Below are 55,345 nucleotides of genomic sequence, written 5' to 3'. Positions count from 1 at the left end.
CGGTTTCAATGTCGACCTCGCCCGCGAGATCTGCAGCGAGTTGGAGATTTCAGACAAGTGCCAGATCCAGGCGCTCCCCTTTGCCGACCTCAGGGATGCGCTCGCCGCCTCTCAGGGCGATGCCGTCATCGCCGGTCTTGCCGTGACCCCGGAGCTGCGTCGGCAATTCGTCTTCTCCAGACCCTATCTGATGCTGCCGGCGCGCTTCGTGCGCAATCTCGCCGTGCCGCTCGACGGAAAGACCGCTGCCGCGCTTTCCAGCCATCCGGTCGGTGTCGTCAGGGGGACGGTGCACGAGGCGATGTTGGCCGCCTTTTTCCCCACACTCAAGGCCGAGCCGTTCGATACGAAGGACGCCCTGCTTGCGGCGCTCAAGGACCGCAAGGTCGATGCCGCCTTTGCCGATGCGCTGCAGCTTTCCTTCTGGGTCTCTTCGCCGGCCTCGGCAAAATGCTGCGCGCTGTTCGACGGCCCCTATCTTTCCGAGCATTTCCTCGGCGAGGGCATGACGATCATGCTACGGCAGAAGGACAGCGTGCTGACGTCAGCCATCGACCACGCGCTCGCCACGCTGTCGCGCAACGGCCGCCTTCAGGAAATCTATCTGCGGTATTTCCCCTACGGGCTCTATTGAAGCCGCTAAAAGACGCGGGACGCGCTTTAGTCTTTAGCCCTTGCGGAAGCGCGCAATCGCACTGCGCTCGATCGCCGCGCAGGTGAGCTTGTCGAGGCCGAGCCGGTCGCGCAGCAGGCTAAGCAGCCGCAACTCCTCCGCCTTGACCGAGAGATCGGCGGATGCCACCTCGACGGCGAGCGCATAGGCCGTGTCGTAGAGCTTTGCGGGCAGGGTGTCGCGCACGGTTTCGAGAACGACGTCGAGGCCTTCCGGCCCGGCCAGCAGCGCGGCGCAGTCGCGCGCCACCGCAATCAGCTTGTCGTCGTCGAAATCCCGGAAAACCGGCAGGAATCCGATCAATTGGCCGATCCTTGTCATCTCCCTGTCGTTCATCGTGCTGTCGACGGCGGATGCCATCACCATCACATAGATCAGCGCGTCATGGGCGGAAAGCGGCTTGTTCATCTCTGATTCCTTTTTCGGTCCAGCCCAGATTAGGAATTGGCGACAGCCATTACAAGGGATCGGCCCGATCCGGGGCTGTCCGACCCCTGTCGTGGCTGCCGGTTTAATTGCGGCGCCGATCATCGCCGTGGAGGCCTTTTCCCGCCTGCCTGGCCGTCTCGGCGATCTCCGTAAGCGGCGAACCCACTGCTGCTTCCGCCCAGCCGTTTTCGGCGAGCCATGCGCCGAGATCCTCTGTGCCGAGCCGGCAGGCAGTCGTTACTGTTTCCTTCCATTCCACCGTCTCGAGATCGCAGCTGACGCTGCGGTTGCGCAACAGCAGGCGTAGCGCCGTCTTCGCCATCATGCCGCAGGGCCATTGCCGGCCCACCGGCCCGCATGTCCTCTCGACCGGCGTCGGCAGGATGCCGGCAAGCTGAAGCCGGCGCTCGCCGAAGGAAAGAATGCCGGCATTTTCGACCATCGGCCGCGCCAGCTCCACCGCCTTTTTCGCAGCCGGACTTGCCGTTTCCCCGGCCGGCGTCTCCGCTCGTTGCTGCGTATCGGCCGGTTGGGGTGCCGCGGCGTCGCCTGGCGCCGGCCCCGACGCCGAAGAGGGCGGAGCCGCCGGTTCCACTGAGCGAGCGATCATTTCGGCACGGTCGTCCGAGATTGTCGCATGTGCGCCGGCTTCGGGAGCAGCATCCGCCGCTGCCGTTGCCGTCTCTTCGCCGGCCGTGCCGCCGCCAAGCCTTGCTTCGCCCGCCATCAACAGGCCGGCCACCACTACCATCCCCGTGATACCTGTGATGAAGGCGGCAGGGCGCATGGAATATCTTCCTATTGGCTGGCCCAGATGATGCGGGCGATCCAGTCGACGTCGGAAAGCTCGAGGGTGCGGTTGGGATGTTCGGGATTGAGCGACAGCAGCTCGATCGACCGCGGGCTCTGGCGCAGCAGCACCTTGGCCATCACCTCGCCCTCATTTGTGCGCACGACGACACGGTCGTTGCGGCGCACCTGCGCCCCCGGCTCGACGATCAGCACATCGCCGTCGCGATAAAGCGGCATCATGCTCTCGCCCTGCACCTCCAGCGCATAGACGCCGGCCTTCCGTGCTGGGGCCGCCGGAAATTCAACCACGTCCCAGCCCTGGCCGGCCGGAAAGCCGCCATCGTCGAAGAAACCGCCGGCGCCCGCCTGGGCGAAGCCGAGCAGCGGAATCGAGCCGCCTTGCGGCTGAAACGCGTTTTCCTGTTGCCTAGCCTGCTGCTCGGAGGGGCCGGCGTCCGGCCGCATGAAGGCCATAAACTGTTCCATGCTCGCCCCCGTGGCGTCGAGCACCTTGGCGATCGATTCCGTCGAAGGCCAGCGCAGCCGCCCGTCGGCGGAAAGCCGTTTCGATTTGTTGAAGGAGGTCGGGTCGAGGCCGGCGCGCCGCGCCAGACCGGATGGCGTCAGCTCGTGCCGTTCGGCAAGCCTGTCGAGCGCTTCCCAGATCTGGTCGTGTGACAGCATGCGCGCGATTCCGTCGCGGCTCATTTCAACGCCGCGCTTCAACCCGGCGCAATATTAATCGACCGTGCCGTCTGAGTAAAGATGAAAGAGGAATAAAATCCTGTTTCCAAAGGGAAATGTATCGCTCAGGCAACCATCGCCATATTGATCTTTCCGAGCTGGATGACCGCCTGCGTCCGGCTGTCGACGTCGAGTTTCAACAGGATCGCCGAGACATGCGCCTTGATCGTCGCCTCGGAGACGCCGAGTTCGTAGGCGATCTGCTTGTTCAGCAGCCCTTCGCCGAGCATGGTCAGCACCCGGCTCTGCTGCGGCGTCAGCGTATGCAGGCGGTGGATCAGGTCGGCGACATCGGGATCCTGCTCCTGCCCTTCGCGATAGCTTTCCGGCGTGGCGATATCGCCGGCAAGCACCGTCTGGATGCTGCGGCGAATATCCTCGATGCCGGAGGATTTCGAAATGAAGCCGGAGGCACCGAGTTCCAGCGCCCGGCGGATGGTCGTCGCATCGTCGGTTGCCGAGACGATGACGATCGGCAGGCTGGCGAATTCGGAGCGCAGCGCCATCAGGCCGGAAAAGCCGCTGACCCCGGGCATGGCGAGATCGAGCAGCATCAGGTCGGCATCCGCATGGGCGCCGGCGGCCCGGCGCGCGGCGGCGAAATCGCCGGCCTCGACGATCGACTGCCGGCCTTCCATGCCGATCACCGCCTGGCGCAGCGCGTCACGGAAAAGCGGATGATCGTCCGCAATGATGATGGTCTGTTCCTGCATCGAAAACTCCCTCCCAAGAGCCCGATCATGCCGGCATGCGCCTCCGCCCCTCCGCGTTGCACGCCAGCTTGCTCATAGTGACTATATCAGATCAGGTCTTCTGCGGAAGGGGATTGGTGTTTTCCTCGGCCTGGAACTCCTTCACCATCCCCATGAAACTCTTCATCATCCGCTCCATGATGCTGATGGAACGGTCGACCTCGGCATCGCTCGGCAGGGCGCGCTGGATGACACCACCTTGTTCGAGCGCCGTCACCCGCTTCGCCAGCCGGTCGAGTTCGTCCTCATAGGCTGCCCGCTCGTCGGCCGCCATGCGGCAGACGAGGGCGCCGTCCTTGTCCTGGCAGATCGACATTGCCCCGGTCTGCCGGTCGAGCCGGACGAAATGGTCGCCGCTTTTCTCAAGCTGGAACCGGCCCGCATCGGGTTCGACCGCCGCGGCCGCCAGCGGCGTCAGAAATATGCCAAGCGTGATAACGAATGCCTTCATCGTCTCATCCTCCGGAATTTGCTTTTAGGGGCGTGGACATCGCCGCCTCTTTCCGGCAAAGCCCTCGTGACCGAGGAACAGCCTATCGTGAGGCCATGATGACCCTGACACCCACCCTTTACAAGATCGTGACGGAAACGCTCTGGCAGCAAGCCAGACAAACCGGCACTTTTCATGGCGCCGGTATCGATCTCAAGGACGGCTTCATCCATTTTTCGACGGCGGAGCAGGTGAAGCAGACTGCCGCCCTGCATTTTGCCGGCCAGTCCGGCTTGCTGCTGATTGCCGTCGATGGCAGCCGCTTCGCCGACAAGCTGGTCTTCGAGCCCTCGCGCGGCGGCGACCTTTTCCCGCACCTCTACGCCGATCTGCCGCTTGCGGCCGTGCTCTGGGAGGCGCCGCTGCCGCTCGACGAAGCCGGCGCCCATGTCTTTCCGGAGCTGCAGCCATGATCGATCCCTTCAAGCGTCTCGCCCGCAAGGGTCTCTTCCTGTTCGATCCGGAAACGGCGCACGGCATGTCGATCGCCGCCTTGAAATCCGGCCTCGTGCCTGCCTGCCAGCTGACTCCCGATCCGCGCCTGCGCCAGACCGTTGCCGGCCTGACCTTCGAAAATCCGCTCGGCATGGCCGCCGGCTACGACAAGAATGCCGAGGTGCCGGAGGCGCTGCTGAAGCTCGGCTTCGGCTTTACCGAGATCGGCACGGTGACGCCGAAACCGCAATCCGGCAATCCGCGCCCGCGCATCTTCCGCCTGGTCGAGGATGAAGGCGTCATCAACCGCCTCGGCTTCAACAATAAAGGCCATGATGCAGCTTTCGAGCGCCTCGCCGCGCTGAGGGGCGGCGGCATGATCGGCGTCAATATCGGCGCCAACAAGGACAGCGAGGATCGCATCGCCGACTATGTCGCCGGCATCCGCCGCTTTTATTCCGTCGCGCGTTATTTCACCGCCAACATCTCCTCGCCGAACACGCCTGGCCTACGCGACCTGCAGGGGCGCGAAAGCCTTGCGGTGCTGCTGTCATCAGTGCTTGCGGCGCGCGACGAGATGGCGGGAACATCCGGCCGGAAGATCCCGGTCTTTCTGAAGATCGCGCCTGATCTGACCGAGGAAGGCATGGACGATATTGCCGCCGAAGCGCTCTCGCATGCGCTGGATGGTCTGATCGTCTCCAACACCACCCTTTCGCGCGACGGCCTCAAGGATCAGCGCCAGGCGAAGGAGGCGGGTGGCCTTTCCGGCGTACCGCTGTTCGAAAAGTCGACGGCGGTACTTGCCAGGATGCGCAAGCGTATCGGCCCTGATCTGCCGATCATCGGCGTCGGCGGCGTCTCGTCGGCCGAAACCGCGCTGGAGAAGATCAGGGCGGGCGCCGATCTCGTCCAGCTCTATTCCTGCATGGTCTATGAAGGCCCCGGCCTGGCCGGCGATATCGTCCGCGGCCTCTCGAAACTCCTGGACCGCGAAAAGGCCGCCTCGATCCGCGACCTGCGCGATACCAGGCTGGATTATTGGGCGGCGCGAAAGGTCTGATCGGCCCGCCTCTTGACCAGCATCGCCAGGAAGAAGCCCCGGAAGAGCAGGAAGGCGTTCATCGCCAGCCAGAGACCGTGATTGCCGAAGAGCGGCACGAAGACGGCGAGCATCAGGAGATAGCCGGCAAAAGAGATCAGCATCCGGTTGCGCATGTCGGCCGACCACGTGGCGCCGATGAAGACGCCGTCCATCAGGAAGGCGAGCGCGCCGGTCAGTCCGGTGATCGCCGCCCACGGCAGATAGGTTTCGGCCGCCTGCCGCACCTCTGGTGAAGTCGTCAGCACCGAGATCAGCCAGGGGCCGGCGAGGAAGAAGAAGGCCGAGCCAAGCGCCGCCAGCCCGAAGGACCACAAGGTCGTCAGCTTCAGCCCGCGGTCGAAGGCCGGCCGGTAATGCGCGCCGATTGCCCGGCCGATGATCTGTTCGGCGGCATTGGCAAGCCCGTCGAGATAATAGCCGGACAGTAGGAAGAAATTCATCACCACGGCATTGGCGGCAAGCGTCACCGCGCCGAAGCTGGTGCCGATCCGCGTCATGATGGTGAAGGCGCCGATCAGCACGAAGGTGCGGATCAGGATGTCGCGGTTGAGTGCGAAAAGCTCGGCGAGCCGGTGCCGGGAAAAGACCTCGGACCATGCCGGCCGCGCTGCCTTGCCGAAACCGTTGAGCACGATGACAAGCCCGACGAGCGCGCCGACGGTTTCGCCGGCCATCGTGCCCCAGGCAACCCCCGCCACGCCCCAATCGAGCGTCAGGCCGAGGTAGATAGAAAGCAGGATGTTGATGCCGTTGATGATCGCCTGCAGCAGCAGTCCGATATTGCCCTGTCCGCGCCCGAGCACGAAGCCGAGGATGGCATAATTTGCCAATGCCGCGGGTGCTGCCAGCATGCGGATGGAAAAATAGGTGCTGGTCGCCTCGGCGATCGCGCCTTCCGCCCCCATCAGCCTCAACCCCGCCGCCATCAGCAGCGGCGAAAGGCACAGCAGCGCCAGTCCGCAGCCGAGCGCCGAAATCATCGCCCGGGAAAAGACCGCCTGCTGCTCGTGCTGGTCGCGCCTGCCATAGGCCTGCGCCGTCAGCCCGGTCGTCGAAGCGCGCAGGAAGTTGAAACTGCCGAGGATGAGATCGAACAGCATCGCGCCGATCGCCAGCCCCGCCAGCGCCTCCGCATTGCCCATGCGGCCGACGACGGCGGTGTTCGTCAGCCCGAGCAGCGGCGTCGTCATGAAGCCGAGCGTCATCGGAATGGCGATCGACAGCACCATCAGGTGCGTCACGTCGAATGCAAGCGCGTTGTGATTGCTGCGTGTATCCATGCCGGCCTCGTCGCGGCAGCGCCACGCGTCGTTTCAGACGCGCAACGGACGCTGCATCACTTGAACTGCTGCAGGCGGAATCGCCTCAGCTGGAAAGCACCATGGCCCAATAGGGCAGGCTCCTGGAAGATGTATTATGGGCGACGGCAACGCCAAGGCCGCCGTAACGACCGAGCATGTTTTCCAGGTGATGCGGAGAGTTGATCCAGGCCGTCACCACGGCATCGACGCTCTGCTGGCCGGAGGCGATGTTTTCCGCCGCCGGCAGCCGCACGCCACTCGCCTTGACGCGCGCGCCGAAACTGTCGGTCATGCCCATGAGATGCGCCATCTTGCCGGCGCTCGCCATGCGTTTCGCCTGGAACAAGGCGGCAGTGCTCGCCGCCGGATCGACGGCAAGCGGTGGCAGGCCGTTTTTGGCCCTGAGCTGGTTGACGAGCGGCAGCACGCTTGCCGTCTCGTCCTCGCCGTCCGAGGGCGTGCCGGCGAGCCGCGGGGTCGTGGTGCAGCCGGCGATGCCGGCAGCAAGCGCAAGTCCGGAAAGGCGCAGCAGGCCGCGCCTGGAAAGATCGATGGATGTCATGTTACCGGCGGTAGCTGAAAAGACGAAGGATGATGAAGAGGGGGATGACGATCGTCGCGCCGAGGATGAGATAGTCGCCGACGCGCCCGAGGGCCGAGAAGCCGCGGTACCAGATCTCCAGGATGAAATCGCGTATGCCGTAGATGATGCCCCACGGCGTCAGGCCGAAGACGGTCATGACGAAACCGACGATCAGCGACACCACGATGAGCTTTATCAATGTGCGGCCGATTGAATCGCCGAGGAACCTGTTCGCCTGATCGGACATAAGCCATCTCCTGTTTGCCATTGGAATAAGGTCGCGGTGCGACGCCCGCAAGCCCTTTCCCGAATTGGCCGCTCCGCCTCTGAAATAGGACTTGAGTTTTTTTGTGGCCGCCGCCAGATGCGGGCCGACGCATGTCGCGCAAAAGTGTGCAGCGGTTTTGCGGCAACGACATGCGTAAAAGAAAGATTTGACAGGCCCATTGATGCAGCCCCACCAGCTTTCCTCAGGCGATGTCATCGCCGACCGCCGCGCCGATTATGCCCGGATGCTCGAAGAAGGCGGCGAGCCGGAAGCGGCTGCCGAACTGATGGAACAGGCCCTCGAGCTCGTGCCTGCCTGGGCCGCCGGCTGGTATCGCCTCGCCACCTACCTGGAAAAGGCGGGCAGGGGCGAGGCCGCGGTCGAGGCCTATCGCAAGACACTTGCCCTCGATCCCGATGACATTTTCGGCGCCGCCCTCAAGCTCGCTCTTCTCGGCGATGCGGCCACGCCCGACCTGCCGCCGAGCCGCTATGTCGAGCGCCTCTTCGACGACTATGCCGACCGTTTCGAATCAGCACTTGTCGAAAAGCTCGACTACGCCGTCCCGCAGAAGCTTGCAGCGCTCATCGCCTCCACCGGCAGGCGCTACGAACACGCCGTCGATCTCGGCTGCGGCACCGGCCTGCTCGGCTCGGAGATCCGCGCCAATGTCGGTCGCCTCGAAGGCTTCGACCTCTCGCAGAACATGCTGGCCAAGGCCGCCGATAAACAAGTCTATGACAGTCTCGCCCAGGCCGATCTCTCGCTCGCGCCCGATCTCTCCGGCCTCTTTGCCGATGCCGCGCGCCATCGCGCCGACCTGGTGACGGCAGCCGACGTGCTGATGTATCTCGGCAATCTCGAAAGCGTCTTTGCCATCGTCGGAGACCTCGCCGCATCAGGCGCCGATATTGCCTTTTCCGTCGAGGATGCAGGGGATGGCGACGGCTTCCATCTCGCTCCGTCGCTGCGTTATGCCCATTCGGAAAGCTTTGTCAGGATGCTTCTTGCCCGTCACGGCTTCCAAATTCTCAAGATCGTCAAATCGGTCATTCGCAAAGATGGCGGAAAACCGGTTTCCGGCATTCTGTTCCTTACGCGCAAGCCCGCGTAAGCGAACATTTCTTGCGATATTTTTATAGGTCAGCATTGCTTACCTATTTTGCTTGATCGGAAGACCGAAAAGCCCAATACTGCATCGCATCGGCAGAGCGCCCGGCAATATTACGGCGAGGCGCTCGGGCTCCTTTCATGATCCAAAATTCCGCTGCGCCGGGTTTCCCCCAAGCGCGTTCTTAAACTCGTCTGCCGTGGAGACTGGCGACATGACACAGCTCATCAATGCCCTTGGTTTTTGGAATACGACTGCGACGCGCCACACCCTGATCGAAGACGTGCAGGGCATATTCTCCGGCAGCCTCGTTGCGGCGCTCGGCCTCTATGTGCTCGCCAGCGCCGGCCTTCTCACCGGCAGCACGGCCGGCGTGGCCTTCCTCCTGCATTATGCCTTCGGCGCCAATTTCGGTCTCGCCTTCTTCCTGCTCAACCTGCCGTTCTTCTATCTCTCCTGGAAGCGGCTCGGCATGGCCTTCACCATCAAGACCTTCATCGCCATCGGTCTGACGTCGGTGCTTGCCGATGTGCAGTCGCGCTTCTTGTCCATTTCGAGCATTCATCCAGCCTGGGCAGCCCTTCTCGGCGGACTGCTGCTCGGCTTCGGCCTGCTGGCGCTCTATCGCCACCGCGCCAGCCTCGGCGGTGTCGGCATTCTCGGCATCTACCTGCAGGAGCGTTTGGGGATCCGCGCCGGCCTCGTCCAGCTCGCCATCGACATGTGCGTGCTCGCCGCCGCCTTGTTCGTCACCACGCCGCCTGTCGTCTTCTATTCAGTGCTCGGCGCCGTCGTCCTCAACCTCTTCGTCGCCATCAATCACCGCGCCGACCGTTACATCGCGCTCTAACATTACGAATCCGTAAGCCATTCTAAATAAAACGTAACTTGCCTGTGATCGGTCTCGGCGCCAAATTCATCTCGCGCCGGATTTGATGAGGTGAACTATGTCAGATTTGGAAAAACTTGTCAGACGCCGTATGCAGGAAGAATATGCCAAGGGTGCTTCCGCAGAAGAAATTGCGAAAGTCGTCCGCGACCTATTCAACAGCGTCGACCTCTCGGGCAATCGGTTTGACGCCGTTGCCGTACGCGCCACCAGGGATCACGAGTGACCCGATATTCGACCGACCCGAGATTTTCGGGTCGGTTGCCAGGATGATTTCCTCGCATCAGTCACCGTGCCGAGCCGCGGGTCTCGTCCCGTCCTTCGGACGCCCGCAACCGGGGCGAAGGAACATGCTGCAGCGTCTCGATCCCCTCTTCTCCCCGAGGGGAGAAGAGGACATGCAGCGACCTCTCCGTTTCCCGCTCACCTCTCGTATGGCATTGGCCTCACGCCGCCTTTTGCGCCGCATCGAGCGAATGCTGTGAGCGGAAGCCGACGGCAAGCCGGTTCCAGATGTTGATGGCGCCGATCGCCACCGTGATCTTCGTCATCTCTTCTTCGGAAAAATGCGCCTTCAGCGTCTCGTAGTCGGCATCCGGCGCACCTGTTTTGGCGATGTTGGTCACGGAATCCACCCAGCCGAGCAGCGCCCGTTCGCGGGCGTCATAGACCGGCGATTCCCGCCAGACGCACATCAGGTTTATCCATTGTTCGGAGAGCCCATCATGGCGGGCTTCCTTCACATGCATGTCGACGCAATAGGCGCAGCCGTTGATCTGCGAGGCGCGCAGCTTGATCAGGTGGATGAAGCGGCGCTCCAGCCCGGAGGACTGGACATATTGCTCGAGCGCGGCGACTGCCTTGTAGGCATCGGGAGCGGCTTTGGCGAAGTTGAAACGTGGTTGCATGCTCTTTCTCCTTTGTTGGTGGCTCAGCGAGCCGTCTTGCGTTCATGGATTTCAAGGAAGGCGCAGCCTCTCGCTGCGATCGATCCGTCGTCGAGAGCGTTCAGTTCGATGCCGAGATCGGCAATGCTCGTCTTGGCAAGTTCGGTCCGATAGACGCGTTCGGCTTTCAGCATCGCCGCGTTGATGGTGCAGGGCTGGGCGAACAAGCGATCGGAGACCGGGTTGGGGCCGCGCTGGCGGATTTCGGCGCAGCGGAAGGCAGGCGCCGGCCCCTCGACCGCGAGCACGATGTCGAGCAGCGAAATCTCCTTCGGCGCTTTTGCCAGCCGATATCCGCCCTTCGGCCCCGGTACGGTATCGAGGATGCCGGCGCCCGACAGCGCCTGCAGATGCTTCAGCAGGTAGCTCGTCGAAACGCCGTGAAATTCCGCCAGCGCGGCGGCCGAAAGCACGCCGCCTTCGGAGAGGCCGGAAAGCATCGCAACGCTGTGAATGGCCTGCTCGACCCCATCGCCCATCTTCATGCACCTGGCCTCCTCAATTCGTGGACAAAAAATATCCACGATTATGCCTGATGTCAAGAGGCGTCCTTGCCACTTGCCTTTATCCTGACCCCGGATAGAAGACGGAAAAGCCGACAGGGGAACAACATGGCATCCAACGCTTTCGTAGGCCTTCTGAATTCCAGCGCCGATCGTCACTCGCTCTTCGACGACGCCCAGGGCATCGTCGCCGGCAGCATGCTCGCCGTGCTCGGCGTAACGCTTCTCTCCGGCGCGGGGCTGCTTGCCGGCGGCACGGCGGGCCTTGCCTTCCTCGCCCATTATGCGACGGGCTTCAGCTTCGGCCTCTGCTTCTTCGTCGTGAACCTGCCCTTTTATTATCTCGCCTTCCGCCGCTTAGGCCTCGCTTTCACCATCAAGACCTTCGGCGCCATCGCGCTGACCTCGGTCCTGTCCGAATTCGTCTCGGGCTTCATCAGCATGGCGCATGTCGATCCTATCGCCGGTGCGCTCTTTGGCGGCCTCGTCATCGGCGCCGGCATGCTGGCACTCTTCCGCCACCGCGCCAGTCTCGGCGGCATCGGCATTCTTGCCCTCTATATCCAGGATCGCTTCGGCTGGCGCGCCGGCTTCGTCCAGCTCGGCTTCGACGGCATCATCCTGGCGCTCTCCTTCTTCGTCGCCAGCCCCTTCATTATCGCCTGCTCGGTGCTTGGTGCGATCGTTCTCAACCTTACGATCGCGATCAACCACCGCAAGGATCGCTATATCGCCATGTAAAGGCTCGCGGCTCTTCTTTTTCCCCGGCATTTCACTACCTTCCAGGCGTGGACCAGATCGATTCCGAAGCCCCTACCTTGCTGCCTGCCGCCTTTACCCGCTGGTTTGCGGAAAAGGGCTGGCGACCGCGCGCCCATCAGTTGGAGCTGCTTGCCCGCGCTGAGGCCGGCGAAAGCACGCTGCTGATTGCCCCGACCGGCGCCGGCAAGACGCTCGCCGGTTTCCTGCCTTCGCTCACCGATCTCACCCGCCGCGGCAAAATCCCACCGGGCTCCGCCTTCACCGGCATCCATACGCTCTATGTCTCGCCGCTGAAGGCGCTTGCCATCGATATCGAGCGCAACCTGATGAAGCCGGTCGAGGAGATGGGCCTGCCGGTCACCGTCGAAAACCGCACCGGCGATACGCCAAACGCCAAGCGCCAGCGCCAGAAGCTCAACCCGCCGGATATTCTGCTGACGACGCCGGAACAGGTCGCCCTGCTGCTGGCGAACCGGGAGGCCGAGCGCTTCTTCAAGGACCTGAAATATGTCGTCCTCGACGAGCTGCATTCGCTCGTCACCTCCAAGCGCGGCCACATGCTTTCGCTCGGCCTTGCCCGCCTGCGCCGCCTTGCCCCCGGTCTCCAGACGATCGGCCTATCCGCCACCGTCGCCGAGCCTATGGACCTGCAGAAATGGCTGGTCGGCCAGGAAGAGGGCCGGGAGCATCATGCCGGGCTCGTCGTCGTCGAAGGCGGCGCCAAACCCGATATCTCGATCCTGTCGACCGAAGAGCACATTCCCTGGTCCGGCCATTCCGCCCGATATGCCATTCCCGATGTCTACAACAAGCTTGTCGAACATCGCACGACGCTGCTCTTCGTCAACACCCGCAGCCAGGCCGAAATGCTTTTCCAGGCACTCTGGACAATCAATGACGACAACCTGCCGATCGCCCTTCATCACGGCTCGCTCGATGTCGCCCAGCGCCGCAAAGTCGAGGCGGCGATGGCCGAAAACCGGCTGCGCGCCGTCGTCGCCACCTCCACCCTCGATCTCGGCATCGATTGGGGCGATGTCGATCTCGTCATCCATGTCGGCGCGCCGAAGGGCGCCTCGCGTCTTGCCCAGCGCATCGGCCGCGCCAATCACCGCATGGATGAGCCCTCGAAGGCGATCCTCGTGCCCGCCAACCGTTTCGAGGTCATGGAGTGTCAGGCCGCCCTCGATGCCAATTATATCGGCGCACAGGACACCCCGCCGGTCGGCCGCGGCGCGCTCGACGTGCTCGCCCAGCATGTGCTCGGCATGGCCTGCGCCGAACCTTTCGATCTACTGGAACTCTACGATGAAATCATCAGCGCCTCGCCCTATGCCGATCTGAGCTGGGAGACCTTCGAGCGCATCGTCGATTTCGTCGCCACCGGCGGTTATGCGCTCCGGACCTACGAGCGTTACGCCCGCATCCGCAAGACCAAGGAGGGCCGTTGGCGCGTCTCCAATCCTGCAGTTGCCCAGCAATACCGCCTCAACCTCGGTACGATCGTCGAAAGCCCGATGCTGAATATCCGCATGGTCAAGCGCGGCGAGGGCGGCAGGATCGGCCGCGGCGGCGCCACGTTGGGGAAGGTCGAGGAATATTTCCTCGAGCAATTGTCGCCGGGCGATACTTTCCTCTTTTCCGGCAAGGTGCTGCGCTTCGAAGGCATCCGCGAAAATGAATGCTTGGCGTCGCAGGCCTTCTCGCTCGATCCGAAGATCCCCTCCTATAATGGCGGCAAGTTTCCGCTGTCGACCTATCTCGCCGAGCAGGTGCGGGCGATGATTGCCGATCCCGATCGCTGGCGCCGCCTGCCGGATCAGGTGCGCGACTGGCTGTCGCTGCAGAACGACAAGTCGATGCTGCCGAAGCGCGACGAGTTCCTGATCGAAACCTTTCCGCGCGGCAGCCGCGGCTACATGGTCGCCTATCCCTTCGAAGGCCGTCTCGCCCACCAGACACTCGGCATGCTGCTCACCCGCCGGCTGGAGCGGATAGGCGCCAAGCCCCTCGGTTTCGTCGCCACCGATTATTCGCTGGCCATCTGGGGCCTCGAGGATATGGGACTGATGATACGCAATGGCCGGCTCAATCTCTCCGACCTCTTCGACGAGGACATGCTCGGCGACGATCTCGAAGCCTGGCTGGACGAATCCTTCCTGTTGAAGCGCACCTTCCGCAATTGCGCCGTGATTGCAGGTTTGATCGAACGCCGCCATCCGGGCAAGGAAAAGAGCGGCCGCCAGATCACCGTCTCCGCCGATTTGATTTACGACGTGCTGCGCAGCCACGAGCCGGATCACATCCTCCTGCAGGCGACGCGGCAGGATGCGGCGACGGGGCTTTTGGATATTGGCCGTCTTGGCGATATGCTGAGGCGAATCAGGGGCCACATCACCCACCGCGCCCTCGACCATATTTCCCCGCTCGCCGTGCCGGTGATGCTGGAAATCGGACGCGAGGCGGTGCCGGGCGAGGCCCATGATGCACTCCTGGCCGAAGCGGCGGACGATCTGATCGCCGAAGCTCTGGCATGATGACGACTAGGAAAAACGACTGTGATGAACCGCCTGGCGCTGGCGCGCGACATATCGGGACTGGCCGCGATGCCGGGCATCGAGACATCGGTCCATGGCATTGCCGCCGTCTGCGATCCGCTCGGCGCCCTCTATCTGCCGGATGCCGGCCTGCTCGTCGTCTCCGACCTGCATCTGGAAAAGGGCGCAGCCTTCGCCCGCCGCGGCATGATGCTGCCGCCTTACGATACGCTGGCGACGCTGACCGTCCTTGCCGCCGTCATTTCCCGCTATAACCCGAAGCTCGTCATCTCGCTCGGCGACAATTTCCACGACCGCCTCGGCTCCAAGCACCTGCCGGAGAATTTTCGCGCCCTGATCGTCGAGATGGCGCGCGGCCGCGAATGGATCTGGATCAACGGCAACCATGATCCGGATGGCATCGTCGATCTGCCGGGCTCATCTGCCGACGAGATGCATTATGCCGGCCTGACCTTTCGGCACGAGCCGAAGAACGGTTTGCAGAGCGGCGAAATCGCCGGCCACCTGCACCCCTCGGCGACCGTGCGCCGCCGCGAGAAATCCGTCCGCCGCCCGTGCTTTGCCACCGACGGCGCCCGCCTGCTGATGCCGGCCTTCGGCCTCATGAGTGGCGGTCTGGATCTCGGCCATCAGGCGATGAAGGGCCTGTTCGACAGGGGGTCGCTGATTGCGCATCTGCTCGGTAGGGATCGCATTTATTCTGTCAGGTATGGGAATTTGTGGGGATAGCGCTTGTTATCTCGATGTGCCGCGTAAGCCCCCCTCTGCCCTGCCGGGCATCTCCCCCACAGGTGGGGAGATTGGCTGGGCGCACTGGCTTCCCCAAACAATGAGCGTCCAGCACGGCGAAACGGTAGATGGACATGAAGTTCAAGCCACTTGTGATCTCCCCACCTGTGGGGGGTCCGAAGGACGGGTCGAGACACGTGGCTCGACCCCGGGCCCGGCAGGGCAGAGGGGGGCTTACGCGGCACGCCCTTGAATACCCTCAATCACACTCCTGCAACTGCCGCTGATACGTCCCTGCCATCCGCGCAAACTTCTGCGCCGTCTGCTGCAATTGCCCGTTCGAGCGCCAGTCGCCGCGTTTGTATCCCGTCGGACCGGAATAATAGGCAAGATAGAGATTATAGGCATCGTTCAGCGGAATGCCGGTCTCGAGGCTGTTCTGATAGTGATACCAGCCGATGAAATCGATCGCATCGGCGAAGTTCGCCCGCCGGGCGGTCCAGTTCCCCGTCTGTGACTGATAGTGATCCCAGGTCCCGTCGAGCGCCTGCGAATAGCCGTAGGCGGTCGAAGGACGGGACCAGGGAATGAAGCCAAACAGCTTGGTGCGCGGCGGCCGCGCATAGGGCTGGAAGCCGGATTCGGTGTACATCGTTGCCATCAGGATCGGCACGGGCACGCCGTACTTCTTCTCCGTTCGTTCGGCCGCACTCTGCCAGCTGGAGAAGAGCCCGTCGCGCTCGTCGAAGACGGCACAGATGTTCCTCGTCTGCTTCGGCGCCGTCGCGCAGCCGGCAAGCAGCGCGAGGCCCACAGCCGTCAGAACGATACGAGTACGCATAACAAAACCTCTCGTTTCCGAGAGATTACTAACTCGTAAATGTTAAAAACCGGTTTTTAGTCGAATGCGAACTTCCCCGGCTGCCTCCTTGTGCGGCCAGGGATCGATACCCTGGCCTGACCATCGGGACGGCGTCCCGTCCACTACGCTTTAACGGGCTCGTAGCGCAGGATAACTGCGCCGCCCTCCGTCGTCGAGGATTCGATGAGCTTCAGTGGCACCTGGTCTTCGGCAGGCTTGAAAAGCGGGTTACCTCCGCCGAGGATCACCGGCACTAGGCAAACCCTGATCTCGTCGATAAGGCCCGCCTTCAGCAGAGTGTCGGCAAGCTCGGCGCTGCCGAAGATGAAAATCGTCTTGCCGTTCTCCTGCTTCAGCCGCGTCAATTCGGGGATCGGATCGCTGACGATGCGGGCATTGCTCCAGCCGGGCTCGCTCATCGTCCGCGACACGGCGATCTTGGCGATGCCGTTCATGTAGGCTTTGATCTCACCTTCCCCCTCGGCGGTCGGCCAGTAGGCGGCCATGCCCTCATAGGTCTTGCGGCCGAAGACCAGCAGATCGCCTTCCCTGCCGAACTGTTCGGCATAGCGCTGCAGCTCAGGTCCCCAGGCGAAATTGTGGAAGTCGATATCCCATGGCTTCGTGCCTTCGAAATAACCATCGAGCGTCATCAGGTTCCACACAACAAGCTTTCTCATTTCCATCCTCCTTCTGAATTGCCATCCATCAAAAACCGGTTGCGTTCAGCAACTGGTTGAAAGTTAAGCTGACTGATAGCAAAATGCAAGCGGTTTTTCTGGAGTAGAACATCCGGGCAAGCAGCTGCTCCCGCAGGCCTTCGTCCTCAGCGCGTTGTCGAGCCTATTTTCGGGAGGAAATCCTGAGCGCTTTTGGCTGTGGATCAGTCCTTGCGGAAGATCAGGCTGGCACCCCAGCCGGTGATGACGGCGAGCAGCACGGCCGCAAAGCCGTAGAGGATCGGCTGCTCGTGCGCCGCATCGGTGATCGTCTGCTCGATGCCGGTCTTGATGACCCGCAGCGGCAGCGATTTCTCGGTCACGAAAAGCCCGCTCTTGAACAGATAGGCGCGCACGGTGTGCACGCCGTTCGGAATGTTTGCCGGCAAGCGCAGGCTCGCCTTGAAGAGGTTGGAGGAAACGAACCGCACGCCGCTCGGGTTGCGGTCGTAGAGCCCGCCACCCTGCTGCAGTCGCCGGAAGGCGTCGCGGAACTCGCCGAGATTGCTGCCGTCGCCGACGAAGCCGACCGGCGTCAGCGGGATGTGGTCGATGCCGATCCCCTGATCGGTCAGCTCGAGCGGTGTCGTCAGATCGTCGATCATGCGCGAGCTCGACATCGAATAGGAATGCGGGACCGCTTCGAAGGTCATCGAGCGGGTGTTCACCCAAATGCCGAAGACGCGTTCCTTCCTGCGCACTGTCGCATCCTCGCGCGGGCCCTCCAGCACCACGACCACGTCATATTGGCCGATGGCGAGCAGCAACTGGTCGGTATTCGAGAGCGCCCCGAAGATGGTCAGATCCGCGCCGTGGAAATCCGAGGTGATGGCGATTTCGCTGGTCGACGTGCCGATTTCCAACCCTTCACGCACCGCTTCCGTTGCTTGCCCCGGCAACCACTGCGCTCCGGCAGAGGCCGGCAGCAGGCAAAGCAATGCGATGACAGCGGCAGCCAGGCGCATCAATTGCCCACTCCCATCACCACCGAATAGACGTCGGCCGGCGTCACCACCAGAGCGATCGCAAGACGCACGCCGACGGCGAGCACCAGCAGGCCGAGCAGTGCGCGCAGCTGCTCGCCGCGCAGCTTCTGGCCGACGCGCACGCCGTATTGCGCCCCGATGACACCCGCCACCATCAGGATGAAGGCGAGCACGATGTCGACGGAAAAGTTGGTCGCCGCCTGCACGATCGTCGTATAGGCGGTCACGAAGATGATCTGGAACAGCGAGGTGCCGACGACGACATTGGTCGGGATACGCAACAGGTAGATCATCGCCGGCACCATGATGAAGCCGCCGCCGACACCCATGATCGAGGTGAGGATTCCGATCGCAAAACCGAGTGCCACGATCGGAATGACGCTGAGAAAGATCTTTGATTTCTTGAAGCGCACCTTCAGCGGCAGCTTATGCACCCAGTGCTGGTGGCCGGGCTTGCGCGGTGCGGGCGGCTCGTTGCGCGCTGCCCGCCGCATGGCATTGACGCTTTCGAGCAGCATCAGTCCGCCGACGGTGCCGAGGAAGATGACATACATCAGCGAGATGATGAGATCGAGCTGGCCGATGGCGCGCAACAGCGAGAAGATCCAGATCCCGACCGTCGCACCCGCAAGGCCGCCGACCAGCAGCACCGTGCCGAGCTTGACGTCGAGCGAGCCGCGCCGGAAATGCGAGATCGCGCCAGATATCGACGATGCCACAACCTGGTTGGCGCCGGTCGCAACCGCAACGACCGGGGGGATGTTGTAGAAGATCAACAGCGGCGTGATGAGAAAACCGCCGCCGACGCCAAACATTCCAGACAGGAATCCGACGGCCGCCCCCATGCCGAGAATGATGAAAATGTTCACCGACAATTCTGCGATGGGCAGATAGATTGTCACAGCCGACCCCGAATGATGACCGCTCCTGCCGGGCGGTTTCTTGTCACGTCCCCGTTCGAATGCGCACCATACTGAGAAATCGTTGCCAGAGGCTTTCGATCGGCCCTGATTGACGGAGAGATCGGTGGCAGAGGATTCGCCGGATGCGCGGATCGATATGTCCGGGCATAATCCGGCTTTTTTCAGGTTTTGTGACAGGCGACGGCAAAATTGGAAAAAGCCTTGCGGCATAGTGCCGCCAGGCGTTTTTGATCGCCCGGAACAAGGAGTCGAGACGATCCCGCGTCGATGCGACGCGGGCGGGACTCAGATTGCCTTGCCGGCCTGCTTGTTGCGTTCGAGCAGCGCCTTCACGGTCGCATCGGTCACCTTGCCGTCCGGCTCCTGCCCGACGGACTTCTGGAAGTTTTTGATCGCGGTCACCGTCTTTCCGCCCATCTCGCCGTCCGGCACGCCGGCGTCGAAGCCGTTATTGTTGAGGATCGCCTGGATGTTGCGGATCGCCTTCTTCATGTCGACGCTTGCCGTCTTCACGCCGGTGCCTGCCCATTCGTCGGGGATGTCGATGGCGTTCGTGCGGTGATCGACCGGCTCCGGCTTCCAGAGATCGGCCTTGGCGCGCGCCCGTTCGAGCTGGTCGGGCTTCATGGCTTTGGCCACTTCGTCGCGCTTCTGCGCCGCATCCTTGTCGCCGGCCTTGGCGGCGATCGCAAACCACTTGTAAGACTCTTCGAGATCCGCCGGAACCCCGTTGCCGCGCGCGCAGAGGATCGCCAGGTTGAACTGGCTGTCGGTGATGCCGAGGTTCGCTGCCTTGGTGAACCACGAGGCGGCCGTTGCATAATCCTGCTGGCCGAGCGCGCCAGAGGCGTAGAGGACCGCGAGATTGTGCATGGCGCTGGCATTGCCCTGGTTTGCCGCCTGCTCGTAAAAGCCCTTCGCCTTGGCGATGTCGCGTTCGACGCCGTTGCCCTTCTCGTACATGCTGCCGAGCCGGTATTGCGCAGGCGCAAAGCCCTTATCGGCCGCAAGCTGGTACCAGTTCGCCGCCTGCTTCTGATCGACCGTCAGGCCGTTGCGGCCGTCGGAATAGCGCGCGCCGATCTCGAACAGCGCCAGCACATCGCCACCGCTCGCCGCATCGGCGAGCGATTTCGGCTGGACGGTTTCGGGAATGGTGATGGCAGCCTGCGGTGCGGGTGCGGGAACGAAACCCGATGTCTCCTGTGCCGCACCCGACGGACCGGGAGGGGCAAATGTCGCAGCCCCTTCGCCGTCAAGCGGCGCCACGTCGGTCAGATGCTCGCCGGCGTCAGGCGGGGTTGCTTCCGGCTGCGCCTGTTCGGCGGCGGGCGGTACAGCTTCCGCTGCCGGCGCGGTCGTTCCGAGAGCGGCGGCATCCGGCTGGGCAGGTGTCGCGTCAGGCAAGGCCGGCGCCGGGTTTTCCGCGCCCGTCAGCGCCGAGACTTCTGCCGGCGGCTGCGGCGCGCGCTCGCCGCTTGTCAGCGTTCGGGCCAGCGGAAAGGCCATGATTGCGAGCAGCACGGCACCGACCGCCAGCAGGATCGGCCGCCGGTAGCGCGAAAAGGCGCTGGTCTTGCCCGTCTTGTCGGAAGCCTTGCCGGCCTTGTCGGCAGTCACGCCCTTCTTCTCGGCCTTGCCGGCTGCCTGCTTCGGATTGGCATCCACCTCCATCGCGGCCGCCTGCGCCGCACGGCGCGCGGCAGCGATATAATCGGCGCGATCGGTTTCGCCGGCAGGTTTGCCGCGTGCCGCACTCTGGCTGGCGCGAACCCGTTCAAGGATCTTCTTCACGTCAGGCGTCCCCGAGCCGGGCTCGAGCAATTCGTTTGCCGCATCCGTCGGCACCACGTCGGTGGGGTCGATCGACGGCGCGGGATCGATCATCGGACGTTCGGTCGCCTGGCTCTCGGTCTTCTTGCCGGGCAGCAGCCGCTTGCTGAGGCTGGCGAGCAGGCTGGCCTTTGCCGGGGCCTGTGTCCGTGCCGCTGTCGCAGCCTCCGTCGTCCTAGTCGCGGCTTCAATGGCGATCACGCTCGTTCCGCTCATGGCGGTAGCTTGTGCCGGGGCGGCAGCTTCGGCTGCGATCTCGGCCGTGCGGATAACAGGGGAAGCCTTCGCCGCCGGGGCAGCGGCCGGCGTCCTGTTCATCTCGGCTTCGGCCACCATCAGCGCATAGGGATCGACATCGAAATCGACGTCGGCGACCGGCATCTGGGCGAGCGGCCGGCCGCGATCTTCCATGCCGTCGAGGCGGTCGGCGATATGCACCAGCGTCTCGTGCAGCGCCTGGAAAGTCTTGTGCGTGCGTTCCTCGCTGTCGCGGCTGAGATCCTCGAGGTGGCGCAGATCCTCGGCCAGCGCCGTCAGCGCCGACATGTCGGCGGCGGGCATGACACCCTGCGGGCCGCCATGACGCGAATAGGCTTCGACCACGGCCTCTGCCGCCTGGCGTGCCGCTTCGATGATATATTCGTCGCTCGTCGCCATATAATCTTCGATCGCGCCCATGCGCCGGTCGAATTCGGGAGGTATCGCAGCGCTTTCGCGCGGCGCGCTCATCAGCGCCGACAGATTGGCGATCTGGTCTTCGAGGTTCTTCAGCGCCTGTGGATCGGTCGGGGGTGCCGATGTGCTTTCCTCCAGGCGGGCGGCAATGTCGCTCAGCCGCCCTTCGAGACGCAGGAAGGCGCCGTCGTCGGCCACAGCGGCCGGCGCCTGCTGCTGATAGGCCATCTCGTCGATGCGCCGGGCGAGATGGTCGAGCCGCTGGGCCAGCACATCGTTGACGGCGCCGTTCTCAAGCGCGTCGATCTTGCGGGAAATGTCGGAAAGCGTGCCGGTGAGGTCGGCCTGCGGCGCCGTCTCCTGGGTGCGCTCCAGCAGATAGGAAAGATGTTCCAGCCGTTCGTCGAGGCGCGACGTCGCTTCCGCCTTCGTCAGCTCCTCGACGCGCCCCGTCAGCGCCTCCAGCCGCATCGCCAGCTCGTCGGCCGGGTTCACGCGGTTGGCCGCATCATGGCTCATCAGGTCGATCTGGTCGGCGAGCGCCGCAAGCCGGCTTTCCAGCCGCTGCATCAGGCCCGGATCATTCGTGGTGGCCGTGCGCCCGCTTGCCGCGATTGCCCGGCTGATCTCGTCGAGCCGCATATCCATGGCGGCGAACTGCTCGGACATGACCCGGTCGTGCGGCTGGATCATATTGCCGAAATGCTCCATCGCCGTGGCGATCGAGATCAGCTTGTCTTCCAGCGCCCGAACCGCCGGGCTTTCGCCCATGCCGCCGATATGGCGCTTGATATCGTCGAGCCGATAGGCGAGCGAAACGAGCTCTTCCTGCAGCCCCTCGGTATCGAGCGCCGCAAGCCGGTTTTCGAAGCCGTCCCAGCGGTTTTCCATATGGCGCAGCGAATCCTCGCGCGCCAGCCCGTCCATCAGCGAGCGCAGCTCTTCGAAATCCTCGCGCAGGCCCGTGGCCTCTGGTGCGGCGGAGCGGCCGGTCAGCTGGGTGATGCTCTGGGCAAGGCGGCCCATATCGGCGCGCATGTCGTCGGCGAAACGGCCGTCTCCGGCATTTGTCTTGATGTCACGCAGCTCAGTGCGCAGCGCGTTCATTTCGCGGGTGACGCCCTCGGAAATGTCGCGCTTCAGGTCCTGCCGCAGATTGACGAGCGCCTGGGCGATCTCCGTCATCGTGTCGTCGCCGGCGCGGAAGGCGGGTGTCGGCACTGGGGCGGCGACGCGGGGCGTGGGTTCGCGAAGCTGCGGGGCCTGTTCGCGTGCGTAAGGCCGCTCGCGGCCGGCTTCAAGCGCGCGCTGGCGTTGACGAATTTCGGCAAGTGGATCCGGCCGCGGCTCGGGCGGGGTCTTTGCGGGCCGGGGGGCATGGGAAGCGGCATAAGGATCGCGCTCGGCCGTTGCCGTGCGCGGCCGCTGTTCGCGCCCGCTGCCCATCAGCCCTTCGATGCGCGCCTCCAGCCCTTCGATCGTGCGATTCAGCGCATCGAGCGAGGTCCTGTCGGACTGTCGGGAAGGATTTGATCGCGATCCGTTCATCTTCTTGCTCGCTTCGACTGCTCGACCCCTCGTCAGAGCTCGATCTTTGGCTTTTCCTCTGCTGCCCGCGTGTTTGCGCGGACCAGAGCGCACCATTCATAAGAAGTTAGTCAATTAGACTTTCCTCAGGCTGAACGATGTAGCGGCATCCTTTAACTACGCAAGACTGAGGAAAGGGATGCGGATCGCTACTGCTCAATCCGCACCTTTCACGAAACGTGGTAAACAAGCCGTTAATGTCGATGAGAATTTTTTAACGTTTGTGTTCCAAACGCCGTTTTTGACGGCAATTGCCGTTCAATTCGTCAGATCGAATGGCCGCTCGCGCAATCAGGCTGGACGCGGATACTGCAGTTCGATTTTCACGCCCTCGGGGCCGTAGACGAAGACCTACAGCGCCGCGCGTCTTATCAGACGCGCAAAGGACGCTGTAGCACTTTGAGTTGCTGCATCATTCCTTAAATCGATTTCGATTTAAGGAATTATGCAGGAGCCGAGATCGGTGTCGGGAATATCGTAATATTCGTAGCGATAGCCGCCCGCCTTGATACGTTCCCGCGCCGAGCCGAATTCGTAAAGGCTGAAGGCGACATGGTTGAAGATGCCGGGCGGAAAATCGCTGCTGCGTGATGTCAGGCTAAGATGGATGACCGGGCGTTCGTCCAGATAGAGCCAGTGGCCGGGCGTGGCGAAGGGCGGCCGATAGCCTTCCCTGACGCCGAGCACGGCTTCCAGGAAGGCGATCATCTGAGGCGCATCGCGGGTCTCGATGGTGACATGGTCCAGACGCGGCATCGGTATCCTCCCAGCTAGAGCATGATGCCGAAAAGTGTGAGCGGTTTTCGGACGACATCATGCTCTAACTCTTTAATTGAGAACAGGATTCAGATGTTAGGCCGAACAGGCCTAAAATCATCCTGTTCTTGCCTTGACGGCAAAGCCTAACCCGTCTGAGAGTGTCGTGAAAGTTGCTTCCCCTGCGGCGGCAGGCCGCGGCCAGGGAGGGAGACTTAGAAGCTCTCCGTCCAGGGCCGGACTTCCACCTCCAGCGACCATGCGCTGCGGTGCTGGCGAAGCACATCGATATAGGTCTGGGCGATCGCATCCGGCAGCAGCGTGCCATCCGGCTTCTCCACCCGGTCCGGCCGGATCTGCGAGCGCACCGCGCCGTCGATGACGAAATGGGCGACATGGATGCCCATCGGCCCGAGTTCGCGGGCGGCACTCTGGGCAAGGCCGCGTAGCGCGAACTTGCCCATTGCGAAGGGGGCCGATTGCGCAAAGCCCTTCACGCTTGCCGACGCGCCTGTCATGAGGATGGCGCCGCGGCCGCGTGGGATCATCCGTCGCGCCGCCTGCTGCACCACCAGGAAACCGCCGAAAGCGGTGGTCGCAATCGCCTTCTCGACCTCGGCGGGATCGAGTTCGGCGAGCGGGCCGCGCTGACGGGCGCTGGCATTGAAGATCACCACGTCAGGCCCGCCGATTGCAGCGGCAGCCGCTTCGAAGAGTGCTGCGACGCTCGCCAGCTGCGAGACATCGGCGGTAAAGGCGCTGGCGCCCGTTTCATCGACCAGCGCCTGGAGTTTTTTGATATTGCGGGCGGCGAGCCCGACCTTGACGCCCTGCGCCGACAATTGCCGGGCAAGCGATGCGCTGATGCCGGAGCCCGCGCCGACGATGAGAGCGCTCTCATAGGGAATATCGGTCATGATGTCCTCCTCGATGGATCGTCCAACAGACGTAGGACGTCGGAACGACTTGCGCTACTGCCTGGCCGACACTTCGTTCTGCAATGGACAAGGAAGATGAGATGGCGTCTGTTCCTCCCGGCGCTTTGTCGCCGCGGATTGGTGCTCTCGAATTTTTTCAAGAAAAGACAGCGCAAGCGCAAAATTTGACGTTTACGCAAACGTCAATATTTTGTAAGACAGTGCCCGAGGCTGGAGCAATCCGGTCAGTCGAATGGGAGGAATTTGAGAGATGCCAGTCTACAAGGCCCCGGTGAACGATACGCTCTTCGTCCTGAACGACGTGCTGGGCCTCGAACGCTACAACAATCTGCCGGGTTTTGCCGACGCGACCCCCGATATGATCGAAGCGATCCTCGGCGAGGCCGGAAGGGTTGCCGAGGAAGCTCTCTTTCCGCTGAACTATTCCGGCGATCAGGAAGGCTGCACGCGCCACGACGATGCGAGCGTCTCGACGCCGAAGGGTTTCAAGGAAGCCTATAAAGCCTATCGCGAAGGCGGCTGGATCGGCCTTGCGGTGCCGGAGGAATTCGGCGGCCAGGGGCTTCCCTATACGCTGCATACCGCCGTCGGCGAATATACCTCGGCCGCCAACATGTCGCTGATGATGTATCCGGGCCTGACGCAGGGCGCGATCGCGGCACTCCTCGTCCACGGTTCCGATGAGCAGAAGGCTACCTATCTGCCGAAGATGGTGGACGGCACGTGGTCGGGCACCATGAACCTCACCGAGCCGCATTGCGGCACCGATCTCGGCATGCTGCGCACCAAGGCGGTGCCGCAGGCTGACGGCAGCTACAAGATCTCCGGCCAGAAGATCTTCATCTCCGCCGGCGAGCACGACCTGACCGACAATATCATTCATCTGGTGCTGGCCCGTATCGAGGGTGCGCCCGAAGGCACCAAGGGCATCTCGCTCTTCATCGTTCCGAAATTCCTCGTCGGCAAGGACGGCGTGCTCGGCGCCCGCAACACTGTCTCCTGCGGCGCCATCGAGCACAAGATGGGCATCCACGCCAACGCCACCTGCGTGATGAACTACGACGAGGCGACCGGCTTCCTGATCGGCGCCGAAAACCGCGGCCTCAACGCCATGTTCGTGATGATGAACGAGGCCCGCCTGATGGTTGGTCTGCAGGGCATCGCCATTTCCGAGATCGCCTATCAGAACGCCGCCAGCTACGCCCGCGACCGCATCCAGGGCCGCTCGCTGTCCGGTCCCAAGGCGCCGGACAAGAAGGCCGATCCGATCATCGTCCATCCGGATATTCGCCGGACGCTGATGACCATCCGCGCTTTCAACGAGGCCGGCCGCGCCTTCCTGCTCTGGACCGCGCTCAAGTCTGATATCGCCCACCGCGCTAGCGACGAGAAGGAGCGCCAGACAGCCGACGATATTCTCGGCCTCGTCACCCCGATCCTCAAGGGCGTGATGACAGACAAGGGCTTCGATCACGCCGTCATGGCCCAGCAGGTCTTCGGCGGCCACGGCTATGTCGAAGAGCACGGCATGAGCCAGTATGTGCGCGATGCCCGCATCGCCATGATCTATGAAGGCGCCAACGGCATTCAGGCGCTCGATCTCGTCGGCCGCAAGCTGGCCTTGAACGGCGGCCGCGCCGCCATGGCCCTCTTCAAGGAGATAGGTGATTTCTGCGAGGAGAACCGCGAGAACGAAAAGCTCTCCTTCTTCACCAAGCATCTGAAGAAGGGCTTGAACGATGCCCAGGGCGCGACCATGTGGTTCATGCAGAACGCCATGGCCAAGCCCGACAATGCCGGCGCCGGCTCGACCGACTACATGCACCTCTTCGGCCTCGTCATTCTCGGCTATATGTGGGCAAAGATGGCCAAAGCCGCCGAGGATGGCCTTGCATCCGGCGATGCCGCCCGCGAGGATTACCTGAAGAACAAGCTGGTCACCGCCCGCTTCTTCATGGAACGCCTCATGCCGGAAACCGCGCTTCGCAAGGCCCGCATCGAAGCCGGCGCCAACACGATGATGGAACTGGCCGCCGAAGCGTTTTGAGCCGGCTCTCCCTCCCCCTTGTGGGGAGGGCTGGGGAGGGGTCTTATCTCCTCCTTGCAAGATTTGAGGCAAGATAGATTGCCGTCAGGGAGATGAGACAATGACCGAGGTTTTCATTTACGACCACGTGCGTACGCCGCGCGGCCGCGGCAAGAAGGACGGTGCCCTGCATGAAGTGCCTTCCGTCCGCCTTGCGGCAAAGACGCTGGAGGCGATTCGCGAGCGCAATGGGCTCGATACGGGAACGGTCGACGACATCATCATGGGCTGCGTCGATCCGGTCATGGATGCCGGCGCCGTCATCCCCAAGGCCGCCGCCTTCGAAGCCGGTTACTCCACGAAGGCGCCTGGCATGCAGATTTCCCGCTTCTGCGCTTCCGGCCTCGATGCCGTCAATTTCGGCGCCGGCAAGATCGCGCAAGGGGCCGACGATATCGTCATCGCAGGCGGCGTCGAAAGCATGTCGCGCGTCGGCCTCGGCATGTCCGGCGGCGCCTGGTTCATGGATCCTTCGGTGAATTTCCCGGCCTATTTCATGCCGCAGGGCGTATCGGCCGATCTGATCGCCACCAAATACGGCTTCAGCAGAACCGACGTCGACGCCTACGCGGTCGAGAGCCAGAAGCGTGCCGCCCATGCCTGGGAAAAGGGCTGGTTCGACAAGTCGGTCATCCCGGTCAAGGATCAGAACGGCCTGACGATCCTGGCAAAGGACGAGCATATGCGCCCGGGCACGGATATGCAGGCGCTCGCTTCCCTCAACCCGTCCTTCCAAATGCCCGGCGAGATGGGCGGCTTCGAGGCGGTCGGCATCCAGGCCCATCCTGAGATCGAGCGCATCAACTATGTCCATCATGCCGGCAACTCCTCCGGCATAGTCGATGGCGCCAGCGTCGTCCTGCTCGGCTCCAAAGCCGGCGGTGAGAGCATGGGCAAAAAGCCGCGCGCCCGCATCAAGGCCTTCGCCAATATCGGCTCCGATCCGGCCCTGATGCTGACCGGGCCTGTCGACGTCACCGAGAAGCTGTTGAAACGATCAGGCATGAACCTTGCCGATATCGACCTCTTCGAACTGAACGAGGCTTTCGCTGCCGTGGTGCTGCGCTACATGCAGGCCTTCGACATCGACCACGACAGGATCAACGTCAATGGCGGCGCCATCGCCATGGGCCATCCGCTCGGCGCCACCGGCGCGATGATCCTCGGCACGGTGCTGGACGAACTTGAACGCCGCGACCTCAACACCGCGCTGGTGACGCTCTGCATCGGCGCCGGCATGGGCACCGCAACGGTTATCGAAAGGGTCTGACGATGGGCTTCAACACCGGCACGATCGAAACCGAATACGCCGAGGTCACCGAGCACTGGTCGCCCCGCGTCATCGCCGATCTCAACGGCCAGAGCGTCAAGCTCGCCAAGGTTAAGGGCCAGCTCGCCTGGCATTCCCACCGCGACGAGGACGAGCTTTTCCTGATCTGGAAGGGGTCGCTGACCATCGAATATCGCGACCGCCCGCATGTGCATCTGAACGCCGGCGATTTTCATGTCGTTCCGAGAGGTATCGAGCATAATCCGGTTGCTGAGGAGGAATGCTGGATCGTGCTTTTCGAGCCGTCTCAGACCAAGCATACCGGCGATGTCGTCACCGAGAAGACGAAGACCGTCGACGCGCAGCGCAGCCACTTGCCGGCCTGATCGGGAGGAAACCCAATGACCTACACCAATTTCACGCTCGAAACCGACGCCGACGGCATCGCTCTCGTCACCTGGGACATGCCCGGCAAATCGATGAACGTCTTCACCGCCGAGGTGATGGTCGAACTCGACGCCATCATCGACGCCACGACCGCTGATGCCGCCGTCAAGGGGGTCGTCTTCACTTCGGGCAAATCCTCCTTCTCCGGTGGCGCCGATCTGTCGATGATCAAGTCGATGTTCAGCTCCTATCAGGATGAGAAGGAAAAGAGCCCGCAAACGGCCGTTCAGAACCTCTTCGGTCTGGTCGGCCGCATGAGCGGCCTGTTCCGCAAGCTCGAAACATCGGGCAAGCCCTGGGTGTCCGCCATCAATGGCACCTGCATGGGCGGCGCTTTCGAACTGTCGCTCGCCTGCCACGGCCGCGTCGCCTCCAATGCCAAGAGCGTCAAGATCGCACTGCCCGAGGTGAAGGTCGGTATCTTCCCCGGCGCCGGCGGCACGCAGCGTGTGCCGCGGCTGGCGAATGCCCAGGATGCGCTGCAGATGATGACGACGGGCCAGTCGCTGACCGGCTCCCGCGCCAAGGCGATGAACCTCGTGCATCAGGTGGTGGAGCCGGATCAGTTGATCCCGGCCGCCAAGCAGATGATCAAGGATGGCCTCAAGCCTGTTGCCCCCTGGGACGAGAAGGGCTTTAAGCTGCCGGGCGGCGGCATCTGGACGCCGGCTTCCGCCCAGCTCTGGCCGGCAGCCCCGGCGATCCTGCGCAGGGAAACATCGGGCAATTATCCGGCAGCGCTTGCCATCCTGAAATGCGTCTACGAAGGCCTGCAGGTGCCGTTCGATACCGGCCTGAAGATCGAGCAGCGTTATTTCACCGAGGTGCTGCAGACCCGCGAAGCCTTCTCGATGATCCGTTCGCTGTTCATCTCCATGCAGGAGCTCGGCAAGGGTGCCCGCCGCCCGGCAGGTCACGCGAAGACCGAGCTGAAACATGTCGGCGTCGTCGGCGCCGGCTTCATGGGCGCCTCGATCGCTTATGTCACTGCCGCCGCCGGCATTCCCGTGACGCTGATCGACCGCGACATCGAAGCGGCGAGCAAGGGCAAGACCGTCTCGGAAGGCCTGGTCAAGGATTCTGTCGGTAAGGGACGTCTTACGCAGGATGAAGCGTCTGCACTGCTATCCCGCATAACACCCGCGGCAGACTATGCCGACCTCGCCAATGCCGATCTCGTTATCGAGGCGGTGTTCGAGGATCGCAAGGTGAAGAAAGCAGTCATCGAGGCGGTCGAAGCCGTGTTGCCAGAAGGTGCGATCTTCGCCTCCAATACCTCGACCCTGCCGATCTCAGGTCTCGCCAAGAATTCGAAACGCCCGGCCGATTTCATCGGCATCCACTTCTTCTCGCCTGTCGAGAAGATGATGCTGACCGAGATCATCCTCGGAAGCGACACCGGCGACAGGGCGCTGGCCGTAGCTCTTGATTATGTCGCAGCCATCAAGAAGACGCCGATCGTCGTCAACGACACCCGCGGCTTCTTCGTCAATCGTTGCGTGCTGCGTTACATGTCGGAAAGCTACGACATGCTGATCGAGGGCGTGCCGCCTGTCATGATCGAGAATACCGCCAAGATGGCCGGCATGCCGGTCGGTCCGTTGGCGCTCAACGACGAGGTCGCCATCGACCTCTCGCTGAAGATCCTCAAGGCGACGGTCGCCGATCTCGGCGAAAAAGCCATCGATCCCAGGCATATGGAACTCATCTCCCGCATGGTGGAAAAGGAGGGCCGTTTCGGCCGCAAGAATTCCAAGGGCTTCTATGACTATCCACCGAAACCGGCGAAGAAGTCCCTCTGGCCCGACCTCAAGACCCTCTACCCGCAGAAGCAGGCGGACGAGGTTGACGTTAATGTCCTCAAACAACGTTTCCTCGTCACCATCGCGCTGGAAGCCGCCCGCACCGTCGAGGAAGGCATCGTCACCGATCCGCGCGAGGCGGATGTCGGCTCGATCCTCGGATTCGGCTTCGCGCCCTATACCGGCGGGGCGCTGAGCTATATCGACGGGATGGGTGCGAAGGTTTTCGTGGAACTGGCTGAAAAGTTAGCTGGTACTTACGGAAGTCACTTCAAGCCGACGCCGCTGCTGAACGACATGGCCGCCAAGGGCGAGACGTTCTACGGCCGGTTCGACCCCTATGCGAAGATGGGGAAGGCGGCATAAGGCGTCTCTGTCATCGTGCCGTGCGGCCACGGCACGACATTCAAGAATTATTCGACTTCACCTCGCCAGCTGAATTCGACTTTTCCTTGCTGCAGCCTTGTCACGGACACAATTTCCGATTACATGTTCGCGCATCGATCTTGCTAGATGAACTTTGAAACGGCCTTGCGTCGTTCCTGGCGAACTTCCTCCAAAATCGGTTTTCATCGCCGCTTGGCATTTATCCGAGCTGCAATCTTCTATGAACGATTCGAAAAGGATATCGTCATGAGCACAGGTACCGTAAAGTGGTTCAACGCAACCAAGGGCTTCGGCTTCATTCAGCCGGATGACGGCGCAGCCGACGTTTTCGTCCACATCTCTGCCGTTGAACGCGCTGGCATGCGCGATCTCAAGGATGGCCAGAAGCTGTCTTACGAGCTCGTCCGCGACAACAAGTCCGGCAAGATGTCGGCAGACCGCCTCCAGGCGGCCTGAGCCTTCAAGGCTCTAAATATCATCTCCGGATCGTGACCACGGATGTACTGGCACGGTTCGTTGAGATAGCAGGGAAGGTCGGGTTCACTCGGCCTTTTTTTGTGTCTGGCCAGTTGATGCCGTGCCCTTTCCCGAGAAATGCGTCCGCGACACCCCCCTCTGCCCTGCCGGGCATCTCCCCCACAAGGAGGGAGATTGGATGGGCGCGATGGTTTCCCCAAACAACTGGCCGTCACATGAATCGTAAATTGAGGGCGAGGCGTGGCTTCTTGCCGATCTCCCCACCTGTGGGGGAGATGCCCGGCAGGGCAGAGGGGGGCGGCCACGGCACGACCTAAGATAATCTTTCGTTTCGCCAAGCCGAGAGCGTCACCGGCGATACCAGGCCCGCAAGACAGGTAACGCGCTCAACCGCCTGCTGCCTCGCCAGCCTCCAGCATCTCCATGACCCGGGCCATCACCGCCCGTGCCGCATCGAGTTCGGCTGAGGTGAACGCAGCACCGAGCCCGTCGGCCCAACCAGCTTGCGCCATCTCGATGACACCGAGCCGCGCCGCCCCTTCTTCCGTCAGTCGTACCAGCTTGGCGCGCTGGTGCTGCGGGTTGTCGGCATAGGCGATCAGACCTTCGCTCTCCAGCACGTCGGCAAGCCGCTGCACGCCCTGGCGGGCGAGGCCGAGCGCGCGGGCAATCTGCGCCACCGACATGCCGCCGCGTCGTGCCGCCGCCAGCACCTGCCAGCGCGCGCTCGTCTGTCCTGCCGGCTTTGCCAACTGGTCGCCCGCCGCCGTCAGATGGCCGGCGAGGCGAAGAGCGGTGATTGCGAAAGCGGAAAAGGCATCCCCCTCCATCGTCCGCTCCGGTCGATTTTGTTTGACAACATGTTGTCGATTTTGTATCTCATTCATAATGACAACATATTGTCATATTTGAATAGTGAAGGCAACGCCGAAGGAGGAGAGCGCCATGAAGAAAACCTACAAGGGAAGCTGCCATTGCGGCAAAGTGCACTACGAGGTGGACATGGACCTCGGGGAGGGCACCGGCCGCTGCAATTGTTCGATCTGTGCCAAGCGCCGCTATTGGGGCGCCAACGTCAAGCCGGAGGATTTCCGGCTGATGTGCGACCAGGCGGAAACGTCCGACTATCAGTTCAACACCATGAGCGGTCATCACCGCTTCTGCCGCACCTGCGGTGTGCCGGCCTATGGCGACGGTTATGTCGAAGCGATCGGCGGCGCCTATGTCTCGATCAACATCGCCTGCCTCGACGATATCACCCCCGAGGAACTGGCAGCGCTGCCCGTCCGTTACTCCGACGGCAGGCACGATGCCTGGTGGAACGAACCGGCGGTGACGAGCTATCTCTGATGCATGATGCGAGCGGTTTCGCACGACACCATGCTCAATTTTTAAGTCACTGTCGAATTGCCGTCCTCCCCTTCGTCCTATGTCCATAACAGGAAAGGAGAACGATCGTGAAAGACGAAGCGAATGCCAGGATCGAGGAAGAGGCGATCATCGCCATGCTGATGATGCGCGCCAAGGCGTTGGGCGAAAAGAACGCCAAGGATGCGCTTTCTTTCGAGACCGAGGATGAGGTCGAGTTTTCGCTGGCGCCGCCGCTGGTCTACTACGGCAAGGACGAGGCGGGCCTTCAGGCCTGGTTCGACACCTGGGAAGGCCCGATCGGCGGCGATGTGCGCGATGCCAGACTGACGGTTGGCGAGGATGTCGCTTTCTGGAGCGGCCTCACGCGCATGACCGGGACCAAGACCGACGGCGCCGCCGTCGATCTGTGGTTCCGCCAGACCCTCGGCCTCGTCAAGCAGGATGGCCGATGGCTGGTTGCCCACCAGCACGCCTCGGTGCCCTTCGCCATGGACGGCAGTGGCCGGGCGCTGCTCGATCTGAAGCCGTGAGGAATGTCAGGCAGCACTCTCCGCGATCTTCCGCCGGTCGGCGCGAATGCTCACCATCCCGACGCCCATCAAAAGCAGGATCGCCGTCGCATAGATATCCGTCGTCAATGCGTAACCGGCCGATTTTGCCAGGAACCCGGCCAGGATCGCCGGGAGGCTGAAGGCGAGGTAGCTCTGGACGTAGAAGGCCGACAGCAGCCCGGCCCGCTCGTCCGGTTTGGCGAGCGGCATAATGGTGCCGATCGAGCCGAGGAAATTGGTGCCGAAACCGGCGCCGGTGAAAATCGTGCCGATCAGCAGCAGCGGCACATTGGCGAGATGCACGCCGGCAACGACAGTCAGGATGCCGAGCGCCTTGGCCGATACGCCGAAAGCGAGATTGGCCGATGCCGTCTTGCTGCGCCTGAGATAGACGGCGATTGCCCCGCTCACCATCAGCGCGGTGACGACGGCCCCGCCGGTCAGCGGCGCCCGGCTGCCGGTCGTCGTAGCGACCAGGGACGGGACCAGCGAGAGATAAAAGCCGGCAAGCGTCCAGTTTGCGATGTTGATCGGCGTCACCAGCGAGAGCGGCCGCTTCACCTGCTTGGGAATGGTGACCCGCGGTATCAGCGAACCGAGAGCGCCGGGCCGCGTGCCACCAGTCTCGCCTGTCAGCCAGATGCCGGCGGCCTGCAGCGTGAAGCCCAAGAGCAGGAGCGCATAGACCAGATGCATCGGGAAGGGGCCATATTGGATCAAGGCGCTGGTGCCGACCGCACCCACCGCCATGCCGCAAAGCGGCGCGATCGAGTTGACGATCTGTCCTTTTGCCCGATCGACATCGACGAGCGCCGCTCCGATCGACGCGCCGGCGATCCCGGTTGCCAGCCCCTGGACGATCCGCGCCGCGATCAGCCAGGCGGGACCGCTTGCAACGACGAAAAGGCCCATGGCGACGATTTCGAGCAGGAGGGCGAAAAAGATCACCGGCTTGCGACCGAGGTGATCCGAGATCGAACCGGCAATCAGCAGCGCCGCCAGCAGCGCGAAGGCGTAGACTGCGAAGATGACCGTGATCATCACCGGCGAGACTGAGAAGTTTTCCTGATAGATCCGGTAGAGCGGCGTCGGCGCTGCGGAGGCGCCAAAAAAGGTCGCGAGCGTCAGGGCATGAAAGCCGATCGAGGGGCGTGGCGAATTCTCGGTGGATTTGGCTGCGGCGAACATATATAAGCCTCTTAAAGCTAAGCCGTTGCGTTAGCTTATGTAGAGCGGACATTTTTTAAAAGCAAATTATTTGCGTTAATAGGTCTGTCAAAGATTTTGAACTATCGGTGTCAAGGAGTGAAAGTCGGGTTGCTCGCATGACAGTGAAAGAGAATCTCCGTCCGGGCGGCAGAAGCGCCCGGGTTCAGGCATCGGTGCACAAGGCGGTCCGTGACCTGATGGCCGAGATGAGCCGCGCCGAGGTGACGATCCCGCTGATTGCCGGTAAGGCGGGGGTAACGCCGTCGACCATCTATCGCCGCTGGGGCGACCTACAGGAGCTTCTTGCCGATGTCGCTGTCGATCGGCTGCGGCCGGATATGCAGCCGATCGATGCCGGCAGCGGCAAGGCCGATCTTCAAGCCTGGGCCGAGCAATATGCCGAGGAAATGTCTTCCGGGCCGGGCCGCGAGATGATCCGCGACGTGCTAGCGGCACAGGCGGGCGCGAATGCCTGTAAATGCAGCGAATATACCCGCCAGCAGATCGACGTCATCGCCGAGAGGGCGAAGGCCCGGGGCGAGGTCTTTCCGGATGTCGATCGCGTCATGGACCAGGTGGTGGCGCCGATCATGTACCGCATCCTGTTCGCTGACGTGCCGGATGCAGCGCACGTGCGCGATCTGGTCGCCGGTGTCATGGGCGCGACGGACTGAGCGTATCTCTTACTCCGCTGCGGCACGCTTGATGCCGGAAATCTGGGTGATATAGGCGCGCAATGCTGCCGGCCGCACCGGCTTGTGCTGAACGGCGATGCCGTGTCGCTCGGCCTCGCTGCGCACCTCCGGCGTGCGGTCGGCAGTGATCAGCAAAGCGGGGATATCGGCGCCGAACTGCCGGCGCAGATGCAGGATCGCGGCGATGCCGGTGCCGTCGCCGAGATGATAGTCGGCGATGACGATGTCAGGCGGTCCCTCCTGGCCATCGATGGCTGTGACCTCGGCGAGGCAATTGAGCGACTCCGCCTCGCAGCCCCAGCCGTTGATCAAGAGCCGCATGCCTTCGAGGATCTTCGGCTCGTTGTCGATGCAGAGGATCTTCAACCCGCTCAGCGGCTGGCCGGGACGGTCTGCGGGCGCAACCGCTGCTGCGGCCGCGGCCGGGCGCGAGACGTCGAGCGGCATGGTGATGCGGAATTCCGTGCCCTTGCCATGTGTCGACTGCAACTCGACCGGATGGTTGAGCACCCGGGCGATGCGGTCGACGATCGACAGGCCGAGCCCGAGGCCGGAGGCGGTTTTCGCGCCTTCGTCCAGCCGCGCGAATTCCTTGAACACGGTGCGGAATTTCGACGGCGGGATGCCGATGCCGGAATCGATCACCTGGATGATCACCTGGTTGCCGCGCCGCCGCGCCCCGACCAGCACCTTGCCGGTGATCGTGTATTTGATGGCGTTGGAAACCAGGTTCTGCACCAGCCGGCGAAGCAGGTTGGGATCGGAGCGGACGCGCAGCGACGTCGGCATGATCACCAGCTTCAGCTGCTTTTCGCGGGCGATCGGCGCAAAGTCGGTCTGGATACGCTCCAGCAGGTCGGAGAGCGCGACGGAGGCGAGCCGCGGCCGCATGGCGCCGGTATCGAGCCTGGAGATATCGAGCACCGCGCCGAGAATGGTTTCGACCGATTCCAGCGCGGAATCGATGTTGCGCACGATCGGGCTGTTGTCGGATTGCGCCATGCGCTCGACCAAGGCCGAGGAATAGAGCCGGGCGGCGTTGAGCGGCTGCAGAATATCGTGGCCGGCGGCGGCGAAAAAGCGTGTCTTGCCGATGTTCGCCTCGTCGGCGGCGGCGCGCGCCTCGCCGAGTTCGCGGTTGACGCGGGTAAGCTCGGCCGTGCGTTCGGCGACGCGCTGCTCCAGCGTCTCATTCGCCTGTTTCAGCGCTTTGTCGGCACTGACGCGCTGGGTGATGTCGGTGAAGGTGGCGACGATGCCCTTGTCGGGCATGGCATTGGAGCGCACCTCGATGATCCGCTCGCCGCCGCCGAGCACCAGCGAAAAAGGTTTGTCGAGCGTCAGGAAATGCCGCACCGTCTGGCTGAGATCGCCGGGCGCGATGTCGCCGCGCTGGCTGAGCGTGGTGACGATTTCGGACAAGGGAAAACCGACCTGGCCGGCACTTTCGGGCAGGTCCAGCAATTGCCGGAAACGCCGGTTCCAGATCGTCAGCCGGTTGGAACTGTCGAAGACGGCAATGCCCTGGTCCATCTGCGAAAGCGCCGTCTGCAGCATATCCTGGTTATATTGCAGCGCCTCGCTCGCCTGGTCGAGCAGCCAGGCGGTGTCGGAAGAGGCATCCTCGATCTTCTGCAGGATCAATGACAGCACCAGCCGGGCCGAGGACGAGCCGATGGCGCTGCCGAGCAGCTGTTCGCTGAAATGGATGAGCGCCATGTCGGCCGGCTGCTCGTCTTCCAGCTTGCGGCCGGAGCTTTGTTCGTAAGTCGTCAACGAGCGCTCCATACGCTCTTCGCCGAGATAGCGCGAGATCGCCGCCTTGAGATCGCCGACGCTGATGCGGGTCTTCCAGCCGCGTGTCGCAAATTGCGAGCGCGAATGCCGCTTGACGAAGATGCCGGCCTGGATGCGCTCCAGCGGCTTGGCGTTGCGGGTGAGCGAGCCGACGACGAAGAAGGCGCTGTTGACGAGCAGGCTCATCGCCGTCGCATTGACCAGCGGATCGGCATCGGGCGCGGTGAACAGCATGGTCCCGGGAAAGATGAAGCCGAGCACGGCGCTCGCCACATAGGAATAATCGGGGCCGCCGAGCGAGGGCAGGAACAGCAGGTAGATCCAGATGACGAAGCCGGAAGTAAGCCCGAGGATCGCGCCGCGCGCATTCGCCCGCCGCCAGATCAGCCCGCCGAACAGCGCTGGGGCGATTTGTGCGATCGCGGCAAAGGAAAGAAGGCCGATCGAGGCAAGGCCGGCGGTGCTGTCGGTCGAGCGGTAATAGGCATAACCGAACAGCAGCACGGCGAAGATGGCGCTGCGGCGGATGTTCAGAAGCGTCTTGGCGAAATTGTCGCGCTGGCCGGCGCGGCCGGCGAGTTTGCGCCTGAGGAAGATCGGCATGATGATGTCGTTCGACACCATGATCGACAGTGCGACGGAATCGACGATGACCATCGCCGTCGCGGCGGAGAAACCGCCGATGAAGATGATCAGCGAAATGACGGGCATCTGGCCGGCAAGCGGCAGCGACAGCATGTAGAAATCGGCATTGCCCGTGCCGCCGAAGGTCAGCAGCCCGCCGATTGCCACCGGCAGCACGAAGAGATTGATTGATATGAGATAGGCGGGAAACAGGAAACCCGCGAGTTTCAGCTGTTTCGGGGTCCGGTTTTCGACAACCGTCACATGGAATTGCCGCGGCAGCAGGATGATCGCAAAGGCCGACAAGATGATCAGGGTGATCCAGCGGCTGATCGGCGTATGGTAGTTGAGCGCCGACATGACCAGCTCGTTGTCGACGGTCTTGCGCCAGAGATCAGTCGGACCGTCGAACAGAAACCAGACGACGCAGACACCGGCCGTCAGAAAGGCGACGAGCTTGACCACGGATTCCATCGAGACGGCGAGGATGAGGCCATCCTGATGTTCCGTCGCATCCGTATGCCGCGTGCCGAACATGATGGCGAAACAGGCAAGCACCAGCGTCGCGGCGAGCGGCAGGTCGAGGAAATAGAGATTGCCGCTGCCTATGCCGTAATCGGACGGATTGACCATGGCGCTGACGGTGCTCGAGATCGCCTTGAGCTGCAGCGCGATATAAGGAATGGCGCCGATCAGCGAGATCAGTGCGACGATCGTGGCGACCGTCGGGTTCTTGCCGTAGCGCGCGGCGACGAAATCGGCAACCGAGGTGAGCTTCTCTGCCTTGGCGAGCTCGATGATGCGGCGAAGCAGCGGCATGCCGAGGGTAAAGACGAGGATCGGGCCGATATAGATGCCGGCAAATTCCAGGCCCCGTTGCGCCGCAAGCCCGACGCTGCCGAAATAGGTCCAGGAGGTGCAGTAGATCGCAAGGCTCAGCGCATAGACCACCGGCCATCCGCTCAGCGTGCCCGGGCCGCCTTGCCGCGTGCCCTGGCCGCCCTGCGGCGTGCCCTGGCCGCGGTTCTTGCGGTCGCCATAGCTTGCCACGGCGAAAAGCAGGAGCAGATAGCCGAAGGCAGACGCGAATATGACCCAGCCTGGAAGCATTGACCCTCCGCCGGCGGAAAACCCGCCGGGACCTCCCGCAACGTGGGCAGCTTAAGTCATTTCAGACGCTTTGAAAATTCCTGGCCGTCTAGGCCTTAAGTCAAAGACCGCGGGAGAGGTAGTGCTGATAATTGCGATTGCCGATTGATTAATTGCAATGAAGATGTAGCTAATAAATTCCATTGCATATCTTTGAAATGGATCGAAGGGAGACGGATCCGATGCTCAATGAGTTCAAGGCCTTTATCGCCCGCGGCAATGTCATGGATCTTGCAGTCGGCGTCATCATCGGCGGCGCCTTCGGTGGCATCGTCAAGTCTTTAGTGGATGACCTCATCATGCCGATCGTCGGCGCCATTTTCGGCGGCTTCGATTTTTCGAATTACTTCCTCCCACTGTCGTCGGCCGTCAACGCGCAGTCGCTCGCCGCCGCCCGCGAGCAGGGAGCGGTCTTTGCCTATGGCAGCTTCCTCACCGTGCTCATCAACTTCCTCATTCTCGCCTGGATCATTTTTCTGATGGTCAAGGGCGTGAACACCCTGCGTGCACAGGTCGAGCGCCAGGAAAAGGCGGCACCGGAAGAGCTACCCCCGCCGCCGGCAGACGTTCAGCTGCTGACGGAAATCCGCGATCTTCTCGCCACGCGCCCGACGGCTTGATCCGGACTGGAGCCGGTCCGCTGCGGCCGGGTTCATTCATCACCAAAATCGATATGCCATCACTGGATGTCATGGGATTTGCCGGCGCAAATCCGCTATGAAGACGGAAACCGGAGATATGCATGTCGATTGTCAGCAGCCTCAGCCCGCGCGCCCTGGCGGCGCCCGAAAGCGGGATCGTCGAACTCGTCAACTATGCCCGTGGCCGCGAAGGCCTGCTGCCGCTCTGGGTGGGTGAGGGCGATCTGCCGACGCCTGATTTCATCAGCAGGGCGGCAATGGATGCGCTTGCCGCCGGCGAGACCTTCTACACCTGGCAGCGCGGCATTCCGGAGCTTCGCCAGGCGCTGTCCGATTATTACGACAGACACTTCGGAATCCGGCTTCCGGTCGAGCATTTCTACGTCACCGGCTCCGGCATGCAGGCGATCCAGATCGCCGTGCAGGCGCTGACCTCGCCGGGCGACGAACTGGTTTACCTCTCGCCCTCCTGGCCGAATATCGCCGCCGCTCTCGAGATAGCAGGTGCGCGCTCGCTCAGTGTCGAGCTGCAGTTTGAAGGCGGCAAATGGGCGGTCGATCTGAACCGCATCGAAACCGCGATCACGCCGAAGACCAAGGGCATCTTCATCAACACGCCGTCGAACCCGACGGGCTGGACGGCAACGAAACAGGATCTTGGCGATATCCTGGCGCTTGCCCGCAAGCACGACCTCTGGATACTGGCAGATGAAATCTACGCCCGCTATTATTTTGCCGGCGGCCGCGCGCCCTCTTTCCTCGATGTGATGGACGAGGGCGACAAGATCATCTTCGTCAATTCCTTCTCGAAGAACTGGTCGATGACCGGCTGGCGCGTCGGTTGGATCGTAGCACCGCCTGAAATGGGCCAGGTGCTCGAAAACCTCATCCAGTATTCGACATCGGGTGTGGCGCAGTTCATGCAGAAGGGCGCCGTCGCAGCCCTTGATCAAGGCGACGATTTCGTCGCTGCCAATATCGCCAAGGCGGCCCGCTCCCGCGATATTCTCTGCGATGCGCTAATTGCCACCAACCGCGTCGAGACGCTGAAGCCGGACGGCGCGATCTATGCCTTCCTGAAGATCGACGGCGTCGCCGACAGCCGCAAGGCAGCGCTCGACATCGTCGACAAGACAGGCGTCGGCCTTGCACCCGGAACAGCCTTCGGACCAGGCGGGGAACTCTTCCTGCGCGCCTGTTTCCTGCGCGACCCCACGCAGGTGGCGATCGCCGCCGAGCGCCTCTGCGACTATATCCTCAAGCTTTGAGAAGCACTGACCGCAAGACGCGTCGCGGCGACCGAGGCATCGATTTTGTGCCGGAATCGCCGGATCGATAAAACTCTAGCAAAGCCCGAAATCGGCCTCTAACCACGACCCCAAACATACCCGTTCAAAGGCCTTCCAACGGCCGTTCGATAAGAAAATTGGAAAGAAAAACCGGCGCCTGATGCCCCTGCTTATAAAACGAAAGCGGGGATGCGGGACATGGCGGTTTTGGTGACGGGCGGAGCCGGATATATCGGCAGTCACATGGTTTGGGCGCTGCTTGATGCGGGCGAGGATGTGGTCGTGCTCGACCGCCTCTCCACAGGCTTTCGCTGGGCGGTGGCGCCGGCGGCGCGTTTCTATCTCGGCGACGTTGCCGATCCCGACATATTGAAAAAGGTCTTCATCGAAAACGACATTGAGGCGATCATCCACTTCGCCGGCTCCGCCGTCGTCCCGGTCTCGGTCGCCGATCCGCTCTCCTATTACGACAACAATTCCGGCAAGACCCGGGCGCTGCTGAGCGCTTCTGTCAAGGCCGGTATCCGCAACTTCGTCTTCTCTTCGACGGCAGCCGTCTACGGCCAGCAGCAGACGGACCTGCCGGTGAAGGAGACGGCCCCTCTCAATCCGGAAAATCCTTACGGCCAGTCGAAGCTGATGACCGAATTCATGCTGCGCGATGCCGCCGCCGCCTATGATTTCAACTATGTCGCGCTTCGCTATTTCAACGTCGCCGGCGCCGACCCGCACCGCCGCGCCGGCCAGTCGACCTCAGGCGCCACGCACCTCATCAAGGTCGCCTGCGAGGCAGCGCTCGGCAGGCGCGACAGCGTCAATGTCTACGGCATCGACTACCCCACCCATGACGGCACCGGTGTGCGCGACTACATCCATGTCAGCGATCTCGTCGATGCACATCTGAAGGCGCTGCAGCATCTGCGCAGGAGCAAGGGTTCGCTCGTTGCCAATTGCGGATACGGCAGCGGCTATTCCGTGCTCGACGTACTGAACATGGTCACCCGCCTGCACGGACATTCCTTCAAGATCCACATGGCGCCGCGCCGCGCCGGCGACTCGGCAAGCGTCGTCGCAGACGCTTCGCTCGCAAGGCAGGTGCTCGACTGGAAGCCCAGATACGATTCTCTGGAAACCATCGTCCAGAGCTCGCTCGATTGGGAACTGTTCCTGTCGAACAGGAACGTCGACGACCTGCACAGCATCCACCGGGCACTCGCCGCAGCGTCCTTCTGATGCGGGAACCCGTTTGCCATCCCCGCGCATGCGGGGGCCGCATGCCGTTACGTGAATAAGGAAAAATCAAGCTTTCTCTGGATGGCTCGGGCCAACGGAAAAGAGACGATGAAGAGCTTTCTGGCCTCATTGCAGCTGCAAAAAGACAATCCGACGCTTCTGACGGCACAGTTCCGGGCCCTGTCGTCGCAGATCCCCATTCTCTATGTCCTGCTGGTCATCAACGCCCTTGCGGTGGCGATCACCCACCTCAAATCCGCCCCTCTTTGGCTCTCGCTCTACATTCCCGTGGCCTTGAGCGTCGTCTGTGTCTTCCGTCTCTGCTGGTGGGAGATCCGGGGCAAGGAAAACGTCACCGCCGAGCGGGCCTACAGGCTGATGAAGATGACGATATCAGGCGCCGGCATCCTGGCCGTCGCTTTCGGCGGTTGGGCGATCGCGCTTTACCAATATGGCGATGCTTCCCAGCAGGGTCAGATCGCCTATTTCCTCGTGGTGACGGGTATTTCCTGCATCTTTTGCCTGATGCACCTGCCGATGGCAGCAGCGCTGACCACGGTCATCACCTTCTCGGCCATGGTCGCGACCTTCTTGTTCTCGGGCAATCCCGTTTTCGTGGCGACCGCCATCAGCGGCCTCTTCCTGATCCTGCCCTTCCTCTGGGTGATCAACAGCTATTTCCAGAATTTCGTCGGTCTCATGCAATTGACCGAGGAGCTGAAGCAGAAGCAGGCGGAAGCCGAGGAGCTGAACCTCGTCAACAGCCGCAATGCGCTGCATGACCAGCTGACCGGCCTTGCCAATCGCCGCAGCTTCTTTCTCTCGCTGGAAAAACGGCTGCAGAAGAATCCGTCCTCGCCACCCGTCCTCGGCATTCTCGATCTCGACGGCTTCAAGCCGGTCAACGACGTCTTCGGCCATGCCGCCGGCGATCTCGTGCTCAAGGAGACGGCCCGCCGCTTCGTCGCGCTGGTCGGCGAAGAGGGCATCGTCTCCCGTCTCGGCGGCGATGAGTTCGGGATCATTTTCCCCTGTTCGATGACGCGCAAGGCGATCGCCGATCTCGGCCTGGCGCTCTGTGCGGCCGTCCGCGACCCTTTCGAAATTCCCGACGGCTCGGTCCGGGTTTTCGGCTCCTGCGGCATCGTCTATCCCGATATCGGCACATACACCGCCGAGGATCTCTACGAGAAGGCGGATTTCGCGCTCTACCAGGTCAAGAGCAAGCGCAGCAGCGGCGTCGAATTCTTTTCGGCCGAGCACGAGAAGATCCTGACGCAGCGCTACCTGATCGAACTCGAGCTGCAGGCGAATGATTTCGCCAAGGAATTGAAACTCGAGTATCAGCCGATCGTCGAATTGAAGAGCGGCCGCGTCGTCGCCTACGAGGCGCTCGCCCGCTGGGACAGCGCCCGCTTCGGCCGCATCAGTCCAGACGCCTTCATCCCGGCGGCCGAGCGCACGGCCGTCATCGGCCGCATGACGCGCATCCTTTTCGCCAAGGCGCTCGAAGCGCTGGCGATCATTCCACGGCATCTGTGCCTGTCCTTCAATCTCTCGGCGCGCGATATCTGCGACCACGAGACCTCGATGGCGCTGCTTGCCATGATCACCCGCTCCGGCATCGATCCGAAGCGCATCGAATTCGAAATTACCGAGACCGCGCTGCTTTCCGATTTCGACACCGCCGACCAGGTGATCACTATGCTGCGCGCCGCTGGCATCTCGATCGCGCTCGACGATTTCGGCACCGGCTATTCTAGCCTCAGCCATATTCATCGTCTCGGCTTCGACAAGCTGAAGATCGACAAGTCCTTCGTGATGAATTTCGATCGTGACGCCCGTTGCATGAACATCACCCGCTCGGTCGCCAATCTCTGCCAGAATCTCGGCATCGCCTCCGTCGCCGAAGGCGTCGAAAGCGAAGAGATCGCCGAGGGATTGAAGGCGATGGGCGTTCGTCTGGCACAGGGCTATCATTTCTCGCGGCCGCTGCCACTGGAACTTGCCATCGATTACGCCACAAGGTGCGAGGCCGCAGCCTCCTCCCGTAATTCGCTGTCTGCCTGAACCGACCTTAAATCGACTGGAGCGATGCGTCATCGTCGTCTATTCATGGTTGCTATAGATGAGGTGAACCATGCAGGACCGCGAACGGCAAGACGAAGTCATCATTGAACGGCTGGGGACAGTTGCTATCATCCGCCTCAACCGGCCGCGGGCGCTGAACAGCCTGACCCTGCCGATGATCCGGGCGATCACTGCGGCCCTTCACGACTTTGCCGGTGATCCCGAGGTGGCGAGCGTCGTGGCGACGGGAGAGGGCGAACGCGGCTTCTGCGCCGGCGGCGATATCCGCGCTCTGCATGAGAGCGCCCGCGCCGGCGATGGCCTCGCGGCAAGCTTCTGGCGCGAGGAGTTCCGCCTCAACCATATGATTGCCGCCTATCCCAAACCCTATGTCGCGCTGATGGACGGCATCACCATGGGCGGCGGCGTCGGCCTGTCGTCGCACGGCCGCCACCGCATCGTCACCGAGCGCACCCGGCTGGCCATGCCCGAAACCGGCATCGGCTATGTCCCGGATGTCGGCGCCACCTGGCTGCTGCCGCGTGCATCGGGCGAAACCGGAACATGGCTCGGCCTGACGGGGCTCGATATTGGTGCGGCCGACGCTATCCACGCCCGCCTTGCCGACCTTCAGATCGCCTCGTCGAGGCTGGATGAAGCGATCGACGCTCTCTCCGACCTGCCGCGCGCCAGCTCATCCGGCGATGTCGATGCCGTGCTGCAGGAACTTTCCGAGCCTCAGGGAGAAAGCCGGCTCAAGCAGAACGCGGCGACGATCGATCGCGCATTTCGTTTCGATACCGTCGAGGAGATCCTGGCAGCACTCGCCGAGGAGGAAGGCGAATTCGCTGCCGAGACGCGCCGGGTGCTGCTGACGCGTTCGCCGACCAGCCTGAAGCTTGCTTTGCGGCTGCTGCGAGCCGGCCGCCGCAGCGCCTCGCTTGCCGAATGCCTCGGCCGTGAGCTCGGCGCCTGTCTGCAGATGCTGGATAATCCCGATTTCTTCGAGGGCATCCGCGCCGCCGTCATCGACAAGGACCGCAATCCGAAATGGTCGCCGGCGTCAGTCGAGGCCGTGGAGCCCGCAAGGGTCGAGTTTTTCCTGAAACCGGCCGAACCGCCGCTTTCACTCTGAACTCTATCCGGTTATCGCCACATGCCGCGCATGCGGGCGCCGACATCGATGCGCACCTGCCGCGCTTGGGCTTGAGCGGCCTCCGATTTCCCCTGCGGCCAGCTGCAGGCCTCGAAAAACTGCAGCAGGGTTGCGGGAATGAAGCGGCTGCGCGAGGCATAGACGTGCCGGTCGCCCTGCGAGTTCTGCCCATAGGTGAAGAAGCGCTGCGGCACGACGAGGTCGAGACCATCCCTGGCGCGCGTCATCGCGACATAGAGCAGCCGGCGTTCCTCCTCGATTTCGGCGGTGGTGCCGACGGCGAGATCGTTCGGAATGCAGCCATCGACGACGTTCAGCATGAACACCTTCGTCCATTCCTGGCCCTTGGCGGAATGGATTGTGGAAAGGATGAGATAGTCCTCGTCGAGAAGCGGCACGCCCGCCTGGTCGCTGGTCGCATCCGGCGGATCGAGGGTGAGTTCGGTCAGAAAACGCTCGCGCGAGGCATAACCGCTAGCGATCTGCTCGAGCTGCAGCAGGTCGGCCTGCCGCGTCGTCGCGTCCTCATGCAGCCGTTCCAGATGCGGCGCGTACCATTGCCGCGCCAGGCCGATTTCCGCCGGCCAGCCTGCCTTGCCGGACTTCATCTCCTGCAGCATGGCAACGAAATCAGTCCAGTCCTCGCCGGAGCGCGGCGGCGGCGGCATGGCGGCGAGAGCAGAGATCGGGCTGGCGTCTTCGGCCATCAGGTCGAGCGCCTTTTGCGCCGTCGACGGCCCGACGCCCGGTAGGATCTGCATCAGCCGGAAGCCCGCCACCCGGTCGCGCGGGTTCTGCGCGAAGCGAAGGGCGGCCAGCATGTCCTTCACATGCGCGCTGTCGAGGAACTTCAGCCCGCCGAACTTGACGAAAGGAATGTTGCGCCGGGTCAATTCGACCTCCAGCGGCCCGCTGTGATGCGAGGTGCGGAAGAGCACGGCCTGCTGCTTGAGTGTCACACCTTCCTCGCGGTTGTCGAGCACCATGTCGGTGATATACCGCGCCTGCTCGGCCTCGTCGCGCACGGTGACCAGGCGCGGCCGCTCGGACGATTGCCGCTCGGTCCAGAGGTTCTTGGTGAAGCGCTCCGAGGCGAGATCGATGACGGCGTTGGCGGCGGCGAGGATCGGCTGCGTCGAGCGGTAGTTGCGGTCGAGCGTGACGATATTGGCGGCCGGGCTGAAGGCGGCGGGAAAATCGAGAATATTGCGTATTGTCGCCGCACGGAAGGAGTAGATCGATTGCGCATCGTCGCCGACGACGGTCAGTCCCTGGCCTTCGGGCTTCAGCGCCAGCAGGATCGAGGCCTGCAGCCGGTTGGTGTCCTGATATTCGTCGACCAGCACGTGGTCGAAGCGGCTGCCGATATCCTCGGCAATCATCGCTTCGCCGACCATCTGCGCCCAGTAGAGCAGCAGATCGTCGTAATCGAGCACGTTCTGGCTCTGCTTGGCCTCGACATAACAGGCGAAAAGTTCGCGCAGCTGTTTCTCCCACCCCGCGCACCAGGGAAAGGCGTCGCGCAGCACGAGGTCGAGCGCGGTTTCCGAATTCACTGCCCTGGAATAGATGGCAAGGCAGGTGCCCTTTGTGGGAAAGCGGCTTTCCGTCTTCGAGAAGCCGAGGTCGTGCCGGATCAGGTTCATCAGATCGGCGCTGTCTTCGCGGTCGTGGATGGTGAAATCCGGATCGAGGCCGATCTGCTCCGCATAATCGCGCAGCAGCCGCGCGCCGATGCCGTGGAAGGTACCGGACCAGGAAAGCGCGTCCGCCATCACGCCGGCATTCGTACCAAGCACATCGCGGCAGATGCGCTCGACGCGCCGCGCCATCTCGGCGGCCGCCCGGCGCGAGAAGGTCATCAAAAGGATGCGGCGGGGATCGGCGCCCTTGACGATCAGATGGGCGACGCGATGCGCCAAGGTATTCGTCTTGCCGGAGCCGGCGCCGGCAATGACCAGCAGCGGCCCGGCAATATGGCTGCCGTCGATGAGCGTGCCGTGCTCGACGGCCATGCGCTGCTGCGGATTGAGCTTTTCGAGATACATCCAGCCGTCCGGTCGGGCTCCCGCAGAATCACGGGGGAAAAATTAGATGTTCCTTGAATGTTCGCGATTGCCGTCCCTGTCAAGCGATCTGGCGCGCAAGCAACATCTCAGTCGGGGAAATCCGGGCCGATCTCGCGCCGCACCAGCTTCAGGCTGCGGTCCGGCTGAAGAATATAGGTTTCCTCCACACGCTGGCCCGTCCCGTTGTAGAACTGGTTGTAGACGGCACTGCCGACCGGCGACTTGCTGAGCTTCGTTCGCGGCTGGCCGCCATAGGTGATGCCGCCGGGAATGGGTTCCGGCGCCGGCGTATCGGCCGAAGAGCAGCCGGCAAGCAATGCTCCGGCAAACAAGGCGGGCAGAAGCGCTTTCATCGTCGTCATCCTTCTCAGACTGCCGCCAGATATGGAAACCGCGGCGTCTTTCGCCAAGGGTAGCCCATGCCACCGCGCAGGTATCGCTGTCGAGCAGGCTCTTCTTTTTCGGGGGGCGCAACGAAGTGCGTCGCTGTCGCGTTAACAGACATCAACCAACATCAGGAAACGTTCACGGTGCTCGGCTTTCCAGCATTCACGGGGCATGACGAGCCCGGCCGGCAGGGCCACAGCGATTCCGCGACGCGCGCCTCGGTGGAGAGCGCTCTTCATGCGGCCGCCGACATCGAAGCCGGCGAAATCACCGTCAGCATATCGGGCTCCTATATCATCTTGGAGGGTTTCGTGCGCCGGCGGGGCGACGTCGAGCGGGCGATCGAGATCGCCGAGGGCGTCGTCGGCCGAGGCTATGTGCGTGGTCGCCTGCTGCGACGCTAATGCATGTCGCGCAAAGCTGTGCAGCGGTTTGGAACAGCCGCGCGCTCATGTCTTTCTGTTGGACGAGGGAACCAAAATGCTCCCCTGCGTGTTGAAATGCCGGACCTAAACGCTGGAGACTCTCATGCAGTTGCTTCCTCGCCTCTGGGCAACGACCTTGATAGTGGGTTGCGGTGTCCTTGCCGGCTCCGCCCATGCCTCGCTGGAAACCGGCACGAATTATTCCGCTTTGCCGAAGGACCAGATCGCCCTCAACGAATATATCGGGGCCGTCGCCTGCACACCGGTAGAGCCTCACTATATCCCCTCCTTCATCCGCGCATCGGATGGCACGATCATCGGCGTCGGTTATATCGAAGTGGAGAATGAGGGCGCGGACTGCTGAGGCATCCGCTTTTGTCGGACGAGGCTCGCCTGCGTGTTCGCAGAGGTGACGAGCCTCTAACCATCATCATGATGGCTGATCGTCTTCTATTGATGCAGCTGTAGCAGGCGCAACACCCTTTGCACCAAAACCCGGCGCACAGTTGTTGCAGGGTTAAACCAAAATTAAAGCCCAAAATTAAAGCCCAAAATTAAAGCATTGTCCCGTTCCGGCACGCTTGCGCGCCCAGAAGGCGAAAATCGCCCGAAACTCCTTGCCGAACTGCTAATGCAGCTTCAGCTTCGCCTCTTCGGCGGCTGCCAGGAACTCGGCTCTTGCTTCTTCCACGCTCTTGCGCCCGTCGAGCGCCGCCCGGCAGGCGCTTCGGGCCTTGATATAACGAAGCCCGCGCATACTCGGCCAGAGATCCGCCAGGCACTTCAGCGCATCGAACGGCCCATTGACCGTTCGCGCATCGGCACCTTCGAAACCAACCTTGACCGGGCTGTTCCATCTTTCAGTTGCCATCGACGCTCCTCCACGATTTTCGACAGAAACGAAGTGCAGCATCTCCCGGTTCCTCCGGGGAGACTTTGCGATAATTAATACTCTAGCGTGATTTTTGCCGTCAGCAATGGTGGAATGCATTGCGGCTGGTGAGGCGAATTGTCTGCTTGTGAGATTCATGGAGCGATCGGGCCGGCGAGGACTAAAATTTCGTTGGTATTTGCAACCATGACGCCCAAATACAAGGGATTTTTGGAAGGTGCAACCAATCCTATGGCGCCGGCGCGGCATCGTCGCTACCATGCTCTCGAAGCTGAGGGCTCCACATGGGTTTAGGTCGAAATCTGATCCAGGCTGCTTTTCTCTGCGGGGCCCTGACAATGCCGGTCCTCGCCCGCGGGGCAGAGGTGGCTGCTGAAGACGCTCTGCTGACGCGTCTCTCCATTGAAACCGTGCCAAGACTGCAGCGGGAATATTTGCGGGCGAACCTGACACCCCAGGATGAAGGCACGGCGATAGATGTTGCTGCCTATGTTTTGTCTAAGACTTTTGATCGGTGGTATGTCGAAGGTATATTCGATGGAGCTTTTTCGTGGCTTCACGCGCCAATTAAGGACGAAGTGTTGGTCACCAGAGAACTGATTGAACTGTGGCAGTTTTCGCCGTTTATATCTTACTATCTCGAGGTAACCGAGATTCCCGACTGCGCAAACAACAGCGTGCTGCTTCCCAGCTGTCACTAGCCTTGCCGTGGGGCGCAAAGGGAGGTCATATTCTTACCGAAAAACTGGTGCTGCCGAGTGGGATTGAACCACCGACCTCACCCTTACCAAGGGTGTGCTCTACCACTGAGCTACGGCAGCAGGACCAGGACCCGTGCGAGCCGTGTGGCTCAATCGCGAGAACGGGGGGCTATTGCCACAGCTTGGCGGCCAGCGCAAGCCGCAAATTCCAACTTCGCGTGGATTGAGATGCAAGGGCCTTTTGGATTGGCGCGAATTCGGCTAATCCTGTCGCATGAATGAAAAGACCGAAACCGGCCAGCAGAGCCGCAAACAGGCGATCGAGGCACAGGCGAAACTGCGCCGCGAGCGCGCCGCCGAAAAGCTCAGGGAAAATCTGGGGCGACGCAAACAGCAGGTCCGCGCCCGCCGTTCCGGCCAAGCCGACGAAACAAATGGGCTGCCCGCCGCAAAATTGGACGAATCGTAATGTTCCGTCCGTCGCGAATTGAAGCGTGTCGATAAATCCCCTAAACACCTCACTCCTTATTCCAAGGCAGAACTTTCAGGAAAGGCGGGCGCTGCCCGTAAGCGCACATGGATCGTATCAGAATCGTCGGCGGTAATGAGCTGAATGGCATCATTCCGATTTCCGGCGCCAAGAATGCCGCACTGCCGCTGATGATCGCCTCGCTTCTGACCAGCGATACGCTGACGCTCGAAAACGTGCCGCATCTGGCCGATGTCGAACTCTTGATGCGCATCCTCGGCAATCACGGCGTCGATGTCGCCGTCAACGGCCGCCGCGAGCGCCAGGAAGATTCCTATTCGCGCACGATCCATTTCACCTGCCGCACCATCGTCGATACGACCGCATCTTATGAACTGGTCTCGAAGATGCGCGCCTCCTTCTGGGTCATCGGCCCGCTGCTGGCGCGCGAAGGCCATTGCCGCGTTTCGCTGCCTGGCGGCTGTGCCATCGGCACGCGCCCGGTCGATCTCTTCATCGAGGGCCTGACGGCGCTCGGCGCCACCATGGAGATCGATGCCGGTTATATCAACGCCAAGGCGCCTGCCGGCGGCCTGATCGGCGCCCGCTACACCTTCCCGAAGGTCTCCGTCGGCGCCACCCATGTGGTGATGATGGCGGCAACGCTTGCCCGCGGCACGACTGTCATCGGCAATGCCGCCCGCGAGCCTGAGGTCGTCGATCTCGCCAACTGCCTGAACGCCATGGGCGCGAAGATATCCGGCGCGGGTACCGCGACGATCACCATTGAAGGCGTCACCTCGCTCTCCGGCGCACGCCACCGCGTCCTGCCGGATCGCATCGAGACCGGCACCTATGCGATGGCCGTCGCCATGGCCGGCGGCGACGTCGTGCTCGAAAATACCGATGTGGCGCTGCTCGAAACCGCGCTGGAAACGCTGCGCCGCGCCGGCGCGGAAATCTCGTCGACCAACAACGGCATGCGCATCAAGCGCAACGGCGCCGGCATCAGGCCGGTCGATATCGTCACCGATCCCTTCCCGGGCTTCCCGACCGATCTGCAGGCGCAGTTCATGGCGCTGATGACCCGTTCTTCCGGCGTCTCGCATGTCACCGAGACCATCTTCGAAAACCGTTTCATGCATGTGCAGGAGCTTGCCCGCCTCGGCGCCAGGATCTCGCTCTCCGGCCAGACGGCGAAAATCGAGGGTGTCCAACGCCTGCGCGGCGCCCCCGTCATGGCGACCGATCTGCGCGCCTCCGTCTCGCTCGTCATCGCCGGCCTTGCCGCCGAGGGCGAAACCACGGTCTCCCGCGTCTATCACCTCGACCGCGGTTTCGAGCGGCTCGAGGAGAAGCTGACCCGCTGCGGCGCCATCGTCGAGCGCATCAGCGAGTAAGCACCGTTCATCCCGGTTGCGTAATTGGTCGCCGCGCCTTATTTCCCTTGTCTGACGCATCGCCATTCCGGCGGTGCCCGGCCTAGGCCGGTAATGGGATGAGGCTGAATGACCGACCTGAAACTTGTTGCGCTCGATAACGAGGATCTTGCGATCATGTCCGCGCATATGCAGGACAGCGTCTTCAAGGTCGGCGACATCGACTGGTCGCCGCGCGGCGCGCAGTTCGCGCTTGCCGCCAATCGTTTCGTCTGGGAAGGTGCCGAGCGCAAGCGCAAGGGTTTCGAGCGCCGTCGTGCTGCCCTGGTCTTCAAGCGCGTGCTTGCCGTCCGCTCGCTCGGCATCGATCGTGGAAAACGCGATGAGGTGCTGTCGCTGCTGGCGCTGCGCTTCGAGCAGAAGGGCGAGGGGCCGGAGGGCACGGTCGAGCTGTCGCTGTCCGGCACGGCCTCGATTGCGCTCGATGTCGAATGCATCGAGGTCCAACTGGCCGATATCGGCGGCGCCTGGGAGGCTTCCTCCAAGCCTCGCCACCGCTAATGCATGTCGCCCGGAAGTGTGCAGCGGTTCCGGGATAACGACATGCATAAAACAATGAGTGTTTGACGCCCTAAAGTTTGAACATCGCAGTTTCGAGTTGAGAAGGAATATCGGCCTTGGCAATCTGGCTGGATCAGGCATCGGAAGGTTTCGAGCAGCATTTTGCCGCCTTTCTGACGACGAAGCGTGAAGTCTCCGAGGATGTGAACATCGTCGTTCGCGCCATCATTGATGACGTGCGCGCCCGTGGCGATGTGGCGTTGGCCGAATACTCGCTGAAATTCGACGGCATCGATTACGCCACCGTCCCGATGCGTGTCACAGCTGAAGAGATCGACGCCGCCGTCGAGGCGGTGTCTTCGGAAGTGCTGGGAGCGCTGAAGCTCGCGGCACTGCGCATCGAATCCCACCATCGCCGACAGTTGCCGAAGGACGATATCTACGAAGACGATATGGGTGTCGGCCTCGGCTCGCGCTGGACGGCGATCGAAGCGGTCGGGCTCTATGTTCCGGGCGGCACGGCGAGCTATCCGAGCTCGGTGTTGATGAATGCCGTGCCGGCCAAGGTCGCCGGCGTCGATCGCATCGTCATCGCCGTTCCCGCCACCGGCGGCGCCGTCAATCCGGCGGTGCTTGCTGCCGCCAAGCTTGTCGGTGTCACGGAGATTTATCGTGTCGGCGGCGCCCAGGCGATCGCGGCTCTTGCCTATGGCACCGAGACGATCGCCCCGGTCGCCAAGATCACCGGCCCCGGTAATGCCTATGTCGCCGCCGCCAAGCGTCATGTCTTCGGCACCGTCGGCATCGATATGATCGCCGGCCCCTCCGAGGTGCTTGTCATTGCAGACAAGGACAACAATCCGGATTGGATCGCAGCCGACCTCTTGGCGCAGGCCGAGCACGATGTCAGTTCCCAGGCGATCCTGATTACCGATGATGCCGCATTCGGCAAGGCGGTGGAGCAGGCGGTCGAACGCCAGCTGAAGACGCTGAACCGCGCCGAGACGGCGGCGGCAAGCTGGCGCGATTTCGGCGCAGTCATCCTCGTTGCCGATCTGAAACAGGCCATTCCCTTGGCAAACCGCATCGCCGCAGAACATCTGGAACTCGCCGTCGCCGATCCGGACCGGCTGCTCGACGGCATCCGCAATGCCGGCGCGATCTTCATCGGCGCCCATACGCCCGAGGTGATCGGCGATTATGTAGGCGGTTCGAACCATGTGCTGCCAACGGCGCGCTCAGCGCGCTTCTCCTCCGGTCTTTCGGTGCTCGATTTCGTCAAGCGCACCTCGATCCTGCGCCTTGGCCCCCAGCAGCTCCGCACCCTCGGCCCGGCGGCGATCGCCCTTGCTGTCTCCGAAGGCCTCGATGCCCATGCGCGATCGGTCGCGATCCGCCTCAACCTCGAAAGGTGAGGGCATGGCGAAGGGCGATTTCCGGCTTTGCGACGTCGTCCTTGACGATACGATCGGCCGTTCGACGCCCGATGTCGAGCATGAACGCGCCGTCGCCATCTTCGATCTGATCGAGGAGAACAGGTTCGAGCCGCTCGGCCATGTCGGCGGACCTTATCGGCTGAACATCTCGCTGGTCGATTCGAAACTGGTATTCGCCATCACCACCGAAGAGGGCGGCGGCGTCGCCACCCATATCCTGTCGCTCACGCCCTTCCGGCGGATCGTCAAGGATTACTTCATGATCTGCGAAAGCTATTACGAAGCGATCCGTTCGTCGACGCCGAGCCGCATCGAGGCGATCGACATGGGCCGGCGCGGCATCCACAATGAAGGATCGCAGACGCTGAAGGATAGGCTGGCCGGCAAGATAGAGGTCGATTTCGATACCGCCCGGCGCCTTTTCACGCTGGTCTGCGTGCTCTACTGGCGCGGATGACGGCAATGGAGCGCGCCGCCGATGTCGAGGAGGGAAAGCGGCCGGGCGCCATCCTCTTCATGTGCGGGATGAATGCCATCCGCTCGCCGATAGCCGAAGCGATCGCCCGTAGCATTCTGCCGGCCAATACCTATATCAGGTCTGCCGGCGTTCGCGCCGGCGAGCGCGATCCCTTCGTGGATGCCGTGCTCGATGAAATCGGGCTTTCCCTGGGCCGCCGCCAGCCGCAGACGCTGGAAGAACTCGAGGACGATTACTTCGATCTGATTATCACGCTGTCACCGCAGGCCCATCATGCGGCACTTGAGCTGACCCGGTCGAATGCGGTCGATGTGGTCTACTGGCCGACCATGGATCCGACGGTTGCAATCGGAACGCGCGAGCAGATTCTGGAGAGCTACCGCGAGGTCCGCGATCATCTGGCCGGCCTCATCGAAAGCCGGCTACTCAAACGAAATGGCATTGCCGCGCAATCGGCATGAAAACAAATAAAGGAAAGCCTGATCAACGAGGTTCACAAACCTGCGTTGATTGTGTAGTTTCCGCCCAAATTTCAAGGCGCGCGCTGCGCTGCCTATTCAACGCACAGGAAGAAAACACTTATATGCCTAAAGAAGAAGTCCTCGAATTCCCGGGAATCGTCACCGAACTTCTGCCGAATGCGACGTTCCGCGTGAAGCTCGAAAACGAACACGAGATCATCGCCCACACCGCGGGCCGCATGCGCAAGAACCGCATCCGCGTTCTCGCCGGCGACAAGGTGCTTGTGGAAATGACGCCCTACGATCTGACTAAGGGCCGTATCACCTACCGTTTCAAGTAAGTTTGCCCGAAGGTTCTGCAAGGGTTCTTGCTCCCGTCTGCCGATGGTCGAGGTTCCATGGCGCTGAAATACAAGCTCATTCTGGCCTCGGGCTCGCCCCGTCGCGTTGACCTGCTCAACCAGGCCGGCATTGAGCCCTCGCGCCTGATGCCGATGGATATCGACGAGGCGCCGAAGAAGTCGGAACACCCGCGTTCGCTCGCCCGCAGGCTTTCGGCGGAGAAGGCGGAAGCCGCCCTTGCCGCCATCAAGAGCGATATCACCTGGAAGGGCAGCTATATCCTCTCTGCCGATACGGTGGTTGCTGTCGGCAGGCGCATTCTCGGCAAGGCAGAGTTCGCCGACGAGGCGTTGAACTCGCTGCATCTCTTGTCGGGACGCAACCATATGGTCTACACCGGCGTTTGCCTGGTGACCCCGGATCGCAAGGTCCGTCAGAAGATCGTCGAGACCAAGGTGCGCTTCAAGCGTCTCTCCGGCTTCGAGATCGAGAACTACCTGGCCTCCGGCCAGTGGCGCGGCAAGGCAGGCGCCTATGGCATCCAGGGCCTCGCCGGCACCTTCGTGCAGAAGATGGTGGGCTCCTACACCAATGTCGTCGGCCTTCCGCTTTATGAAACCATTCTGCTTTTGACCGGCGAAGGCTTCGATGTGCATAGCCGGTGGCCCGAGGGCTGAGCCCGACGGCTAATCCTATAGGATGAACCGATATGCCTGAAGACAAGAAAGCGGCCGCCAAGGTCGAACCGCTGCGCAAGACGCGCCCTTGCCCCGAATGCGGCAAACCTTCGAACCGCGAGCATTACCCCTTCTGCTCAAACCGCTGCCGCGAGGCCGACCTCTCCCGCTGGCTGACCGGCGCCTATGCCATTCCGGTTGCCGACGACGAGACGAAGGCCGAGTATCCCGACGAGGAAAACTAATGCATGTCGCGCAAAACTGCGCAGCGGTTTTGGGACAACGACATGCATTAGATAAAGACTTGAAGCGCGTCCCGTAAATCCAATTCGATGCAATGCGCTTTGGAAGAATTCTGCCCGCGAAGCTCTTATTTTTCCTCATGAATCCGCAAAACCGGCAAGACCGTCAAAAAAGAGTCATTTGACGCTTGCCATGGGCGAACAAGATGCTATAACCCCGCT

57 protein-coding genes and 1 tRNA gene (1 of these 58 cut by a window edge) are annotated in these 55,345 nt (G+C 62.3%); 34 read left to right on the top strand and 24 right to left on the bottom strand.

The window, feature by feature from the left end; genetic code table 11:
* Positions 1-634: the 3' portion of a transporter substrate-binding domain-containing protein gene (locus tag GFM02_RS18200; RefSeq protein WP_168322357.1), read on the top strand. 242 nt of this gene lie to the left of the window's left edge; 634 of the gene's 876 nt are visible here — the last part of the coding sequence; its start codon lies off the left edge, out of view; the stop codon is at positions 632-634.
* Positions 635-667: 33 nt separating this feature from the next.
* Here the strand turns inward: GFM02_RS18200 and GFM02_RS18195 are convergent, their stop codons facing one another.
* The 5 genes from GFM02_RS18195 to GFM02_RS18175 form a co-directional block, all read right to left on the bottom strand.
* Positions 668-1,081 carry a tellurite resistance TerB family protein gene (locus tag GFM02_RS18195; protein ID WP_017990194.1) on the bottom strand — a complete coding sequence of 138 codons (414 nt, stop codon included), beginning with the start codon at positions 1,079-1,081 and terminating at the stop codon, positions 668-670.
* Positions 1,082-1,184: 103 nt separating this feature from the next.
* Complete coding sequence (locus GFM02_RS18190) at positions 1,185-1,889, bottom strand: thermonuclease family protein (RefSeq protein WP_168322356.1); 705 nt, start codon at positions 1,887-1,889, stop codon at positions 1,185-1,187.
* Positions 1,890-1,900: 11 nt separating this feature from the next.
* Positions 1,901-2,578 carry a S24 family peptidase gene (locus GFM02_RS18185; protein ID WP_168322369.1) on the bottom strand — a complete coding sequence of 226 codons (678 nt, stop codon included), beginning with the start codon at positions 2,576-2,578 and terminating at the stop codon, positions 1,901-1,903.
* 125 nt (positions 2,579-2,703) lie between these two features.
* Complete coding sequence (locus tag GFM02_RS18180; protein WP_020048353.1) at positions 2,704-3,351, bottom strand: response regulator; 648 nt, start codon at positions 3,349-3,351, stop codon at positions 2,704-2,706.
* A gap of 91 nt (positions 3,352-3,442) precedes the next feature.
* Complete coding sequence (locus GFM02_RS18175) at positions 3,443-3,841, bottom strand: hypothetical protein (protein WP_020048354.1); 399 nt, start codon at positions 3,839-3,841, stop codon at positions 3,443-3,445.
* A 98-nt stretch (positions 3,842-3,939) separates the two neighbouring features.
* Here GFM02_RS18175 and GFM02_RS18170 point away from each other — a divergent pair, with 98 nt between their 5' ends.
* A complete protein-coding gene (locus GFM02_RS18170; RefSeq protein WP_168283818.1) occupies positions 3,940-4,293 on the top strand; it encodes a DUF952 domain-containing protein in 354 nt (117 codons plus the stop codon).
* A complete protein-coding gene (locus tag GFM02_RS18165) occupies positions 4,290-5,378 on the top strand; it encodes a quinone-dependent dihydroorotate dehydrogenase (protein WP_168322355.1) in 1,089 nt (362 codons plus the stop codon). Before GFM02_RS18170 ends, GFM02_RS18165 begins: the two co-directional genes overlap by 4 nt.
* On the opposite strand, the gene GFM02_RS18160 is transcribed toward GFM02_RS18165, so the two are convergent.
* From GFM02_RS18160 to GFM02_RS18150, 3 genes are all read right to left on the bottom strand, one after another.
* The gene (locus tag GFM02_RS18160; RefSeq protein WP_168322354.1) at positions 5,354-6,700 is read right to left on the bottom strand and encodes an MATE family efflux transporter; all 1,347 of its coding nucleotides are present in this window, start codon (positions 6,698-6,700) and stop codon (positions 5,354-5,356) included. The genes GFM02_RS18165 and GFM02_RS18160 overlap by 25 nt on opposite strands.
* Before the next feature lie 85 nt (positions 6,701-6,785).
* Positions 6,786-7,283, bottom strand: coding sequence for a CAP domain-containing protein (locus GFM02_RS18155; RefSeq protein WP_168273179.1), 498 nt, complete (start codon positions 7,281-7,283; stop codon positions 6,786-6,788).
* A 1-nt stretch (position 7,284) separates the two neighbouring features.
* Positions 7,285-7,551: a DUF6460 domain-containing protein gene (locus GFM02_RS18150; protein ID WP_026154422.1), complete on the bottom strand. Its 267-nt coding sequence runs from the start codon at positions 7,549-7,551 to the stop codon at positions 7,285-7,287.
* 202 nt (positions 7,552-7,753) lie between these two features.
* Here GFM02_RS18150 and GFM02_RS18145 point away from each other — a divergent pair, with 202 nt between their 5' ends.
* The 3 genes from GFM02_RS18145 (at position 7,754) to GFM02_RS18135 (ending at position 9,798) form a co-directional block, all read left to right on the top strand.
* Positions 7,754-8,686 (top strand): class I SAM-dependent DNA methyltransferase, encoded by a 933-nt coding sequence (locus GFM02_RS18145; protein ID WP_168322353.1) that lies wholly within the window; start codon positions 7,754-7,756, stop codon positions 8,684-8,686.
* 211 nt (positions 8,687-8,897) lie between these two features.
* A complete protein-coding gene (locus tag GFM02_RS18140; RefSeq protein WP_168322352.1) occupies positions 8,898-9,533 on the top strand; it encodes a YitT family protein in 636 nt (211 codons plus the stop codon).
* Between the two features lie 97 nt (positions 9,534-9,630).
* The gene (locus tag GFM02_RS18135) at positions 9,631-9,798 is read left to right on the top strand and encodes a hypothetical protein (protein ID WP_157628318.1); all 168 of its coding nucleotides are present in this window, start codon (positions 9,631-9,633) and stop codon (positions 9,796-9,798) included.
* Positions 9,799-10,018: 220 nt separating this feature from the next.
* Here GFM02_RS18135 and GFM02_RS18130 read toward each other — a convergent pair whose 3' ends face one another.
* Together GFM02_RS18130 and GFM02_RS18125 are read right to left on the bottom strand one after the other, a co-directional pair.
* Positions 10,019-10,480, bottom strand: coding sequence for a carboxymuconolactone decarboxylase family protein (locus tag GFM02_RS18130; RefSeq protein ID WP_168322351.1), 462 nt, complete (start codon positions 10,478-10,480; stop codon positions 10,019-10,021).
* A gap of 23 nt (positions 10,481-10,503) precedes the next feature.
* Positions 10,504-11,004: an RrF2 family transcriptional regulator gene (locus GFM02_RS18125; RefSeq protein WP_168273182.1), complete on the bottom strand. Its 501-nt coding sequence runs from the start codon at positions 11,002-11,004 to the stop codon at positions 10,504-10,506.
* 126 nt (positions 11,005-11,130) lie between these two features.
* On the opposite strand from GFM02_RS18125, the gene GFM02_RS18120 reads away from it, so the two are divergent.
* Genes GFM02_RS18120 through pdeM form a run of 3 tightly spaced genes read left to right on the top strand, consistent with a single transcriptional unit; the run spans position 11,131 to position 15,071 of the window.
* Positions 11,131-11,763 carry a YitT family protein gene (locus tag GFM02_RS18120; protein WP_168273183.1) on the top strand — a complete coding sequence of 211 codons (633 nt, stop codon included), beginning with the start codon at positions 11,131-11,133 and terminating at the stop codon, positions 11,761-11,763.
* Positions 11,764-11,810: 47 nt separating this feature from the next.
* Positions 11,811-14,321 carry a ligase-associated DNA damage response DEXH box helicase gene (locus GFM02_RS18115; RefSeq protein WP_168322350.1) on the top strand — a complete coding sequence of 837 codons (2,511 nt, stop codon included), beginning with the start codon at positions 11,811-11,813 and terminating at the stop codon, positions 14,319-14,321.
* Positions 14,322-14,345: 24 nt separating this feature from the next.
* Entirely contained in the window at positions 14,346-15,071 is a 726-nt protein-coding gene (gene pdeM / locus GFM02_RS18110; protein ID WP_168322368.1) for a ligase-associated DNA damage response endonuclease PdeM, read from the top strand.
* Between the two features lie 259 nt (positions 15,072-15,330).
* Here pdeM and GFM02_RS18105 read toward each other — a convergent pair whose 3' ends face one another.
* The 7 genes from GFM02_RS18105 to GFM02_RS18075 form a co-directional block, all read right to left on the bottom strand.
* Complete coding sequence (locus GFM02_RS18105) at positions 15,331-15,912, bottom strand: transglycosylase SLT domain-containing protein (RefSeq protein WP_168322349.1); 582 nt, start codon at positions 15,910-15,912, stop codon at positions 15,331-15,333.
* A 143-nt stretch (positions 15,913-16,055) separates the two neighbouring features.
* The gene (locus tag GFM02_RS18100; protein ID WP_168322348.1) at positions 16,056-16,613 is read right to left on the bottom strand and encodes a dihydrofolate reductase family protein; all 558 of its coding nucleotides are present in this window, start codon (positions 16,611-16,613) and stop codon (positions 16,056-16,058) included.
* 203 nt (positions 16,614-16,816) lie between these two features.
* The gene (locus GFM02_RS18095) at positions 16,817-17,617 is read right to left on the bottom strand and encodes a TIGR02186 family protein (protein ID WP_028740400.1); all 801 of its coding nucleotides are present in this window, start codon (positions 17,615-17,617) and stop codon (positions 16,817-16,819) included.
* Entirely contained in the window at positions 17,617-18,540 is a 924-nt protein-coding gene (locus tag GFM02_RS18090; protein WP_131628019.1) for a sulfite exporter TauE/SafE family protein, read from the bottom strand. The genes GFM02_RS18095 and GFM02_RS18090 overlap by 1 nt, the downstream gene beginning before the upstream one ends.
* A 306-nt stretch (positions 18,541-18,846) precedes the next feature.
* The gene (locus GFM02_RS18085; protein ID WP_168322347.1) at positions 18,847-22,617 is read right to left on the bottom strand and encodes a peptidoglycan-binding protein; all 3,771 of its coding nucleotides are present in this window, start codon (positions 22,615-22,617) and stop codon (positions 18,847-18,849) included.
* Between the two features lie 474 nt (positions 22,618-23,091).
* Complete coding sequence (locus tag GFM02_RS18080) at positions 23,092-23,412, bottom strand: VOC family protein (RefSeq protein WP_246729306.1); 321 nt, start codon at positions 23,410-23,412, stop codon at positions 23,092-23,094.
* Positions 23,413-23,627: 215 nt separating this feature from the next.
* On the bottom strand, positions 23,628-24,329 hold the full coding sequence (locus GFM02_RS18075; protein WP_168322346.1) for an SDR family NAD(P)-dependent oxidoreductase: 702 nt from the start codon (positions 24,327-24,329) through the stop codon (positions 23,628-23,630).
* 271 nt (positions 24,330-24,600) lie between these two features.
* Here GFM02_RS18075 and GFM02_RS18070 point away from each other — a divergent pair, with 271 nt between their 5' ends.
* The 5 genes from GFM02_RS18070 to GFM02_RS18050 all read left to right on the top strand — a co-directional run bounded on the left by GFM02_RS18070 (position 24,601) and on the right by GFM02_RS18050 (position 30,798).
* Positions 24,601-26,397 (top strand): acyl-CoA dehydrogenase C-terminal domain-containing protein, encoded by a 1,797-nt coding sequence (locus GFM02_RS18070; RefSeq protein ID WP_168322345.1) that lies wholly within the window; start codon positions 24,601-24,603, stop codon positions 26,395-26,397.
* A gap of 100 nt (positions 26,398-26,497) precedes the next feature.
* A complete protein-coding gene (locus GFM02_RS18065; protein ID WP_003545264.1) occupies positions 26,498-27,706 on the top strand; it encodes an acetyl-CoA C-acetyltransferase in 1,209 nt (402 codons plus the stop codon).
* 2 nt (positions 27,707-27,708) lie between these two features.
* The gene (locus tag GFM02_RS18060) at positions 27,709-28,092 is read left to right on the top strand and encodes a cupin domain-containing protein (protein ID WP_168322344.1); all 384 of its coding nucleotides are present in this window, start codon (positions 27,709-27,711) and stop codon (positions 28,090-28,092) included.
* A 15-nt stretch (positions 28,093-28,107) separates the two neighbouring features.
* Positions 28,108-30,321: a 3-hydroxyacyl-CoA dehydrogenase NAD-binding domain-containing protein gene (locus GFM02_RS18055; RefSeq protein ID WP_168322343.1), complete on the top strand. Its 2,214-nt coding sequence runs from the start codon at positions 28,108-28,110 to the stop codon at positions 30,319-30,321.
* Positions 30,322-30,588: 267 nt separating this feature from the next.
* Complete coding sequence (locus GFM02_RS18050) at positions 30,589-30,798, top strand: cold-shock protein (RefSeq protein ID WP_003545273.1); 210 nt, start codon at positions 30,589-30,591, stop codon at positions 30,796-30,798.
* A 407-nt stretch (positions 30,799-31,205) separates the two neighbouring features.
* On the opposite strand, the gene GFM02_RS18045 is transcribed toward GFM02_RS18050, so the two are convergent.
* Positions 31,206-31,706: a MarR family winged helix-turn-helix transcriptional regulator gene (locus GFM02_RS18045; RefSeq protein ID WP_168322342.1), complete on the bottom strand. Its 501-nt coding sequence runs from the start codon at positions 31,704-31,706 to the stop codon at positions 31,206-31,208.
* A 58-nt stretch (positions 31,707-31,764) separates the two neighbouring features.
* On the opposite strand from GFM02_RS18045, the gene GFM02_RS18040 reads away from it, so the two are divergent.
* Together GFM02_RS18040 and GFM02_RS18035 are read left to right on the top strand one after the other, a co-directional pair.
* Complete coding sequence (locus GFM02_RS18040; protein WP_168306157.1) at positions 31,765-32,169, top strand: GFA family protein; 405 nt, start codon at positions 31,765-31,767, stop codon at positions 32,167-32,169.
* Positions 32,170-32,276: 107 nt separating this feature from the next.
* Positions 32,277-32,720 carry a YybH family protein gene (locus GFM02_RS18035; protein WP_168322341.1) on the top strand — a complete coding sequence of 148 codons (444 nt, stop codon included), beginning with the start codon at positions 32,277-32,279 and terminating at the stop codon, positions 32,718-32,720.
* Positions 32,721-32,726: 6 nt separating this feature from the next.
* Here the strand turns inward: GFM02_RS18035 and GFM02_RS18030 are convergent, their stop codons facing one another.
* Positions 32,727-33,929: an MFS transporter gene (locus GFM02_RS18030; RefSeq protein WP_168322340.1), complete on the bottom strand. Its 1,203-nt coding sequence runs from the start codon at positions 33,927-33,929 to the stop codon at positions 32,727-32,729.
* 137 nt (positions 33,930-34,066) lie between these two features.
* Here GFM02_RS18030 and GFM02_RS18025 point away from each other — a divergent pair, with 137 nt between their 5' ends.
* Positions 34,067-34,624: a TetR/AcrR family transcriptional regulator gene (locus GFM02_RS18025; RefSeq protein WP_168322339.1), complete on the top strand. Its 558-nt coding sequence runs from the start codon at positions 34,067-34,069 to the stop codon at positions 34,622-34,624.
* A gap of 9 nt (positions 34,625-34,633) precedes the next feature.
* Here GFM02_RS18025 and GFM02_RS18020 read toward each other — a convergent pair whose 3' ends face one another.
* Complete coding sequence (locus GFM02_RS18020) at positions 34,634-38,176, bottom strand: hybrid sensor histidine kinase/response regulator (RefSeq protein WP_168322338.1); 3,543 nt, start codon at positions 38,174-38,176, stop codon at positions 34,634-34,636.
* Between the two features lie 221 nt (positions 38,177-38,397).
* On the opposite strand from GFM02_RS18020, the gene mscL reads away from it, so the two are divergent.
* The 5 genes from mscL to GFM02_RS17995 all read left to right on the top strand — a co-directional run bounded on the left by mscL (position 38,398) and on the right by GFM02_RS17995 (position 44,583).
* A complete protein-coding gene (gene mscL, locus GFM02_RS18015) occupies positions 38,398-38,835 on the top strand; it encodes a large conductance mechanosensitive channel protein MscL (RefSeq protein ID WP_003545282.1) in 438 nt (145 codons plus the stop codon).
* A gap of 122 nt (positions 38,836-38,957) precedes the next feature.
* Positions 38,958-40,124 carry a pyridoxal phosphate-dependent aminotransferase gene (locus tag GFM02_RS18010; RefSeq protein WP_168322337.1) on the top strand — a complete coding sequence of 389 codons (1,167 nt, stop codon included), beginning with the start codon at positions 38,958-38,960 and terminating at the stop codon, positions 40,122-40,124.
* A 219-nt stretch (positions 40,125-40,343) separates the two neighbouring features.
* Positions 40,344-41,378, top strand: a complete 1,035-nt coding sequence (gene galE, locus GFM02_RS18005) for a UDP-glucose 4-epimerase GalE (protein ID WP_168322336.1) — start codon at positions 40,344-40,346, stop codon at positions 41,376-41,378.
* 108 nt (positions 41,379-41,486) lie between these two features.
* Positions 41,487-43,448, top strand: a complete 1,962-nt coding sequence (locus tag GFM02_RS18000) for a putative bifunctional diguanylate cyclase/phosphodiesterase (RefSeq protein WP_168322335.1) — start codon at positions 41,487-41,489, stop codon at positions 43,446-43,448.
* 70 nt (positions 43,449-43,518) lie between these two features.
* Entirely contained in the window at positions 43,519-44,583 is a 1,065-nt protein-coding gene (locus GFM02_RS17995; protein ID WP_168322334.1) for an enoyl-CoA hydratase/isomerase family protein, read from the top strand.
* A gap of 11 nt (positions 44,584-44,594) precedes the next feature.
* On the opposite strand, the gene GFM02_RS17990 is transcribed toward GFM02_RS17995, so the two are convergent.
* Entirely contained in the window at positions 44,595-46,652 is a 2,058-nt protein-coding gene (locus tag GFM02_RS17990) for an ATP-dependent helicase (RefSeq protein ID WP_168322333.1), read from the bottom strand.
* A 107-nt stretch (positions 46,653-46,759) separates the two neighbouring features.
* Positions 46,760-47,026, bottom strand: a complete 267-nt coding sequence (locus tag GFM02_RS17985) for a hypothetical protein (protein ID WP_168322332.1) — start codon at positions 47,024-47,026, stop codon at positions 46,760-46,762.
* 177 nt (positions 47,027-47,203) lie between these two features.
* On the opposite strand from GFM02_RS17985, the gene GFM02_RS17980 reads away from it, so the two are divergent.
* Positions 47,204-47,464: a BON domain-containing protein gene (locus GFM02_RS17980; protein ID WP_168322331.1), complete on the top strand. Its 261-nt coding sequence runs from the start codon at positions 47,204-47,206 to the stop codon at positions 47,462-47,464.
* A 124-nt stretch (positions 47,465-47,588) separates the two neighbouring features.
* Positions 47,589-47,849 carry a hypothetical protein gene (locus tag GFM02_RS17975; RefSeq protein WP_168322330.1) on the top strand — a complete coding sequence of 87 codons (261 nt, stop codon included), beginning with the start codon at positions 47,589-47,591 and terminating at the stop codon, positions 47,847-47,849.
* 264 nt (positions 47,850-48,113) lie between these two features.
* Here GFM02_RS17975 and GFM02_RS17970 read toward each other — a convergent pair whose 3' ends face one another.
* A complete protein-coding gene (locus tag GFM02_RS17970) occupies positions 48,114-48,356 on the bottom strand; it encodes a DUF982 domain-containing protein (protein ID WP_011650393.1) in 243 nt (80 codons plus the stop codon).
* Positions 48,357-48,661: 305 nt separating this feature from the next.
* Here GFM02_RS17970 and GFM02_RS17965 point away from each other — a divergent pair, with 305 nt between their 5' ends.
* Entirely contained in the window at positions 48,662-49,078 is a 417-nt protein-coding gene (locus GFM02_RS17965) for a hypothetical protein (protein ID WP_168322329.1), read from the top strand.
* Positions 49,079-49,123: 45 nt separating this feature from the next.
* Here the strand turns inward: GFM02_RS17965 and GFM02_RS17960 are convergent.
* A tRNA-Thr gene (locus GFM02_RS17960) sits at positions 49,124-49,198 on the bottom strand.
* Between the two features lie 154 nt (positions 49,199-49,352).
* Between GFM02_RS17960 and GFM02_RS17955 the strand changes: the two genes are divergently transcribed.
* From GFM02_RS17955 to yacG, 9 genes are all read left to right on the top strand, one after another.
* Entirely contained in the window at positions 49,353-49,547 is a 195-nt protein-coding gene (locus GFM02_RS17955; protein WP_003545311.1) for a hypothetical protein, read from the top strand.
* 107 nt (positions 49,548-49,654) lie between these two features.
* A complete protein-coding gene (murA, locus tag GFM02_RS17950; RefSeq protein ID WP_020048399.1) occupies positions 49,655-50,947 on the top strand; it encodes a UDP-N-acetylglucosamine 1-carboxyvinyltransferase in 1,293 nt (430 codons plus the stop codon).
* 108 nt (positions 50,948-51,055) lie between these two features.
* On the top strand, positions 51,056-51,487 hold the full coding sequence (locus tag GFM02_RS17945) for a DUF2948 family protein (protein ID WP_020048400.1): 432 nt from the start codon (positions 51,056-51,058) through the stop codon (positions 51,485-51,487).
* A 116-nt stretch (positions 51,488-51,603) separates the two neighbouring features.
* On the top strand, positions 51,604-52,902 hold the full coding sequence (gene hisD / locus GFM02_RS17940; protein ID WP_168322328.1) for a histidinol dehydrogenase: 1,299 nt from the start codon (positions 51,604-51,606) through the stop codon (positions 52,900-52,902).
* Between the two features lie 4 nt (positions 52,903-52,906).
* On the top strand, positions 52,907-53,380 hold the full coding sequence (locus GFM02_RS17935) for a UPF0262 family protein (RefSeq protein ID WP_020048402.1): 474 nt from the start codon (positions 52,907-52,909) through the stop codon (positions 53,378-53,380).
* Complete coding sequence (locus GFM02_RS17930; protein WP_018072487.1) at positions 53,377-53,862, top strand: low molecular weight phosphatase family protein; 486 nt, start codon at positions 53,377-53,379, stop codon at positions 53,860-53,862. Before GFM02_RS17935 ends, GFM02_RS17930 begins: the two co-directional genes overlap by 4 nt.
* Before the next feature lie 122 nt (positions 53,863-53,984).
* Positions 53,985-54,203, top strand: coding sequence for a translation initiation factor IF-1 (gene infA / locus GFM02_RS17925; protein WP_003545338.1), 219 nt, complete (start codon positions 53,985-53,987; stop codon positions 54,201-54,203).
* A 57-nt stretch (positions 54,204-54,260) separates the two neighbouring features.
* Complete coding sequence (locus GFM02_RS17920; protein ID WP_020048403.1) at positions 54,261-54,881, top strand: Maf-like protein; 621 nt, start codon at positions 54,261-54,263, stop codon at positions 54,879-54,881.
* Between the two features lie 32 nt (positions 54,882-54,913).
* A complete protein-coding gene (yacG, locus tag GFM02_RS17915; RefSeq protein WP_020048404.1) occupies positions 54,914-55,126 on the top strand; it encodes a DNA gyrase inhibitor YacG in 213 nt (70 codons plus the stop codon).
* Positions 55,127-55,345: the final 219 nt, after the last annotated feature.

This window comes from Rhizobium leguminosarum bv. viciae, assembly GCF_012276115.1.
Taxonomy (GTDB): Bacteria; Pseudomonadota; Alphaproteobacteria; order Rhizobiales; family Rhizobiaceae; genus Rhizobium; species Rhizobium leguminosarum_T.
The sequence above is the reverse complement of the archived record's forward strand: the minus strand, read 5'-3'. Positions and strand labels throughout refer to the sequence as shown.

Coding starts and splice junctions, on each gene's coding strand:
- GFM02_RS18195 (WP_017990194.1), bottom strand. CDS start 1,081: ATGAACAAGCCGCTTTCCGCCCATGACGCGCTGATCTATGTGATGGTG.
- GFM02_RS18190 (WP_168322356.1), bottom strand. CDS start 1,889: ATGCGCCCTGCCGCCTTCATCACAGGTATCACGGGGATGGTAGTGGTG.
- GFM02_RS18185 (WP_168322369.1), bottom strand. CDS start 2,578: ATGCTGTCACACGACCAGATCTGGGAAGCGCTCGACAGGCTTGCCGAA.
- GFM02_RS18180 (WP_020048353.1), bottom strand. CDS start 3,351: ATGCAGGAACAGACCATCATCATTGCGGACGATCATCCGCTTTTCCGT.
- GFM02_RS18175 (WP_020048354.1), bottom strand. CDS start 3,841: ATGAAGGCATTCGTTATCACGCTTGGCATATTTCTGACGCCGCTGGCG.
- GFM02_RS18170 (WP_168283818.1), top strand. CDS start 3,940: ATGACCCTGACACCCACCCTTTACAAGATCGTGACGGAAACGCTCTGG.
- GFM02_RS18165 (WP_168322355.1), top strand. CDS start 4,290: ATGATCGATCCCTTCAAGCGTCTCGCCCGCAAGGGTCTCTTCCTGTTC.
- GFM02_RS18160 (WP_168322354.1), bottom strand. CDS start 6,700: ATGGATACACGCAGCAATCACAACGCGCTTGCATTCGACGTGACGCAC.
- GFM02_RS18155 (WP_168273179.1), bottom strand. CDS start 7,283: ATGACATCCATCGATCTTTCCAGGCGCGGCCTGCTGCGCCTTTCCGGA.
- GFM02_RS18150 (WP_026154422.1), bottom strand. CDS start 7,551: ATGTCCGATCAGGCGAACAGGTTCCTCGGCGATTCAATCGGCCGCACA.
- GFM02_RS18145 (WP_168322353.1), top strand. CDS start 7,754: ATGCAGCCCCACCAGCTTTCCTCAGGCGATGTCATCGCCGACCGCCGC.
- GFM02_RS18140 (WP_168322352.1), top strand. CDS start 8,898: ATGACACAGCTCATCAATGCCCTTGGTTTTTGGAATACGACTGCGACG.
- GFM02_RS18135 (WP_157628318.1), top strand. CDS start 9,631: ATGTCAGATTTGGAAAAACTTGTCAGACGCCGTATGCAGGAAGAATAT.
- GFM02_RS18130 (WP_168322351.1), bottom strand. CDS start 10,480: ATGCAACCACGTTTCAACTTCGCCAAAGCCGCTCCCGATGCCTACAAG.
- GFM02_RS18125 (WP_168273182.1), bottom strand. CDS start 11,004: ATGAAGATGGGCGATGGGGTCGAGCAGGCCATTCACAGCGTTGCGATG.
- GFM02_RS18120 (WP_168273183.1), top strand. CDS start 11,131: ATGGCATCCAACGCTTTCGTAGGCCTTCTGAATTCCAGCGCCGATCGT.
- pdeM (WP_168322368.1), top strand. CDS start 14,346: ATGAACCGCCTGGCGCTGGCGCGCGACATATCGGGACTGGCCGCGATG.
- GFM02_RS18105 (WP_168322349.1), bottom strand. CDS start 15,912: ATGCGTACTCGTATCGTTCTGACGGCTGTGGGCCTCGCGCTGCTTGCC.
- GFM02_RS18100 (WP_168322348.1), bottom strand. CDS start 16,613: ATGAGAAAGCTTGTTGTGTGGAACCTGATGACGCTCGATGGTTATTTC.
- GFM02_RS18095 (WP_028740400.1), bottom strand. CDS start 17,617: ATGCGCCTGGCTGCCGCTGTCATCGCATTGCTTTGCCTGCTGCCGGCC.
- GFM02_RS18085 (WP_168322347.1), bottom strand. CDS start 22,617: ATGAACGGATCGCGATCAAATCCTTCCCGACAGTCCGACAGGACCTCG.
- GFM02_RS18080 (WP_246729306.1), bottom strand. CDS start 23,412: ATGCCGCGTCTGGACCATGTCACCATCGAGACCCGCGATGCGCCTCAG.
- GFM02_RS18075 (WP_168322346.1), bottom strand. CDS start 24,329: ATGACCGATATTCCCTATGAGAGCGCTCTCATCGTCGGCGCGGGCTCC.
- GFM02_RS18070 (WP_168322345.1), top strand. CDS start 24,601: ATGCCAGTCTACAAGGCCCCGGTGAACGATACGCTCTTCGTCCTGAAC.
- GFM02_RS18065 (WP_003545264.1), top strand. CDS start 26,498: ATGACCGAGGTTTTCATTTACGACCACGTGCGTACGCCGCGCGGCCGC.
- GFM02_RS18060 (WP_168322344.1), top strand. CDS start 27,709: ATGGGCTTCAACACCGGCACGATCGAAACCGAATACGCCGAGGTCACC.
- GFM02_RS18055 (WP_168322343.1), top strand. CDS start 28,108: ATGACCTACACCAATTTCACGCTCGAAACCGACGCCGACGGCATCGCT.
- GFM02_RS18050 (WP_003545273.1), top strand. CDS start 30,589: ATGAGCACAGGTACCGTAAAGTGGTTCAACGCAACCAAGGGCTTCGGC.
- GFM02_RS18045 (WP_168322342.1), bottom strand. CDS start 31,706: ATGAATGAGATACAAAATCGACAACATGTTGTCAAACAAAATCGACCG.
- GFM02_RS18040 (WP_168306157.1), top strand. CDS start 31,765: ATGAAGAAAACCTACAAGGGAAGCTGCCATTGCGGCAAAGTGCACTAC.
- GFM02_RS18030 (WP_168322340.1), bottom strand. CDS start 33,929: ATGTTCGCCGCAGCCAAATCCACCGAGAATTCGCCACGCCCCTCGATC.
- GFM02_RS18025 (WP_168322339.1), top strand. CDS start 34,067: ATGACAGTGAAAGAGAATCTCCGTCCGGGCGGCAGAAGCGCCCGGGTT.
- GFM02_RS18020 (WP_168322338.1), bottom strand. CDS start 38,176: ATGCTTCCAGGCTGGGTCATATTCGCGTCTGCCTTCGGCTATCTGCTC.
- mscL (WP_003545282.1), top strand. CDS start 38,398: ATGCTCAATGAGTTCAAGGCCTTTATCGCCCGCGGCAATGTCATGGAT.
- GFM02_RS18010 (WP_168322337.1), top strand. CDS start 38,958: ATGTCGATTGTCAGCAGCCTCAGCCCGCGCGCCCTGGCGGCGCCCGAA.
- galE (WP_168322336.1), top strand. CDS start 40,344: ATGGCGGTTTTGGTGACGGGCGGAGCCGGATATATCGGCAGTCACATG.
- GFM02_RS18000 (WP_168322335.1), top strand. CDS start 41,487: ATGAAGAGCTTTCTGGCCTCATTGCAGCTGCAAAAAGACAATCCGACG.
- GFM02_RS17995 (WP_168322334.1), top strand. CDS start 43,519: ATGCAGGACCGCGAACGGCAAGACGAAGTCATCATTGAACGGCTGGGG.
- GFM02_RS17990 (WP_168322333.1), bottom strand. CDS start 46,652: ATGTATCTCGAAAAGCTCAATCCGCAGCAGCGCATGGCCGTCGAGCAC.
- GFM02_RS17985 (WP_168322332.1), bottom strand. CDS start 47,026: ATGAAAGCGCTTCTGCCCGCCTTGTTTGCCGGAGCATTGCTTGCCGGC.
- GFM02_RS17975 (WP_168322330.1), top strand. CDS start 47,589: ATGCAGTTGCTTCCTCGCCTCTGGGCAACGACCTTGATAGTGGGTTGC.
- GFM02_RS17970 (WP_011650393.1), bottom strand. CDS start 48,356: ATGGCAACTGAAAGATGGAACAGCCCGGTCAAGGTTGGTTTCGAAGGT.
- GFM02_RS17965 (WP_168322329.1), top strand. CDS start 48,662: ATGGGTTTAGGTCGAAATCTGATCCAGGCTGCTTTTCTCTGCGGGGCC.
- GFM02_RS17955 (WP_003545311.1), top strand. CDS start 49,353: ATGAATGAAAAGACCGAAACCGGCCAGCAGAGCCGCAAACAGGCGATC.
- murA (WP_020048399.1), top strand. CDS start 49,655: ATGGATCGTATCAGAATCGTCGGCGGTAATGAGCTGAATGGCATCATT.
- GFM02_RS17945 (WP_020048400.1), top strand. CDS start 51,056: ATGACCGACCTGAAACTTGTTGCGCTCGATAACGAGGATCTTGCGATC.
- GFM02_RS17935 (WP_020048402.1), top strand. CDS start 52,907: ATGGCGAAGGGCGATTTCCGGCTTTGCGACGTCGTCCTTGACGATACG.
- GFM02_RS17930 (WP_018072487.1), top strand. CDS start 53,377: ATGACGGCAATGGAGCGCGCCGCCGATGTCGAGGAGGGAAAGCGGCCG.
- infA (WP_003545338.1), top strand. CDS start 53,985: ATGCCTAAAGAAGAAGTCCTCGAATTCCCGGGAATCGTCACCGAACTT.
- GFM02_RS17920 (WP_020048403.1), top strand. CDS start 54,261: ATGGCGCTGAAATACAAGCTCATTCTGGCCTCGGGCTCGCCCCGTCGC.
- yacG (WP_020048404.1), top strand. CDS start 54,914: ATGCCTGAAGACAAGAAAGCGGCCGCCAAGGTCGAACCGCTGCGCAAG.